This window comes from Synergistota bacterium (genome assembly GCA_025060595.1).
GTDB lineage: Bacteria > Synergistota > GBS-1 > GBS-1 > GBS-1 > 42-11.
In genome coordinates this window covers 143,083-200,753 of the sequence record JANXBX010000003.1, presented here as the reverse complement: position 1 = coordinate 200,753, position 57,671 = coordinate 143,083, and the positions used below count along the sequence as shown (strand labels likewise).

Below are 57,671 nucleotides of genomic sequence, written 5' to 3'. Positions count from 1 at the left end.
AGAGATTACGCTATTATTTCTACAGCCTATGGAGCTAAATGGGAAAATCTTAAGAAAGCCGGTTTACCCGGAACTGTATCTTTATTTGTAGGAGTATTTTTCTCCTTCGCTATAGGGTGTATATTTGCAGTGTTGCTTGGCTTTAAAGACCCGGTTTCTATAACCACCATAGGTGGAGGGGCCTGTACCTTTATAGTTGGGCCTGTAACCGGTTCAGCATTGAAGGCAAGCTCTGATGTTATAGCTCTTTCTATTGCTACGGGTGTTGTTAAGGCTGTTTTAACGATGATGTTAACGCCTTTTATAGCGCCCAAAATAGGATTGAATAATCCGACCGTAGCCATGGTTTATGGTGGTATAATGGGAACAACTAGTGGTGTAGCAGGGGGGTTAGCAGCTACCGATCCTAAGCTTGTTCCTTATGGAGCCATGACTGCCACTTTCTATACAGGCTTAGGGTGCTTATTGATACCATCCGTTGGTTTCTTAATCGTTAAAGCATTCTTTTAAATAGTTTTAAGCTTATTGACATTTTTTCTTAAGCAGATGTATAATTAGCCTAGAATATCATGAGAAAGCTAAAGATGTGCTATTATGTTTATTATTATAGCTTCATAGGGTCTCCGGCTTTAAGGCCCCCTTAGGGGGAAGCCCTTAAGTTTTGGTTTAAAGTGAGCCGGGGGCTCCATCGAATAGGTGGAGCCCCCGGTTTAATTTTATATATCGGGAGGGTTAAAGATGATCGATGCTAATAATCAATTGGCAGCTTTAAAGGATAGTGTTAAAAGGGCTTATCTGGGTTATCCTTGGTATCGTGAGAAGATGGATGAGGCCGGGATTAAACCGGAGGATATAGCAAGCCTTGAAGATATTAGATATCTTCCCTTTATGACCAAGGATGATCTTAGAAAAGGATACCCTTGGGGTGTAACTGCTGTTGATGTGGTTGATGTAATTAGAATTCACTGTTCTTCTGGGACTACGGGCAAGCCTACAGTTGTTAGTTATACCCAGGGAGATATTGATAAGTGGGCTGAGCTTATGGCCTGGTGCCTTCGTGTGGCTGGTTTAAGAAAAGATGATATATTTCAAATATCTTACAACTATGGTCTCTTCACCGGTTCATTTGGTTATCACTATGGAGCTGAGCGTATCGGATGTTGTGTAATTCCAGCTTCAGGGGGTTATACGGAAAGACAAATAGAGCTTATGATGGATCTTGGAACAACTGCTATTACTTCTACTCCAAGCTATGCTCTTTATCTTGCTGAGGTGTTGGCTGAGAAAGGTATTTCACCGGATCAGCTTAAGCTTCGCTTAGGTATATTTGGTGGTGAGCCTTGGAGCGAGGAGATGAGGGTTCAGATAGAAAGGGGATTGGGCTTGGTTGCGCTTGATTGCTATGGTTTAAGTGAGATATGGGGACCAGGTGTGGCTATCGAGTGTTCTTATAAAGATGGTCTTCACATAAGGGAAGATTATTTTATAATGGAAGTTATAGATCCAGAAACCTTAAAGCCTATCCCAATGGGAGAGGAAGGAGAGCTTGTTATAACTACTTTGAATAGAGAGGCCACACCTATGATAAGATATAGGACTAGAGATATAACTAGACTCTTTTACAAAAGCTGTGCATGTGGGCTTTCTGGACTGAAGATGGATAGGGTAAAAGGTAGAACAGATGATATGCTTATAATTCGTGGTGTTAATGTTTTTCCTAAGCAGATAGAGTCTATATTAGGAGGCTTTAGTGAGCTTAGTTTAAACTATCAGCTTGTTGTAGGTGAAAAGAAGCACTTAAAGAGACTTGAGGTAAGGTGTGAGCTTTCTAACGGCTTTATGGGGGATGTAGATGAGCTTACTCAGCGCGTTTCCAAGACACTTAAAGATAAGCTTGGAGTTACAGTGGATCTTGTCATACTTCCTCCAGGTAGCCTTGAGAGATCGTCTGGTAAGGCGAAGAGGTTGATTAGCGGATAGAGGATATAAAATTTTTTTAATATATGGGTGGAAAGATAGGCAGGATTTATAGTATAATTAACTAAGATAAAGACATGGAGAAGGAGCATCGTATAAAATCGGTAGCTAAAGCATTAAAAATAATTGAGATATTGGCTAAAGATGTTGGAGAGATGGCTCTGGGAGAAATAGCGGAGAAGATGAAGATGCCCAAGAGTACAGCTCATGGTTTAATATCCACTCTTTGTGATTTTGGTTATATTGATCAGTCTCCCTTTACGGGTAAATACAGGCTTGGTTTTAAGCTTTTCGAGCTTGGTAACATAGTAGCGCTAAGGTTAGAGGTTAAAAATGTAGCTGCTCCGTATATTCAAAAGCTTGTAGAGGAGATGGAGGAAACCGTTCATTTAACGATACTTGATAAGGGGGAAGTTCTTTATATAGATAAGAGGGAAAGCCAGCAATCTATAAGAATAGCATCACGCGTTGGAGCAAGACTTCCTGCTCATTGCACAGGTGTAGGAAAGGTTTTATTGGCTTTTCTGCCAGCTGAAGAACGAAAGAGAATAATAGCTGAGAAGGGATTGAAGAGGTTCACTAAAAATACTATAACGGATCCAGAGGTTTTAGAGGCTGAGCTTGCAAAGGTGCGAGAACAAGGGTACGCGTTTGATAATGAGGAGTTTATGGAAGGGCTTAAGTGTGTTGCTGCACCTATAAGGGATTACACGGGTAAGGTTTGCGCAGCTATGAGTATTTCTGGTCCTACCTCCCGCTTAAGGGGGGAGAAGCTTGCAAAGGCTGTGGAGAAGGTGGTAAGTGCGGCCGCTGGTATATCTGCGGAGCTTGGGTATAGGGGAGAAAAGGATCGTTAAAGCCTTATTAATAAGTATCATTGCTTTTAAAAGATGGAGAGCAAGCTTTTTAAGCTTCTCCATCTTTCATTTTTGAGTTATGTGGTCCTTGTTTGTAAGGGAGGTGTGTCCTCTTGTTCGATAAAAAAAAGATTATGTTATTTGTAATAGTTCTTAGCTTGTTTTTCTCGGGAGTAGCTTATACGGTTGGACTTAAAGAGCTTATAGGTGTGGTTGGCGGAGGATTGCTTGTTAAGACCATGGCAGAACCGCTTAACTCTTTCATTAATGAGGTAACCTTAAATCGAGGGGTTAAGAATAATTATGCTACAAAGGTGGTTCCTATAGTTAGCGTAGGTAGCGGTGTCTATATAGGAGCTGCACAGGTTTCTGGTCCCGCTAAGGCGATTGATGAAACGAAGGCTGTTGCCAGACTTGAGGTTTCATTTCAAGGTAAAGCGCGAATAGATGTCTTAATCCCTATAGATTCTGAAAATCCTTTAGAGCGCTTTAGGAGAGTTCAGGGTGTTGGTGTAAGCGCTATAATAGATTTGAAGTTGTAAGGAGAGTTTGTTACTTAAAGAACTGATAGCTCAAGTATATCTCTTAAACTGGGGTTTTGGGTCTCTTGACAGCTTGAAAGCTAGAAATTATAATAACTCTGAGGTTAATGTAGAAAGGCATTTTATAATAACGAATAAATTAGTATGGATATAAGGGATTTATTATTTGAGCCTTTAAAGGGGAAGCTTTATATTTTTAAGATAGAGGCAAGGGAGGAAGGAATATTAGCTGGGGTTAAGAGGCTTTTGGAGGAGGCAAAGAGAATAGGACTAGATGTTGATTTTATTAGTGAAGATGGCGTATCCATAAAAAGAGGGGATGTGGTTTTTTGTGGAAAAGGGGATGCTTGGCAGGTAGCCATGGCAGAGGAGCGCCTTCTAGGACTTATAGGTAAAGTTTCTGGTATAGCTACGGCAAGTGCGCTTATGGTTAAGTTAGCGGGTGGAAGAATAAGGGTGGTTTGTGGAGCGTGGAAGAAAGTTCCTTTGGAGGTAAGGCAGGATTTTAGAGAGGCTATAAAAATTGGAGGTGCTGGTATTAGGGTTTTAGAGGAACCGTTTATCTACTTAGACAAAAATTATATTCGTATGTTTGGAGGTTTAGCCCCTGCCATAAGAAAAGCAAAGGAAATAAAGGGAAGGGTGATAGTTGTTCAGTTGCGTGGTGATGTATCGTCTCTGGAAGAGGAAGCTATCGAGTCTTTAAGGGAAGGTGCTGGAGTACTTATGGTAGATACGGGAAGGCTAAAAGACTTAGTTTGTGTTAAGAAGATAGTTCTTGAAAGAGGTTTTAAGGAGAGGGTCAAGGTTGCCTTTAGTGGTGGAGTAAAAGCAGATGATATTGAGAATGTTATAGAAGCTGGTGCTGATATAGTGGATGTGGGAAGAGCTATTATAGACGCTCCTCTTTTAGATTTTAGCTTGGATGTGATAAGGAGTTGAAAAAAAAAGGTGAAGTGGAATTTACTTGAAAAAACTAGTTTTTGGGTTGAAGGCATAGAGTTGTCTAATGTGAATTTGGAGCATTTGTCTAAAGAGGCAGCTTTAGCTCTTGAATTAGAGTCTCATGAAATTATGGTCGTTGATGTAAGACCGAACTTAGTGGCCTTCGATATATTGAGAAGGGAGATAAAGGCGGAAGCTATTGTTGGTAAAGAAAAGGATCTTTTAAAGCGTTTAGGCTCTATTGAGGGAGTATATGTGAAACCTGATGCTAAGGTTCATTCGGAAGGGATATTGGGGCTAATTGCGTTAGGTGAAGAAGAAGCGGATGATTTCATCTCTAGAGCTGCTGAGCTAGCTTCAGAAGTTGTGAAGCAGGTTTCTTTAAGAGCGTTGGTTTTTGCTTCAGGAACCGAGTTAATTTTGGGAAAGATTCAGGATTTAAATTCTCCTTATATAATTGGCTTTTTAAGTAATCTAGGATTCAAGGCGGAATTTGGTGGGATTCTAGCGGATGATGTTTATTCTGTAGTAAATAGATTAGATGAAGCTCTGGGAAAAGGATATGGCTTGATAATCATAACAGGTGGTGTTGGAGCAGAAGATAAGGATTGCAATATAGAGGCTATATTGCAACTTGATCCTAAGGCGCATACCCCTTGGATATTAAAATTTGAACCAGACTATAGGCGTCATCACAAGGAGGGAGTACGCATAGCTGTTGGACGTGTGGGGCTAGCGCGATTGATAGCTTTGCCTGGGCCTCATGAAGAAGTTAAAATTGCTTGTGAAGTGCTTGAAAAATATTTATTAAGAGATGTTGATGATTTTACTATGGCTCAGGAGATTGCCAAGGCCATAAGAAGCCATTGGCAGGCTAAAACGAAGAAAGGAGCTGAGGTTCATGGATCATAGGGAGATAGCCTTAAAGTTGATTGAAGCGGAGAGAAAGAGAAGCCCAATTGATCCTCTTACATCAACCTATCAAGGATTAAGCGTGAATGATGCTTACAAGGTTCAATTGGAGGGAGTAAAAATCAAGATTGGACTTGGTAGGAAGGTAATTGGTAAGAAAATAGGTCTTACAAGTAAAGCTATGCAAGATTTGCTTGGCGTTAAAGAGCCTGATTATGGTCATCTTTTGGATGATATGCTTATTTTACAAGGTCAGCCATGTAAAAGGGAAGATCTTATTCAACCTAAAGTGGAGGGAGAGATCGCTTTCGTATTGGGAGATACCTTGAAAGGACCAGGGGTGACGATGACTGATGTTCTTAAGGCAACAGAGTTCGTTATACCTGCTATAGAGATAGTGGATAGTCGAATTCGTGATTGGAAGATAAAGCTTGAGGATACGATAGCAGATAACGCTTCAAGTGCAAGGTTTATCTTAGGAAGCAAAGCTGTTCCTGTTAAAAATTTAGATTTAAGGCTTATAGGTATGATTTTGGAGAAGAATGGAAGGGTTATGAGTACGGGTGCTGGTGCTGCTGTGTGGGGGCATCCTGCAGCTGCTGTAGCGTGGTTAGCGAATAAACTTGCTGAATTTGGTGTTGCATTGGAAGCGGGAGAGATAATTCTTTCTGGAGCTGTCACAGCTGCTTTAGATGCTAGTAAAGGAGATGTTTTTACCGTAGCCTTTTACGAGCTTGGTTCAGTTACCGTTTATTTTGAATAGGGCCTGAAATTACGTTAGGAGGCGAGCTTTTGTGGATAAAAAGGTGAAGGTAGCTGTAATAGGACCAGGGAATATAGGGACAGATCTGATGTTTAAAATATTGCGTAGCCCCTATCTGAAAATGGAAATGATGATCGGTATTGTAGAATCAGAGGGTATAAGGAGAGCGCAAAGTTTGGGTATTAGAACGAGCGTTAAGGGTATAGATGCTGTTTTGGAGGAAGATGATATAAAGATAGTTTTTGATGCCACAACAGCTAAGGCTCATATCAGGCATGCTCCATTACTTAAGGAGGCTGGCAAAATAGCCATCGATTTGACACCTGCAGCTATTGGTGCTCGTGTTGTTCCTGTGGTTAACTTAGATGAGGTTTCTGATTCACCAAATTTGAATTTAGTTACTTGCGGTGGACAAGCTACTGTTCCAATAGTTTATGCTATAAGCCAGGTTGCGGGGGCAAAGTATGCTGAGATAGTTGCTGCAATTTCGAGTAAAAGCGCTGGACCGGGAACGCGTCAGAATATAGATGAGTTTACTGAGACTACCGCTAAAGCTCTTTGTGAGCTTGGTGGAGCTAAAAAAGGCAAAGCCATAATAATCCTTAATCCTGCTGAGCCTCCAATAATAATGACTGATACTATTTACGTTGAAGTCGAAGATCCTGATGAAGAAAGAATAAGAAGAGCGGTGTTTGATATGGTAAAAAGGGTTCAAGAGTATGTTCCTGGGTATCGACTCAGAGTTCCTCCTATTCTGGACGGTAACAAGGTAACTACGATAATCGAAGTTGAAGGTGCGGGTGACTTTTTGCCTAAGTATGCGGGAAACCTTGATATTATAACTGCAGCTGCTGTTGCGGTGGCTGAGCGATTGGCATTAAAGATGTTGAGAGGGGGGATTATGGTGTGAGCAACAATAAGTTTATTCATATAGTGGATACTACTTTGCGTGATGGTAGTCATGCCGTAGCTCATCAGTTTACTGAGGAGCAGATAGGAAGTATTGCCAAAGGGCTTGATGAGGCAGGAGTTGAGTATATAGAAGTTTCACATGGGGATGGTTTAGGGGGATCCTCCTATAACTATGGTTTTTCTAAATTGACCGATGAAGAGATGCTTCGCGCTGCTGGTAAAGCTATTAAAAGAGGGAGGCTAACCGTTCTGCTTCTTCCTGGAATTGGAACTCATAAAGAACTTAAGCTTGCTTTAGGGTGTGGTGCAAAAGCTGTGCGGGTTGCTACACATGTTACGGAAGCGGATATAGGTGAACAGCATATCCGCATAGCCAAGGAGATGGGGATGGAGGCCTTTGGTTTTCTAATGATGATTCATATGGTCCCACCTGAGAAGGTTGCTGAGCAGGCGGCTCTCTTTGAATCATATGGAGCTGATTACGTTTATTTGGCTGATTCTGCGGGAGCCATGCTTCCTTCGGAAGTTAAAGCATATGTTCAGACTGTTGTTAAAAAAGTTAGTATACCAGTTGGTTTTCATGCTCATAATAACCTGGGTTTAGCTATTGCAAATAGCCTTGCAGCATTAGAGGGTGGTGCTACCTTTTTAGATTCTACATGTAGAGGACTAGGAGCAGGTGCAGGGAACACTCAGACTGAGGTACTGGTGGGGGTTTTAAATAAGGCTGGCTATGAAACTGGTATTGATTTTTACAAGATTATGGATGTGGCGGAGGAGATAGTTGAGCCTATAATGAAGAGGCCCCAAGTTATAAGAAATGCCTCTTTGATGCTGGGTTATGCTGGTGTGTATTCAAGTTTTCTTCTTCATACCTATAAGGCGGCTGAGAAGTTTGGCTTGGATCCTAGAGATATTTTAGTTGAACTTGGTAGAAGGAAGATGGTTGGTGGACAAGAAGACATGATTATTGATGTAGCTTATCAGCTTTCTCGAAGAGATAAGAGTGGATAGAAGTTATTTATAGGGGGGTGAGGGAGCTTGAAGTTGGTTAATCTGGTAGCGGTGGTTAATCTGGAAAAGTGTATAGGATGTAAAACGTGCGAAAGAGTTTGTCCCGTTCTTGCTATAAAGGTTGTAGATCGTAAGGCAAAAGTAGATGTGGAAAAATGCAGAGGTTGTGCGGCTTGTGAGCAGAGATGTCCAGTTTATGCCATATTGATGGAGAGGCGTGATAAACCGTTATTGGTCAAGGTAGATGTTAGCTCTGTTGATTATGATGAGATAATCAGGTTATGTGATAAGGCAAAATTGCATCCTGAACATGTTGCTTGTTATTGTACTGGTACAAGGGCGGAAGAGATAGCTGCTGCTATCCTTAATGGAGCTAAGTCGCCAGAAGATGTTTCCTTAATGACAGGTGCGAGGACTGGTTGTAAGGTGGAGTGTATACAACCTGTTTTGAGGCTTCTTGAGGCTGCGGGAATTAAGCCGTCTCCTCCTCAAGGTGGATGGCAATGGTATGGCAAAACTGTAACGGTATGGGATATTCCGAAAAAAGTTAGGGAGAAACACTCCTCAAGGGGTTTCTATTTTGATGAGGATGAAAAACTATTAGATAGGGTTAGGATGGCACCTTTGCAAGGAAGGGAGGTGAAGTAGGAATGCGTGCCCCTATAATGCCTATTCCTCCTAGAAAGTCTCAATACGGCATTGACCCATCGTTGGTTAAAAAGAGGGTTTCAGAGCTTCCGGGGATGACTTCTGTTCTTATAAGGGAACTTTTTCCTGATATGCCTGATGTTATTTATCCAACTGATAAGGGTGTAGACGCCGTTCGTAAGGCTACAGAGGAAGCGCTAAAGAATGTGGATATGAGTATGATAAAGCCTGAACACTCGGTTAATATACTGGCTTCTCACCATGGTTTTACTCTCTTAGGTGGAGAGCCATATGCTGAAATGCTTAAAACTATAAAGGATGTAATTCAAGTTAAAACTGGCTGTAGAGATATTCGTCTAAGAGCAGGTGTTGGCTTAAGGTTTAGGGAGACCGAAGAATATATTAAGCGCTATGGACTTGATAAGCATTTCGATGATAAAGCTATAGGGATAGCACCAATTGACGAAGGTATACCAATTGAGACCGAGATAGGGACGCTTTACGGTCTAAAGAAGGCCTATGATGCGGACTGGATCGTTCATGCTCACAACTCTGATGTTCGTGAGGTTCACTTTCATAGGCAGGTTGATCGAGCTGTAAAACCCTTTGGTATGTCCTATGCACGTATTGAAACCAGGTCTACATATCATCAAAACATGGGCCCGAGAGCTGCTAACTTTGTTGCAAGGGCAATATTTGATTCTCCTTTTGTTCAGAAGAAGTTTGCATTTGCCTGTTTCCTTACCGTTGCTCCCCATGGGATTATAGGAATAGATGCTGATAATGACCTTTATGCTTTAAACGATCGTATAACATTTATTGGGTGTCGTTACTATGGCAAGATGATGACGCTTTTAGGCTCTATTGATGAATGTATAGTTGCTTTGGACTTTCCATGTCCTGTAGTTTATGTTTTTGCGGGAGGAGTAATATACGCTAATTTTGCTGGGGCTAATACGGACCTTTATGATTTAGATAATGTACCTTTGCCGGGTTATACATGGTATACAGAATCCTTTTATGGAAAGAAGGGGAAGCCGCTTTTAAGCGATATACCTCCCGTTAATCCAGCTATAAAAATGTGTGTGCATAACTATGCTTGGATAGGATATCCCAGTGTTTTCTTTAGTGAGCATATACCAACGATAGTGGTTGGAAGAGAGCAAGCCGATCTATTTAATCGGGATCCTCAGAATTTGAATTACATGAAACATGCCTTAATAGCAGATGATCTTGAAACCGCTATGGAGTTTGCTTACAGAGTTACGGGAACAAGAAAAGTACTTATATTTGACGGAGCTATAGGAGGGATTAACGTTAGCGAACCTTTGGCTGAGTATCTCTTGAAGAAAGCACCTGAGGTCAATGAGAGGGTTGAAAATGAGCTTTTGCCTAAGTGGTTGCGGCAAAGAGGTGTAGATCTAAGGATAAAAGAGCAAATATATAAGAAGTATGCTGTCGGAGCGTAATATGGTTAAAAAGCTTGCCCCCGAGCCGCCACTCGGGGGCATATGCTTGAGATAGTGGTGAGAAAGATGTCAAGGATTAAGCTTCATGGGAGGTGAAAGGTATGTCTAAGACTAATTTTACCATTTGGGAAAAAGGGCCAGGTTTTGCATCAGGAATTAGAGATCTTGGGAGTAAGATAAATGCTAATACTATTACGGCTGGAGTTGTAGCTGCTATTTTTGGATGTACGGGACCAGCATTAATTATAATGAATGCAGCTCAGAATGGGAAGCTTACAGATGTTCAAACTATTTCGTGGTTGTTTTCCGTTTATTTCCTTGGGGGGTTAATTAGCCTTGTTTTAGCTTTGTATTATAAAATGCCTGTGAATGGAGCTTGGTCAATTCCGGGTGCCGTGATGATGGCTTCGGCTCTACCGCTTTTCCCCTTTAACCAAGTTGTTGGCTCTTATCTTATTGCTGGAATAATTGTTTTATTTCTCGGTGTTTCAGGTTTAATAGGTAGAGCCATGCGTTGGATTCCCCTTCCTATAGTTATGGCTATGATAGCCGGGGCTATGTTTAGATTTGGATTAGGGATAGTTACGTCAACTCAGAAGGCCCCATTAATAGGAACTGCTGTCTTGGTGTCTTATTTTGTAGGTTACAGGCTCAGCAGGAAGATATCTCCGATCTTATGGGCTTTGATTGTAGGTATCATCGTAGCCTTTTTAAGTGGCGGTGTGAAATTAGCCGGGGTTAAGATAAGCTGGATGGGGCCACAGTTTTTCACGCCATCTTTTTCCACTGAGGCACTATTTGCTATAGCTATTCCTCTTGCTATACTTGTCATAGGGGCTGAAAACGCACAGGCTTATGGAGTACTTACTGCTGAGGGGTATAAGGCTCCTATAAACGCCATGACGGTTATAAGTGGTATAGGTGGTATAATCACTTCTATATTTGGTGGACATAACGCTAATATAGCTGGCCCTATGACAGCTATATGTAGTTCTGATACAGCTGGACCTGATAAATCTGGGCGCTATGCTGCTACCGTAGTTAATGGCATTCTCTTTGGTTCTTTCGGTTTGTTTGCGAGCATTGTTGTTCCCTTCGTTAGAGCGCTTCCGGCGGAGCTTATAAGTTTGCTTGCTGGATTATCTATGATAGGAGTTTTGCTTAATGCATTTGAAGGGGCATTTTCACCAAAGAAGTTTAGATATGGAGCCTTTTTTGCTTTGGTGATAGCTATGTCTGGTATAGTTTTTCTCAAAATTAGCTCTCCTTTCTGGGCTCTTGTGGGGGGAGTTATAGCTTCTATGATACTGGAGCCTCAGGATTTTAAATCTTAAAGATAGGTGGTAATAGCAGGGGGGGAGGAGAAAAAACCTTCCCCCTTTAATATGCCCCTACGTTCCTATATACTATGAAATGGGGGTGATCAAAATATGCATATAGTAGGGATTAATGGTAGTCCTAGGAAAAATGGTAACACTGCTTTTTTGTTGAATGTTGCCTTGGAGGCTGCTAAAGGTTTTGGAGCTGATGTTTCTCTCATTCATGTAGTTGATGCCTTAAATGGTCAGGGATCTCCCTTTTGTGTAGTGTGTAGTAATCCTTGTGAGGGGCGCTGCTCTAAAGGTAATGCTTTAGGAGAGGCTTTTGATGTTTTGCGTAAAGCTGATGGGATTATTGTGGGTAGCCCGGTGCATTTTGGTACGGTTTCTGCTCAGCTTAAGGCTTTTTGGGATAGAACAAGGATTTTACGCAGGGAAAAGGCATTGCTTAACGTAGTAGGGGTGCCATAACGGTAGCCCGTGCCCGATTTGGTGGGCAGGAAACGACCTTAAAGGCTTTATTTGATATGATGATAATACAGGGAATGATTATAGTAGGTAATGGCTATAAGGAAGCAGATGCTGGGCATCATGGATCTTGTGCTCAAGAGCCTTCTGATAAGGATGAGTTTGCGATAGAGAGAGCTCGTAGACTTGGCTTAAGGGTAGCTGAAGTCGCAAGTGCTACTATGCCCTTACGCAGGAAAGTTTAGTAGGAGGTGAGGATATGGCTCCTCGCTTTGCTCATAGATTTAAAAAGATCCAAGAATTGATGGATGAAAGAGAGCTTGATATTTTGTTTGTAGTTAACAGGGAAAACCTTATATACTTCACTGGCTTAACTCAAATAGAGTGCTTGGCTATTATTATACCGAGAGAAGGAGAACCGTGTGCTGTTACACTTTGGCTTGATGTGGAATATGTTGAGAGGGAGTCCGGTATAAAGACATTTGGGTATATCTTTCCCAGAGAGAGCTTAGGTAGCAAAGTTGTAGAAGTGATGAAATCTTTGGGGTATGTTTCTCCTCGCATAGGATTCGAAAGATATTTTATAGATTACGCTTTATATGATGCGTTGCGCCAAGCTTTTCCTCAAGATAATTTTGTTGGAGCTGGGGATTTATTTTACCGCGTTAGAGCCATAAAAGGGCCTGAGGAGGTTGAAAAGATAAGAAAAGCTGCTATGGCTTTGTGTAAGGGGATGGATGCTGCTATAAAAGCAGTGAAGCCGGGGGTAAGTGAAATTGAGGTTTTAGCAGAGGCGGAATATGCTATGTTGAAAGCAGGGTCTGGAGGCTCTCCATTTCGCCCACATATAATTTCGGGGGAAAGAACGCTTTTAAGTCATCCTTGTGCTAGTCATAAGAAAATTAACGAAGGAGAAGTTGTTGTCATCCATATAGGTGCTACTTATGAAGGCTATTGCGCTAAGATGTGCCGGACGGTAGTTGTTGGTAGAGTATCTTCTGAGCGAGAGAAGACTTACTACCTTTTGCTAGAAGCTCAGAGAAGAGCGATAGCTGCGTTAAGGCCTGGTGCAAGATCTTGGGAGGTAGATGCTGCAGCAAGAGAGGTAATAAGGGAAGCTGGGTATGAAAGATACTATCTTGATGTTGTGGGATATGGTGTAGGGCTGAGACAGTCTGAGTTTTACCCTATAATAGGTAAGAATAGAACTGAAGTTATAGAAGCGGGTATGGTAGTAGATCTTCTTTTACCGACGCTTTATAATAAGGAAATTGGTGGACCAAGGATAACCGATGTTATTTATGTGGGTGAAAAAGGCAATGAGATTTTAACCGCTTATCCGAATGAGCTGTTTAGAGTTTAAGGCTGTGGTTTTAAAGAAGGAGAATAATTTATAGCTCAGATAATACAAAAGAGAAAGGGTGATTTTAAAAGTGGATGTTAGAAGGATCTTAGAGGAGGTTAAAAGGGACAGACTTTCTATTGATGAAGCTTTAAGTATTTTAATTAGGCTTCCTTTTGAGGATATAGATTTTGCTAAGATTGATCATCATAGGAAGCTGAGGCGTGGTATGTCTGAGGTCGTTTTCTGCGAGGGGAAAACTAAGGAGCAGGTTTTAAAGATATTCGAAAAGATGCTCGAAAAGGATGAGGTAAACGTTATCGGCACAAGGGCTAGTAAGGAGCTTTATGACTATCTTAAAGGGAGATTAGGGGAGGAACTAACCTATTATGAGGATGCTCAGGTGATATGCTTAAGGAGGAGGGAAATCAATAGAAATCCTAAAGGATACGTTGCTGTAGTTTCAGCTGGGACGGCTGATTATAAAGTGGCTGAAGAGGCTGCTGTGGTATTGGAAATATTAGGGAATACTGTTAAAAGGATATACGATGTGGGAGTTGCTGGTGTTCACAGGCTTTTTCATTATCTTGACGATATTCAATCCTCTAATGTGATAATAGCGGTTGCTGGAATGGAAGGTGCTCTTCCATCAGTTATTGCTGGGCTTGTTTCTAAGCCTGTTATTGCTGTTCCTACTTCTGTGGGGTATGGGGCTAATTTTAAGGGAATATCGGCTCTTTTAACGATGCTTAACTCATGCTCAAGTGGAGTTGCTGTGGTTAACATAGATAATGGTTTTGGTGCTGCTGTATTCGCTCATATGATTAATTCTCTCGTAAACGGTAATCTTTAAGGAGGTAATTTTATAATGATAATATACTTTGATGCTAAGTCTGGGGTAGCGGGAGACATGCTTGTGGCTTCCTTAATTGATGCAGGTGTGGATTTTGGGTATCTGCTTTCAGGAATAGAATCTCTCGGTCTTAAGGTCAAGGTGAGTTTGGAAGAGAAATCCGTAAATGGTATAAAGGCAAAGAGATTTATAGTTAAAGCGTCTGAGGAGCATCATCACAGGTCGTTTAAAGATATAGTTAGACTTATAGAGAGAAGTAGCCTTGATGATGGGGTAAAAGGCTTATCTTTAAAGATCTTTGAAAAGATAGCCCAGGCTGAAGCTAAGATTCATGGTGTTGATGTTGAAGATGTGGAGTTTCATGAAATTGGTGCTGATGATTCCATAGCTGACATAGTTGGTTTTTCCTTGTGTATAAATTATCTAAAGCCTGATGTTATATTGTTTTCTCCTCTTTTTGATGGTAGAGGTTTTACTAAATCTATGCATGGTTTAATTCCTGTTCCTGCTCCTGCAGTTCTTGAGATAGCCAGACTTAATAATATTCCTTTAGGAACCATAGATGTTGAAAGTGAGCTTGTTACTCCTACAGGAATTGGTATAGCTGCTACTGTGTCTAAGGGCTTCACTTCTATGCCTTACATGAGGATAAAGAGTATAGGTTATGGTGCCGGGACTAAGGTCCTTTCAATCCCTAATCTTTTAAGGGCTGTATTGGGTGAGGAAATCGTACCTGAAAAGGATTGGTTTGAGGTCTTTGCTAATATAGACGATATGACGGGGGAGGAGATGGCCTTGGCTTTGGAAAAGGTTATGGATGCTGGAGCGGTTGACGTATACTTCACTCCAATTTATATGAAGAAGGGAAGACCTGCTTATAAACTTGGAGCTATAGTTTCAGGTGATGTTCTTGACAATGTGATCGAGGCGATATTCAGATGGACATCTACCATTGGAGTTAGAATCATCCCTCTTAACAAGATAGAGATGAATAGGGAAAGTAAGGTAGTTAATGTTGAACCGGAGCTTAGGTTAAAGGTAAGTTCCTTTAAGGACATCAGAAAGGTTAAGCTTGAGTTTGAGGATTTAAAAAAATTGATGTGATAAAATTAAAATAGGTGAATAGGTTATGGAGATACTTATAGAAAGGAAAGATGCGTTAGCCTTTATTGTTCTTAATAGGCCTGAGGCGATGAATACTTTCAATAGCTCTTTAGCTATTCAGCTTAATCAAGCTCTTGTTGAATTTGATAAAGATCCAGGGATTCGAGTCATTATTATTAAAGCTCAAGGTAAGAACTTTTCAGCGGGTATAGACCTTAACGAGTTTTTAAATAAAGATAGCAGGGAACTTAGGAGCTTTATTAAGCTAATGGAGCTTCATAGTCATACTATAGCTAACATGAAAAAGCCGGTAGTGGCCTCTGTTAGAGGGTATGTTCTGGCTAATGGTGCTGGTTTAATGATGGCAAGCGATTTTGCTGTGGCTTCAGAGAATGCAAAGATAGGGACAACGGCAATTAAAGTTGGTTTAGCTTGTATAGGTCCTGGGGTTATAGCTTTAAGATGTCTTGGGAGGAAAAGAGCTCTTGAGATGGTGCTTCTAGGTGAATGGATCGATGCTCATGAGGCTTATAGGCTTGGTTTGGTTAATAGGGTTGTCCCTGATGAGAGCTTGGAAGAGGAAACGGAAAAATTTGCCTTAAGTTTAGCTGAGAAGAATCCCTTCGCTATAGAGCTTGCAAAAAGGGGTCTTTATGCTTCTGAGGATCTTCCTTATCATGAAGCTTTAAGTTATGCAGGGGAGCTTTTCACTTTGCTTGCTCAGACTGAGGATGCTAAGGAGGGAATAAGAGCTTTCTTTGAGAAGAGAAAACCCGTTTGGAGGGGAAGGTAGTTGTTTTTAGGAAGTCAAAGAAAAGGCGTACTCGTGCTTATAGCTGTTATTTTGGTTGCGGGTTTGGTTTTTCATCTTTATGATAAATTTTCTCCTCCGCCAGGAGGAATAATAGTCAAAGCTGAGAAGGACCACCTTAAGGATAGCGAAAAGATTTCTTCTCCTTCAACTATATATGTTCAAGTTTATGGCGCTATTAAGAATCCCGGCGTTTATAAGGTTAAGAAAGGGACGAGGCTCTTTGAGGTAGTTAACATGGCTGGAGGTCCTTCCCCTGAAGCTGATATTAGATCGGTGAACTTAGCTAAAGTAGTAGAAGATGGAGAAAAGATTTTTATTCCAAAGATAGGGGAGGTTTTGGGTTCCTCTTCAACAAGGGATGAAGGAGCTCAGGGAAAGGCTTCTAAGCTTGTAAACGTTAATAAAGCTACTGTGGAAGAGCTTGAAAGACTTCCAGGTATAGGAAAGACCATGGCTAAGAGAATTGTGGAGTACAGGGAGAAAAACGGTCCATTTAAGGAACCTTCCGACTTGCTTAAGGTTAAGGGAATCGGGGAGAAAAAGCTCGAGAAGATAAGGAGCATGATAACCTTTTGAAGGGTTATCCTCTTCTTATAGCTCTTGGAAGCTTTGGTTTAGGTGTAGGGTTAAGCTGGTTTTGTAGATTTAATATCTTTCCCCTTTTAATAGTTTTATTTATAATGGTTTTTCTCTCTTTAAAGTGGCAAATCTTTTTAATCTTTGCTTTAATTATCACAGGTATGGTTTATGCAGAGCTTCGTACCCCATCTAATATTTTTTTAGGAGAGGTGGAGGGGGTTTTTGAAGTTCGTGGTTCACTTGCTGAGTCGAATGGGGACAGGTTTTACCTTTCGAGGTATCTTAAGGATGGGATATATAGGATTAAAGGAGAGTTAAGTGAGATTCCCCAAGATAAAAGAAGCTATCTCTGGAGTAGGGGATTCTATAAGATGTTAAAAGTTGAAACGTTTCATTTAATCAAGCTTTTAAGTGATCCTCTCTTAAATCGTTTGAAAGAGCTATATCCTGAAGATGTGGCTTATTTCTTGTATGGTGCCATATCGGGAGATAAAAGAGGAATTCCATCTGATCTCAAGAATGTAGTTTATCATTCTGGAATAGGGCATCTTCTTGCTGTTTCCGGGCTTCACATAAGTATTTTAGTTGGTTTTTTATGTTTATTTTTAAACATAGTTGGTATTTCCCCAAGGTTTATTTTAATTCTTTCCATAATCCTTTTGCTCCCCTACCTTTACTACATAGGATTTCAGCCATCAGCTTTAAGAGCATATTTTATTTTTTTCCTATTTTCTTTAGGTAAGCTTTTGGGGTTAAGGGTTAGCTTGCTAAACCTTCTTGGGGGTTGTGGCCTTATTCTTGCCATATGGAATCCATTTGTTGTTTGGGATGCGGGTTTTCAGCTATCTTTTTCAGCTTTTCTCTTAATTGTTATTGCTTTAGAGTTTGACCTTCCGTACCACTTAGTTTATTTATTTCCCCAATTAGGAACCCTTCCGATATTAGCCATCCGCTTTGGTTATCTTCCATTGGCATCCTTTTTATCTAACTTTATCAGTATCCCCATTTTTTCTATCGCTCTTCCTTTAAGTGCCTTGTCGCTATTCCCCTTTATAGGGGAGTTTTTAGCTCCTATGGTGACTTTTATTATAGAGCTTATATTTTTTATATCGATGTTGTCTTTAAAGCTATTACCATCTATTAATCTTTGATATAATCTTTGTGAGGTGAATCACATTGTCATGGATCTTTAAGACACCTGACTCCTTTAAGAAAGGGCTTTTAAGCTTAAGGTATGGTATATCTCCTATCACAGCTTCCATTCTTATAAATAGAGGCATAGAGAGGGAAGAGGATGTAGAGATATTTCTTTTCCCTACCTTAGATAAGCTGTATGATCCTTATATTATGCCTGGAGTTAAGGAAGGTGTTGAAAGGCTTAAGAGGGCCTTAGTTAATGGAGAGAAAATACTGGTTTATGGGGATTATGATGTAGATGGAGTTACAGGAACGGCCCTTTTACTTTTGGTCTTAAGAGAGGCTTTTGGTAACAGAATAAGCTATTTCATCCCTCATAGAGTTAAGGAGGGATACGGTCTTCACTCTGAAATAATAAGATATGCTCGGGATAAGGGATTTTCCTTAGTAATAACTGTTGATTGTGGCATAGGTAGCGTAGATGTTGTTTCTGAAGGCTTAAGGATGGGAATAGATTTCATAATAACGGATCATCATATTCCAGGGGAAAGATTGCCTGAGGGAGCTATAATTATAAATCCTAAGTTAAAGGGGAGTAGGTATCCTTTTAAGGATCTTGCAGGGGTTGGTGTAGCGTGGAAGTTCTTGTCTGCGTTTGTTGGAAAACCCTTAGTTGAGTTTCTTGATCTTGTAGCTCTTGGGACCGTGGCTGATATGGTTCCTTTATTAGGAGAAAATAGGATATTAGTTAAGGAGGGTTTTAAACTCCTTGAGAGAGTGATTCGTCCTGGTATAAGGGAGCTTCTTAAGGAGGCCGGGATAAAACCCTCAAGGAAGATCGATGAATGGTTGATTTCTTTTATCATGGCCCCAAGACTCAATGCTGCAGGTAGAATGGATATCGCTGATCTGAGTGTAAATCTCTTATTGACGCCATCCTTTTTAAAAGCAAGAGAGCTGTCTAAAAGGCTTAATATTTTAAATTCAAAGAGAAAGAGTATTGAAGAGAGGATGCTTAACGATGTTGAAGGTAGGATAGAAGATTTGCCTATAATCTTTTTATATGATGAGAAGTGGCATTTAGGGGTTTTAGGGATAGTTGCCTCGAAACTTGTTGAGAAGTATGGTAAGCCTGCGTTTTTAATGTGTAAGGGTGGTGGAAAGGTAAAGGGATCTGCTCGTGGAATTGAGGGTTTTAGAATAGATGAGGCTTTGTCTTACTGTTCTGAGGTCCTTGACAGCTATGGTGGACATGAGCTTGCGGGGGGATTCTCTTTAAAAGAAGAAAAAATCTTTGATTTTAAGGAAAAACTTTTAGATTTCTCGAAAGGGAAGGCTTTTCCCTTAGTTGAATGGCGGTGGATAGATGGTAAGTTGGAAGGTAAAGACCTTACATCTTCTCTGGCTCAGGAGATTTCAAATCTTTCTCCTTGGGGGAAGGGAAATCCGCAGCCGTTATTTGTCTTAGAGAATGTGATTCTTCAGTCAAACGGTTTAAATGGTAATCGTTCTTTCAAAGGTATAAAGGATGGGATTGTTTTTGATGTGTTTTCTCCAAAAGGGGATTTACCTTTTTGGGTTGGGAAGAAGGTAACTCTCCTTGGTTTCTGGTGCTTAGATAGCTGGGCGGGAACGCCCTGCTTCAAGGTTGAAAACCTATTTAATGGGGGTGACTGGTCTTGATAGATCTAAAGGAGAGGATAAGATCCATACCTGATTTTCCAAAGAAAGGGATACTTTTCAGGGACATAACCACGCTTATAAAGGATAAGGAGGCTTTTAAGGAGGCTTTAGAACGTTTGGCTGAGCCTTTCAAGGGAAAGGCTATAGATAAGGTAGCTGCTATTGAGGCAAGAGGGTTTATATTTGGTACACCTTTGGCTTACATTTTAGGGGCTGGTTTTGTTCCTGTAAGGAAAGCTGGAAAGCTTCCTGCTGATAAGATCTTTGAAAGATGTACTCTTGAATATGGTGAGGAGCGCTTAGAGATTCATGTGGATGCTATATCTAAGGGAGAAAAGGTTTTGATAGTGGATGATCTTTTGGCTACTGGTGGAACCGTTTTAGCCACTAAGAGGTTAATTGAGCGGCTTGGTGGGGAGGTGTTGGGTTTTGCATTCCTCATTGAACTCAGAGAGCTTAACGGGAGAGAAGCGCTTAGAGGATACGACGTCTATAGCGTTATCCAGTTCTGAGATAGATAAGGTAGATAGGGAATTTGAGGAGCTGAAAGAGCTCCTTAGGAAGAGAGAAGAGAATCTCGATTTAAGTATAATAGATAAGGCTTTTTATTTTGCTAGAAGGTTTCATAATGACCAAAAGAGGTTATCAGGTGAGCCTTATATAGTTCACCCAATTGCTGTTTCAAAAATACTTGCGGAGCTTGGTCTAGATGAGGAAACTATAGCAGCGGCGTTACTTCATGATTTATTGGAAGATACCTCATGCTCTCGGGAAGAGCTTGAAAAGGAGTTCGGTGGAACCATAGTTCGCCTTGTTGAGGGAGTTACAAAGCTAAGTCAAATTCCTTTTAAGGATGAGCATTCTTATCAGATTGAGAATTTAAGGAAGATGTTTTTGGTTATGGCTCATGACATAAGGGTGGTACTTATAAAGCTTGCTGATAGGCTTCATAATATGAGAACCGTAGATTATCTTCCTCAGGATAAAAGAGAGAGAATAGCAAAAGAAACCTTACAGATTTATGCCCCCTTAGCTCATCGATTAGGAATTCATAAGATTAAGTGGGAACTTGAAGATCTGTCTTTTAAAGTGCTTAATCCTGAGATGTATGAAACCATTTCGAAGCATGTTATGAGAACAAGGAAAGAAAGAGAGATTTATATAGAGGATGTCAAGAAAATTCTTCTCTCTGAACTTGAGAAGTTAGGCATAAACGCAATTATTCAGGGCAGGCCTAAGCATTTTTACAGCATATATCAGAAAATGAAGAGGAAGAACTTAAGTCTTGATGAGGTTATGGACCTTCATGCTGTCAGAGTTATAGTGAATACTGTTACAGAGTGCTATACCGTTTTAGGTGTTGTTCATAGTTTATGGAGGCCTATACCTGGGCATTTTGATGATTATATAGCAATGCCTAAGTCTAATATGTATCAGTCTCTTCATACTGCGGTTGTTGGCCCTGGTGGGGAGCCGCTTGAAGTTCAGATAAGGACTTGGGATATGCACAGGGTTGCCGAGTATGGTATAGCTGCTCACTGGAGGTACAAGGAAGGAAAGAGAAGGATAGACAGCATAGAAGAGAAAATTTCCTGGTTTAGAAAATTGTTGGAATGGCAAAGGGATGTTATAAGCCTTGACGAGTTCAGTGAGGGGATTGAGACAGAGCTTTCTGATGTGGAGGAAGTTTACGTTTTTACACCGAAAGGGGATATCCTATCTTTACCCAAGGGTTCTACGCCTGTTGATTTTGCCTATGCTATCCATACAGATGTGGGTAACAGTTGTGTAGGGGCGATAGTTAATAACAGAATAGTTCCTCTAGATTACAAGCTTCAGCACGGTGATATAGTTAAGATACTTACCTCCTCTCATGGTGCTCCGAGTAGAGACTGGCTTAACTTCGTTAAAACCTCGAGAGCGAAGACAAAGATAAAGCAGTGGTTTAGAAGAAAGGAGTTAAAGGAGAGAGAGGCCTTAATTAGAAGGGGAAGAGAGATCTTAGCGAGGGATATAAGAGGGAGAGGAGCTGACGATCAGAAGATTTTAGCTTCTGGCAAGCTTAACGAGCTGGCAAAAGAGTTTGGCTTCTTAAGCGAGGAGGATCTTCTTCTTGGTATAGCTGAAGGAACCCTCTCTGTAAGTAGCGTTCTTCAAAAGCTTCTTGGTTTTAGGATAGAGGAAAAGAGAGAGCCGGAGAGAAGAAAGTCTTATAGTCCTCTTGGGATAATGGTTGAGGGAATAGATGGGATCCAAGTTAACTTGGCTAAGTGTTGTAGCCCTGTTCCAGGCGACGAAATTTTGGGGTATGTAACTAAGGGGCGTGGTATAACCGTTCATAGGGTAGATTGTAAATCTTTAAAAACTTTTGATACTAAAAGGTTCGTTAGAGTTTGGTGGGGAGGATTTATGGAAGGGGACTTCCCTGTAAAGGTAAGGATAGAGGCTTTTGATCGGCCAGGTTTGGTAGCCGATATCTCTAGGGAGATAGCCTCTTTCGGTATAAATATAGATTCTATGAATGTAAAGGTTAAACAAAGCGGTATGGCTGAGATTTCCATGACCATAAGGGTTAAAAACCTTAACTTCCTATATAATTTATTTGGTAAGATAAGAGAGGTTAGTAGCGTAATAGCTATTCAGAGGGAGGGTTAAATGGAAAGTGAGAGCTCTTATACAACGCGTTAAAGAGGGTGCTGTTTTCATAAACGATAAGGAAGTGGGAAGGATAGGGAAAGGTTTTGTGATTCTTTTAGGTGTTGGTCAGAATGATACCATAGAGGATTTGGATTATCTTATAGATAAAGTAGTCAACTTAAGAGTTTTTCCTGATATGGATGGCAAAATGAACCTGTCTTTGTTAGATGTGGGAGGAGAGGCCTTGGTTGTTTCTCAGTTTACCCTTTATGCTGATTGTAGGAAGGGAAGAAGACCAAGCTTTACTGAGGCCGCTACGCCGGAAAAGGGTAAGGAGATGTATGAACTTTTTATAAATAGACTTAGAGAGAGGGGAATCAGGGTTGAAACTGGTGAGTTTGGTGCGATGATGCTTGTTAAGATTTATAATGATGGCCCTGTTACGATTATGCTTGATAGCGAGGATAGAAGGAGGCCTCGTAGGGGATGATTCTAAAGCGATGGGTTTTGGGAGAATTAGCTTCTAATGCCTATCTTCTTGCTGACGAGATTAATAAAGTTGCGCTTGTTGTTGATCCTGGTGGGGATCCATGGGAGATAATAGATTTCTTAAAGAGAGCTCCTTTTGATCTTAAATATATACTTAATACTCATGGACATGCGGATCACATAGCTGGAAATGCTGCTTTAAAGAGAGCTTTTGAAAATGCTAAAATTCTAATACATGAGGAAGACGCATCTATGCTTACTTCTCCTGCCTTAAATCTCTCTATATGGTTAGGGAGCGTTATATCCTCTCCTAAAGCTGATATGTGCCTCAGTAATGGGGACCTGATAGAGCTTGGTAATTTTAAAATTGAGGTTATACACACTCCTGGACATACTCCTGGGAGCGTTTGCTTTTATGTGAAAGATGTGGGGATACTCTTTTCTGGTGATACCCTTTTCTGTAGATCTGTGGGGAGGACAGATTTCCCTGGTAGTTCTTGGGAAGCTTTGATAAGTTCCATAAGGAATAAGCTTTTTAGGCTTCCTAAAATTACTAAGGTTTATCCTGGTCATGGAGAGGAAACGACAATAGAGGAGGAGATGTATGGAAACCCGTTCCTCGTTTAAGCTTAGGCCGGGATCTGAGAAGCCACGGGAGAAGCTTAAGCTTTATGGAAGTTCTTTTTTATCTGAGGCGGAACTTTTAGCGATTATCTTAAGAACTGGTTCTAATAAAAGTAGCGTCTTGGAGCTATCGGAAAGGTTACTTAATACATTTGGTGGTCTTAAAGGGCTTTTGGAGGCGACCTTAGAGGAGCTTGAGGGAATAGAAGGTATGGGTCTAGCTAAAGCATGCCAAATAAAGGCGGTAGCTGAGATCGTAAAGAGGATTGAAAGAAGTCCTTTTTCGCCTTATATAAAGATATTAAATCCTTTTGAAGCTTATCGTTTTCTTAAGGGAGTGTTCTCTTGGGAGAGAGAAGAGATTTACGTTTTATCCCTTGACGCCAAAGGAAAGCTCTTGGGTGTAAAAAAGGTGGGACAGGGTACTTTAGCGGAGAGTCCTTTTTACCCTAGAGAGGTGATAAGCGCTGTTATTAAATCCAATGCTTCTAGGATGATAATTTCTCATAATCATCTTTCTGGTGATCCTTCTCCGAGTGAGGAAGATATCCTTGTAACGGAGAAGATAAAGGAGCTTGCTTTTAAGATGGATATAAGGTTTGATGATCATATAATAATTGGCAATAAAAGGTTTTACAGCTTCGCTAAGAAGGCAGTTTTAGAGGAGGGATAGCGTTGTGTTTGACTTTATAGCAGGTTTGTTCTCTAAAGATATGGGGATAGACCTTGGAACTGCATATACTGTGGTTTATGTCAGGGGAAAAGGGATCGTTATATCTGAGCCATCGGTTGTTGCCATTCAAAAGGCCACTAAAGAGATTATAGCTGTTGGAGAGGAAGCTAAAAAAATGGTAGGTAAAACACCACAAGATATAGAAGCAATAAAGCCCATGAGAAATGGTGTTATAGCTGATTTCGATGTTACTAAGATGATGCTTCGGTACTTTATGAGTAAAGTTCATGGTAGGAAGGGGATGTTTAAGCCGAGGGTTATTGTTTGTGTTCCTTCTGGAATCACGGAAGTTGAAAGAAGAGCTGTTGTGGATGCGACCCTTCAGGCTGGCGCTCGCGAGGCTTACCTAATAGAGGAGCCTCTCGCTGCCGCTATAGGTGCTGGTCTTCCTATACATGAGCCTCGTGGGAATATGGTTCTTGATATAGGTGGTGGAAGAACGGAAGTGGCGGTTATATCGCTAGGAGGCATAGTAGTTAGAGAGTCCATAAAAGTGGCCGGTGATGAGATGGATAATGCGATAATGGAGTATATGAATAGGGTTCATGAGCTCGTTATAGGGGAACAGATGGCTGAGAATATTAAGAAAACGATAGGTAATGTAGATGATGATATGGATGAAGTTAGTATGGAAGTTAAGGGTAGGGATTTAAGGAATGGTGTTCCAAGGGTTAAGGAGATAAGCTCCTCTGAGATAAGGGAGGTTTTAAAGCCGGTTGCACAAAGGATAATCGAAGCTGTTAGGGCAGTCCTTGAGCAAACCCCCCCAGAGCTTTCTGCAGATATTATAGATAGAGGTATAGTTATGACGGGAGGGACCTCTCTTCTTAAGGGATTAGATAAGATGGTAAGTAAGGGGGTTGGTGTTCCGGCATACCTTAGTGAGAATCCTATGTATTGTGTGGCTTTAGGAGCGGGAAAGGTTCTTGAGGAGCTTGATACTTTAAGGAGGGTACTCTTAAGCATTAAGAGAGGAGAAGAATAGTTGGAAAGTCTGAGAAGAACCTGGTTTTTGATGGGAATTCTCCTCTTCTTTTCCCTTCTTTTATCCTCTTTAAGTTTAAGAGGATGGTCGGGTATAGAGCTTGTGAGAAGAGGTTATATGTCTTTTGCCTTTCCGGTGGAAAAGGTTTTGTCTTTACCTTTAGTGAAGGGAAGGGAGCTTCTTTATTTTTTATGTTCGCACGTTAACCTTGTAAGGGAAAATGCTAATCTTAGGAGAGAGCTTTCCTTACTGAGACATGAGCTTTCTATTCTTAAGTCGGGTTTTAATGGAGCGCCTCGCTTGAGAGAGGGTTTCATTCCTTGTAGGATAGTTTATCGCTTTCCAGATAGATGGTTCAGTGAGTTAGTTGTGGATAAGGGGAAGGATGATGGTGTTGGCGTTGGAATGGCTGTTTTAGGGGAAAGGGGGCTTGTCGGAGAGGTTGTTGAGGTCAGTGCTAGGATATCTAGGGTCAGATTGATAACCTCTCGCAATTCGATAATAGGCGCTCTTTTAGTTAGGTCAAGGAGCTTTGGGGTTTTGAGGGGGACAGGAGGCTCTTATTGTGAGCTACTTTATATTCCTGAGGAGGGAGACGTCTCAGTAAACGATGATGTGGTTACCGCTGGGATGGGGGAAAGGATACCTGCAGGTATAGCTATAGGCAAGGTGTTCTATGTAAAGGGAAGAAGCGGTTTTGTGGAGATTAAGGTTAAACCTCTTGAGGATTTTAGTAAGCTTAGAGATCTATGGATATTAAAGGGGAGGTGAAGCTCTTATTGTTTGGCTTGCTTTGCTCTTTTTAGCCTTAAGCGTTGAAGGGGCTTTATCTCCATTTTTGGGTCCCCTAACTCCTGATCTTGCTGCAGTAGTTGTAATAACTTCTTCTTGTTGCTTAAGCAGTGTAAAAGCTCTGCTTTTTGCCTTTCTAAGCGGTTTTTTGTTAGATTTAAGGTGGGAACCCGTTATAGGTCTTAGCTCCATTTATTTTGTTTCAATAGCATATCCATTAAGCTCTTTAATAAGGGGGTCTCGCTTTAAGCTTCGCTATAGGAGTATTTTGATTGGTCTTGCTATTTTATTTTTGTTTCAGGCCTTTAAGTTTGGTTTTTATCGATTATTGAGACTTGAGTACGATGTCAATTTTATTATATTCTTTGGCAGGGTTATTATAGATACTTTGATTTTAGGAATGGGTCTAATTTTAATGAGGTTGAGTGGGGGCACTAAAGTTTGAGGGTTAATAGGTTAATTACGTTAATTTTCGTTTATATTTTTCTTTTCTTTATTCTGCTTGCTAGACTGTGGTATATACAAGTTCTCATGGAAGAGCGTTATAAGACCGCTGCTCAGGAAAACAGGATAAGATTGGTTCGCGTTAAGGCTTTGAGGGGGATGATATACGATAGAGCTGGTTCGGTTTTGGCCTTTAATCTTCCTTCCTATGGCATATCCTTTATACCTGCTTTAGTTAAGGGTAACTATTCCTCCATTGAAGATTTCTTGAAGGAACTTTCTCAGGAGCTTAAAGTTCCTTATGAGGAGCTTTGTAAGAACTATAAAAGGAGGTTTTACTCTAACTACTGGTCAGTTCTTGTAGTTGATAATATGCCTCTTGTCCAGGTAATAGATGTGAGGGAGTGGTTAATGTCTAAGGATTTCCTTAATCTTGAGGTGGATACAAGAAGACTTTATCCATGGGGGGAGCTTTTCTCTCACGTTATAGGTTATACGGCTGAAATCTCAGAGAGGGAGCTTAAGCTTTATGGTAGTAGAGGTTATAGAGGTGGCGATCATATTGGTAAAATGGGGCTTGAGAGCGTTTATGAAGAGTATCTAAAGGGTATAGATGGATATAGGGAAGTAGAGGTTGATGCTCTCGGTAAGGAGATGTCTCTTATTAAGGAGGTTCCTCCAGAAAATGGTTTTAATTTGATGCTAAATATAGATAAACATCTTCAAAAAGTGGCTTATGATGCGTTGGGGGATAATAAGGGTTGTATTATAGTGATGGATCCTAGAGATGGTTCTATTTTGGCATTAGTATCTAAACCATCCTTTGATCCTAATCGCTTTGTATGGGGTGTGGATTCGTCTGAATGGAAAGAGCTAATTGATGATCCTGATCGTCCTATGTTCAACCGAGCGATTCAAGCGGAGCTTCCTCCAGGCTCTCTTTTTAAAATTATAGTAGCGTTATCCTCTTTATCGGAGGGAGTTGCTTCCCCTCAGAGAAGAGCTCTTTGCACAGGTTCCTTAAAAGTTGGTGATAGAGATTTTAAATGTTGGAAAGAGGGAGGGCACGGTGTTGTTGAGCTTTATCAAGCTATAGCTCAGTCTTGTAATGTTTACTTTTACACTTTGGGCAGGGAGCTTGGAGCTGAGAAGATAGTAAGTTACGCTAATAGATGTGGTTTAGGAGTGGAAACCGGTATAGATCTACTTTCGGAGTCTAAGGGATTTATTCCTACACCGGAGTGGAAGAAAAAGAGATTTAAAGAACCGTGGTATCCTGGTGATACGATTAATCTTTCAATAGGGCAGAGCTATTTGCTTGTTACTCCTATACAGATGCTTTCTTTCGTTTCAGCTATAGCTAATGGTGGGACATTGTATAGGCCCAGAATAGCGAGAGCTCTTGTAGATGATAGTGGTAATATAATTGAGAGATTTTCTCCGGAGCCTTATGGAGAGCTTCCTTTTTCAAAGCAAGTTATGGAACATGTCAGAAAGGGAATGAGACTCGCTGTATCTGAGGGTACTGCTAAGCTTTTATCTGATGGTATTATAAAAGCAGCGGGTAAAACTGGTAGCGCTCAGAACCCCCGAGGTAAAGAGCATGCTTGGTTTATAGGTTTTGCACCTTATGACGATCCTAGGGTTGCTATTGTCGTTTTGGTAGAAGAGGGGGGAACAGGTGGGGTTGCCGCTGTGCCTGTGGCAAAGAAGGTTTTGGAGTTTTTCTTTGGGAGGTATGTTTATGGAAGCGGTAAAGGTCAAGGGAGTTAAAGGTGGAATAAAGATTGTAATAGATGATAAGGCTTGTTGGAGTAGTGTCATTGAGGAGCTTGAAAAGAAGCTTAACATGTCTTTCTTTAACGAGGGGAAGGTTTTTCTTGAGCTTGGTGAGAGAAAGTTGAGCAAGGAAGAGTATAAGCTTATAGATGAGTTGTTTTATAAGAAACCGTTTTTAAAGCTTGTTGGGGTTAAGGCGCTTAATCCTATCACAAGAAAAGTAGTTAAGGAATTTTTGCCGCAAGTTTATCCTCAAGAAGAATCTAAGGTTTTTCCTTCGTTTCACATAGGTACGCTCCGTTCAGGTAGCTCTCTAGAGTGTAAGGGAAACCTTGTAATAATAGGGGATGTTAATCCAGGAGCAGAGGTTAGAGTCGGTGGAAGTCTTTTAGTTTTTGGAGCTCTTAGAGGAAGTGCATATGTAGGTATGGAGGGTGAAGGAGAAGTGGTAGTTGCAGCCTTAAAACTTTCTCCTTCTCTTCTTGTTCTTAAGGGTAGAATAATTTCTATTCCCTCAAACGTTTCAAAGGATAAGCCAGCTTTAATTTTGTTCTCTGATGAAAAAATTAGTTTTCAGCCTATTCGAGGAGGGTGATTAAATGGGAGAGGTTTATGTGATAACCTCTGGAAAAGGAGGGGTTGGTAAGACGACGGTTACGGCTAACCTAGGGATTGGATTGGCTTTAGGGGGAGCGAGAGTTGTCACGGTTGATGCGGATATAGGATTGAGAAACTTGGATGTCGTTCTCGGGCTTGAAAACAGGATAGTATTTAATATAGTTGATGTGGTAGAGGGAAGTTGTAGGCTTGAGCAGGCTCTTGTAAGAGATAAGCGAGTTGAAACTCTTTTTCTGCTTCCTGCCGCTCAAACAAGGACCAAAGAGGCTGTCTCTCCTGATCAGATGATAGACGTCTGTTCTAGACTAAGAGAGATGTTTGACTATGTGCTCATAGATAGTCCAGCAGGTATAGAATCTGGTTTTAGAAACGCTGCGATAGGAGCTGATAAGGGTATAGTAGTTACTACACCGGAGGTTTCTGCGGTTAGAGATGCTGATAGGATAATAGGTTTACTCGAAGCCATGGGGAAAGGGACTCCTCAGCTTATAATTAACAGATTAAGAGCGGATATGGTAGAAAAGGGAGACATGCTTAGCGTCAGAGATGTACTTGATATTCTTGCTATTCCTCTCTTAGGGATAATTCCTGAAGATGAAGAAGTTATAGTTGCAACTAATAAGGGAGAACCAGTTATACTTAGAGAAAATAGTGATGCTTCGAAAGCTTTTAAAAACATAGTTGCAAGGTTACAAGGGTATGACGTTCCCTTAATTGAGCTTTCTTCGAAGAAGGATACGGGATTCTGGAGTAAGATTAGGAAACTTTTTGGTGGAAGGTGATAGCCTTGTTTTCGCTTTTTAAGGGTTTATTTAAGAGAGGAGAGCAATCTTCGCAGATAGCTAAAAGCAGACTTGAAATAATGGTTAAACACGATAGAGCGGAACTTACGCGAAACGAGATGATAGAGATGATGGATAAGATACTTATGGTTCTTAGGGATTATGTTAGCTATGATAGGGATAGAGTTGAAATGAAAGTTAAGAGGGAAAAGGGAGAGACCTTTCTCTTTATAAGCGTCCCTGTTATAGGTAGGTCACCATCGAGGAGTTTGGAGAGATAAAATTTGAGGATTAGGGAATTAGATTTTTCTCTTTTGGTGATCCTTTTTTTATTAATGATTTTAGGAACCTTAAACTTGTATAGCGCTACCCTTAATCAGAAGGAGGCTTTCTTTTATAGACAAATTTTCTGGAACCTCATAGGTTTCGGTTTATGTATTATTTTTGCTTTTTATGATTATCATCGTTTAATTAAGCTTAGTAACCTTCTTTATGTAGCTTTTATCGGGCTTCTGCTCTTGGTTTTAGTTTTTGGGAGAGGAGCGGGAGGAGCTAAAAGATGGCTTGTTATATTTGGTTTTTCATTTCAGCCTTCTGAGTTTATAAAGCCTGTAATGATACTTCTTTACTCTCGTATTTTAGCTTTAAAGGGTGGAATAGAAAGATGGGGAGAAGTGGTCGAGCTTAGCTTGTACTCTCTCCTCCCAGCTTTACTTATAGCCAAACAACCTGACTTGGGTACCTCAGGAGTAATGATCTTCTTTTTCCTGGTTTATCTTTTCTTATCTTCTTCGCATTTAAGGTATTTTTTCGTTACCATGCTTGCTTCTATAGGCTCCATTCCGATCTTATGGGAGTTTCTTAAGGATTATCAAAAAAGGAGGCTACTTGCTTTTTTAGATCCAGAATATGATCCTCTTGGAGTTGGATATAATCTTCTTCAATCGAAGATATCCTTGGGTTCAGGTGGGGTTCTGGGAGCTGGCTTTTTAAATGGTTTACAGCATAAGCTTAGATTTCTTCCAGAGCATCACACCGATTTTATATTCTGCGTCTGGGGGGAAGAGTTTGGCTTTTTAGGGACTTCCTTGCTTATCCTTCTTTATACTTTGCTTATATGGAGGATTTATAAAATAGCGCTTCTTTCCAAGGATAAGGAAGGTTTTTATATAGCATCGGGAGTTGTTTCTCTATTCTTCTTACATATATTTGTGAACATAGCTATGACTATCGGACTTATACCCGTTAAAGGGTTACCTCTTCCATTCTTCAGTTACGGAGGTAGTGCAACCTTATCTTTTATGATATGCATAGGTTTGGTTTTAAGCGTTTATAGGGGGAGGATTATTAGGGAGTCTTAAGGAATGAGGAAATGGCTTTCTCTTGTGTCTCGCCCTTCAAGATATATAGGTAAAGAGTGGAATACCCCTTTTAAGGATTGGGAAAAGGTAGATGTTAGGGTCTGCCTTGCTTATCCTGATACCTATGAAATAGGTATGTCTTATCTTGGTTATAAGATACTCTATTGGCACCTGAATAGATTTGATTGGCTCGCCGTTGAAAGAGCTTATGTTCCTTGGATAGATGCGGAGGACTATATAAGAAAAAGCGGGGATTTCCTAAGCTCTTATGAGAGTGATACTCCTCTTAAGGATTTTGATTTTCTAGGTATAACTCTTCAATATGAGATGAATGCTACAAATATCTTAACTCTCCTTGATCTTGGAGGAATACCCTTAAGGACGGAGGATAGACAAGAAAAGCATCCTATAGTGATCGGCGGTGGCCCTGGGGCTTTTACAGCTCAGATTTTTGCTCCATTTTTCGACTGTTTCCTTGTAGGAGATGGAGAGGAGTCCTTTTTAGAGCTTTTAAAGTTTTACAGAGAGTGTAAAAAATACGGTTTTAAGAGAGAGGAGTTTCTATCGGAGGCAGACAAGCGTTTCCCATGGCTTTGGGTTCCTCTATTTTCAAATAAGCAGGTAGTAAAAAGATGCATACTTCCAAACTTGGATGAGGCCTTTTATCCGATGACGGATCTTGTACCTTGGTGTGAGATCGTACATGATAGGGTTTCTGTTGAGGTTTTTAGAGGATGCGCTCGAGGTTGTAGATTCTGCCAAGCTGGTATGATATATAGACCTGTGAGAGAAAGAAGCCTTAAAAGGGTGGTTGAGCTTGCTAAAAGTTTGGTTTCTTCAACTGGTTATGAGGAAATGTCCTTAACTTCTTTAGCTTCTTGTGATTATTCTGTAATTAAGGAGGCTCTTTTTTCTATAAAGAATGAATTGAAAAAATTAGGCCTTAGAGTGAACTTTTCCCTTCCATCTCTTAGGATGGATGGGTTTTCTGTTAGCTTGGTTGACGAGATTATAGGTAGTGGTAAGAAGACGACTCTCACCTTTGCTCCCGAAGCTGGAACGCAAAGGCTTAGGGATGTAATAAATAAAAATATTAGTGATGATGATATATTTAGAACGATAGAGGAGCTTGCTAGAAGGGGTTGGAATAGAGTTAAGTTATATTTTATGGTTGGGTTACCTACTGAGAGTGAAGAGGATATAAATGGGCTGGTTTCGTTAATTAAGGAAGTTCATAGATTGGGTAAAAGATTTAGTAGGAGATTTTCTCTGTCTGTGAGCTTAGCTTCTTTCGTCCCGAAGGCTCATACTCCATTTCAGTGGGAAGGTCAATTTCCCTTGGATTATCTTCTTGAGACGTTAAGGTTTGTAAAAGGCTCCTTAAAGGGAAGGGATATAGAAATTCACTATCATGATGTTAATCTAAGCTTTTTGGAAGCGGTTTTATCTCGTGGAGACGAAAAGCTTGCTAATGTTATTGAAAGGGCTTGGAAAAGAGGGGCTCGTTTCGATGGTTGGAATGAACAGCTTAATATGAATATATGGCTTTCCTCTTTTGAGGAGGAGGGGATTGATCCTTATTGGTATGCTCAGAGAAAGCCGTCTTATACTGAGGCTCTCCCGTGGGATTTCATAGATAGTGGAATTTCAAAAGAATTCCTCATTAAAGAACACGAAAGAGCTCTTAAGGGTGAAACCACTAGGGATTGTAGATTTGGCTTATGCTCTAATTGTGGAGTATGTCATAAATATGGAGTTAGAAATGAAATTGCGCTTGGAACATAGAAAGATAGGTATTTTTAGGTTTGTATCACATCTTGATTGGCTTAATTCCTTGAAGCGGGCCATAAGAAGAGCTTTGATTCCCATAAGTTATAGCTCTGGATTTTCTCCTCAAATGAGAATAAATTTAGGAATTCCCCTTCCCCTTGGAGTGGAGGGTTTAAAGGAGTATTTTGACTTAGAACTTGAAAAACCTGAGGATCCTGTTCAGGTTATGTACAAGTTGAATAGAGAGCTTCCCGAGGAGCTCCATATTTTAAGATGTGAAGTATCTCCCAGCTTTGAGATATCTAAGTTTGTAAATTTCTCTATTTATGATCTTTTCTTAAGAGAGGAGAGAGACTTAGATTTTAAGGCTCTCGGAGATATTTTATATAAATTGGAAAAGCGCTCCACCAAGACTTATAGGATCTTTCTCTTTCAGAAGGGTGAGTCCTCAGGTATAGTTAAAGTTCTTTTTTCTTTAGGTCTTTCATGGGAGGATATGTGTCTTATAAGAAGGCTTGGTTTGTGGAAGTTTGAGGGGGAGATAATTATTAATCCCTTTGGGGAGGTTGAGCAACTTGATAAGTATGTTAATAAGTGTGGATGAGGAGACACGTATAGCTTTGCTTGAGGATGGGGCTCTGGTTGAATTCTTTATAGAAAGGCCATGGATCAAGGACATAGTTGGAAATATATATAAAGGAAGGGTCGAAAGGGTTCTGCCTGGCATGGGAGCTGCTTTTATAAACATAGGCATAGGAAAAAACGGTTTTCTTCCATTCAAGGACTTAGACAGAAGTATTAGAGCGGGAGAGGAAATAATCATCCAAGTTGCAAGGGAGGGAAAGGAACTTAAGGGACCGAGACTTACCTCGAGGGTTTCCCTTCCTGGCCACTATATACTTCTTCTTCCAGGTTCCGATAGGATAGGGGTTTCACGGAGAATAAATAAACCGTCGGAAAGGAAAAGGCTTAAAGAGCTCCTTGAAAGATCCCTACCGCCTGGTTTCGGTGCTGTAGCTCGAACTGTAAGTTGGGGGGAAAGCGATGATGTTATATTAAATGAGCTTTCTGAGCTTCTCTCATTATGGTCTGAAATAATGGAAAAATTTTATTCTTTACCAGCTCCTTCCCTTCTTTACTCTGAGCCTCCTCTTATTAAGAAGGTTTTAAGGGATTGGTATTCTCCTGAAGTTAAGGAAATATGTTCTGATAATATTGAAGCCTTGTCAGAAGTCAAGAAGATAATAGATGGGTGGAATAGGGGAGAGGCTGATGTTAACTTTGTCTATCATGACAATCCTTTTCTCTCTCTATTTGAGGCTTATGGGGTGGAAGATGAGCTTAATAAGCTTCTTCTGAGGAAGGTTCCATTGAAATGTGGTGGTGAGGTGGTAATAGATAGGGCTGAAGCCTTGACGGTTATAGATGTAAATACCTCAAGCTTCGTTGGGGGAGAAAGCTTTGAAAAAACGGCTTTGACGACTAATATAGAAGCGGCGAAGGAGATAGCTCGTCAGCTTAGGTTAAGAGGTATAGGGGGCATAGTTATTATAGATTTTATAGATATGAAAAATGACAAGAATAAAGAGACGCTAATAAAAGAATTGGCTTTAGAGCTTAAAAAGGATAAGAGGGAAGTAGAGATATGCTCTTTTAGCCCATTAGGCCTTCTTGAGCTTACGAGAGAGCGTGAAGGACCAGATCTGATAGAACGTCTTGGTATGACTTGTCCTTATTGTGATGGAAGAGGCTGGGTTTTAAGCGAAGATACTCTTATCATGGATATTAAAAGGCGTTTGAAAAAGTTCTTATCTTCTAATAATACTCAAATCATAGAGATAGTGGTGAACCCTGCTTTGAAGGGATCTTTGAATAAAGTGAAGGAGGAGTGGGAAAAAGATTATAGCAGGACTATAGAAATTGTTGAAGATCCCAATATTTCCTTTGATACTTTCAGGCTTAGGGCGAAAAGTTAGTTTAATTATATATTATGATATAATTGCCCTTGAGGTGATCTAGAATGCGACGATCTATTAGATTGCTTCAGACAGCTGATTGGCATTGGGGACGTGTGTCTTGGAAGGATTCTCCTCGCGCTGTGGATAGAAATCCAGAGATAAGGAGGGCACTGGAAGAGATATATGATTATAGCTATAAGAATAAGCCTGATTGTATCCTAATCTGCGGTGATATCTTTGATCATTACGTTGCTCCATCTGAAATTGAGGCGAAAGAGGTTTTATCCTTGATAATAGATTTTTCTAAAATAGCCCCTGTTGTCATTGTGTTGGGTAATCATGATTGGCGAGGCCTTGCTACTTATCATCCTTTTTCCTCCCGTATGGGTATACATATATTATCATCTCTTTGTGAGAGCCCGTTTGAGGAAATAGATGGATTGAGAATCTTTTACTTTCCTTATTTTCCATTACGAAATTTGCTGAAGAAATATCGAGCATCTGAGCTTCAAGATCAAGCAAGGAAGCTACTTTCTGACTACAAAAATGAGCTTAAGAAGTTTGCTAAACTTGATAGATGGAATATTCTCGTTGGACACCTATCTGTCGAGGGGCTTCCCTATCAAAATGAAATTACCATTTTATCTGAGCTTTTTGTACCAAAGGATTTTTTAAGTAGCGAAGTTTTCGATTATGTTGCCTTAGGACATGTTCACTCTCAAATGAAGGTTCCAGGAACATCTGTTCCCTCCTACTACTGTGGGGGGTTGATTAGAATAGGGTTTAAGGAGGAAGGCAACTTAGTTGGTGCCTTATGGGTTGAGATTGAGGAAGGGAGTGAGGTGAAAGTCGAGCCTATAAAGATTACCTCTAAGGAGCTAAAGACCCTCAAGGTTTTAGCTTCGGATTTGGATGTCCTTAAAGATATGTTGGAATCCTTAAAGGAGGATGCTTATATTAGAGTTGAGTTAGATATGTCAAAGGGGCCTTTCTTCTCATCTTCCTTTTATATTAATAGAGTTTTTTCCATGGACGAGAGAATAGTAAAGGTAAAGTTGGATAGAGGCGATAGAGAAGATCAAAGGAGTGTCAGGATTTCCAAGAGTGGAGACCTTGTTGAGATGTTCAGAGAGTATCTTAAACTGAAGGGAGTTGAGGATCGCTCGCTTCTAGAGAGATTTAGGTATTATTTTAGGAAGGTGGAAGAAGAGGATGAAGCCTCTTAGGCTTGTGGTGAGGAACTTTATGGGGCTTCGAGATGTTGATATATCATTCGTAGGGAAAGAGGTTTTTGTTATTCAGGGACCTAATGGAGCTGGCAAGAGTAGTATCCTTGAAGCGATATACTTTGCCTTGTTTGGCAGAACTTTAAGGCATGGAACTGGATATGAGGGAGTGGTTAATAGGGAGTCTAACGATGGTAAAGCTTTAGTAGAGCTTGAATTTTCTCATCATGGTAAGCGCTGGAGGATAAAGAGAGAAGTGATTGAGTCCACAAGGAAGGGGTCTGTTTATTTAGAGTGTTTGGATACCATGGAAAGGATAGCTTCCTCTATAGAGGCTTCAAAGAGAATAGAGAGGCTCATAGGTTTAACTAGCGAAACTTTTAAGACTACGGTTTTGCTTCCGCAGGGTGAGATAACCAGGTTTTTGGAGCTCACAGGTACAGATAGAATGAAGGTTTTAAAAGAGCTTTTAAGCGGTAATAAACTTTCTCGTATCGCTGAGTATGCTGAATCTGACCTGAAGGGAAAGGAGGGGGAGCTTAGAGTTTATACTGCTCAAATTAGCGCAATTAACTTGGAGGAGCTTAAGAAAGAGAAAGAGAGGATATTGCCTCAGATAGATGAGCTTGAGTTTGAGATATCTAAGATAGCTAGAGAAATAGAGGCTTTGGAAAAAGCGCTTAATGAGCTTAGAGGCAAGGAAAGCGCTCTTAAAGAGTTAGCGAGGGATAAAGAGCTAATGGAGAGCCTAAGGAGGAGGAAAGATAGAGCTTTGCTAAGGCTTTCGGAGATAGAGAATAAAATATCAGAGGGTTCAGATATTGAAAAGAGACTCATTTCGCTATTGGAAAGCGTAGAGGATGATTATGAAAAGGAGCGAAGCCTATTTGAAACTCTTGAGTCTGTTTGGGATAAAATTCTTCCCTTAAAAACGGAGTTTTCTTCTTTAGAAAATGAGTTCAAAAGCAAAGTATACAAAGTTAAGAGGATAGAAGAAGAAATAGATGTACTTCTTAAAAAGCTTAAGGAAGAGAAACAGAACTGTGAATATTTGAGAGAGGAGGAAGAGAAGCTTAAGGAGAGTTATGAGAGGGCTCGCGAGAAATATTTTACTAACGAAGTTAAAAGGGGTTTGAAAGTGGGGGATCTGTGTCCAGTGTGTGGTTCTGTCATAACCTCGCTAGTGCAGGAGGAGAATATCGAAATCGAGACCTTAAAACATCTTAGGAAGCTCTATGAGGATGCTTCAAAAAGACGTCAGGAGAGAGAAAAATCTTTAACAGGCATTGAGGGAGAACTTAGGGAGAGGGAACGCTATAGGAGAGAGCTTATTTCTGAAATAACTCTTTCTGAAAGTAGATTAAAGGAGAAGGGGAGCTTGCTTGAAGAGATGCTTAACTATATCAAAAAGCAGTTTGGAGAACAAGATTTGGAAGGCTTGAGAGCCCGTAAAAAAGCAAAGATGGAAGAGCTTCGAAAGAAAAAAGAGGAAATCAAGTTAAAGATGAGTTCGCTTAAGGCTTCCTTAAAAGGATTAAGTGACGAAAAAGTTAATTTGGAAAATGAGCTTGTAGAAGTTGAAAAGGAGCTTTCTATTTTGAGCGAAAAAATTGCAGCTTTGGAATCACGAATAGATACATCTTTAACCCTTGAGGAGATTCAGAGGGAAATAACCTTAAGAGAGAATGATATTAGGGCCAAGAGGTCTGAGAGGGATTCTTTAAATGCTGAGCTTTGGAGAAAAAGAAGCAGATTAGAAGCTATAGATAAGGATATAAAAAATTATAACTCGCTTAAAAGTAAGGTTGAGATTTTGCAGGCTGAGGTTGGTTTGCTTAGCGAACTTAAGAAGAACTTATCAGATAGTAACTTTCCTAAATTCTTGGTTTCTCACTATTTAATGGAGGCGGCAAATATTGCTAACTCTTATCTCTCGCGCTTAACTAAGGGTAGGTATCTTATAGAAGCTACGGAAAAGCTAGATCTTTTCGTGATTGATGAAGACATAGGTGGGGAAAGAAGAAGCATGAGGGACCTTTCAGGAGGGGAAAAGGTATTGATATCCCTATCTTTGGCCTTGGGTATTGCTGAGGTTTTAGCAGGTGGATTAGAGGCCTTTTTTATAGATGAGGGCTTTTCCCCGTTGGATAGAGAGAATTTAGATATGGTTGCTCATGAGCTTACTGAGCTTGATAATAGTGGAAAACTTATAGGTATTATAACTCATGATCCGGTCTTTGCTGATTATTTTGCGGTGAAGCTCCTCGTAAATGGGGGTAAGGCCAGATGGGCCTAGATATATTGAAGCTTTTGAAAGACAATGGGGTATACTCTGATCATTGGCAGGAATCTGAGGATTTTCCTTTTTATCATACTCGTGTGGAGAAGGAATCTCGTCTTGCTGAAGAGGTAGAGTTTCATGAAATTCCTCTAAGCACAGAGTTATGGAAATCTTGGCTGATAGATAAAAGTAGAAAACCAAGGAGATTAGAAAAGGTTATTTTTATAGACGGCGTTAGAAAAATACATAGGAGGCTTCATGGTTTAGATGGTTCAGAGGGGTGTATTGCGGAAATAGTGATTGGTCATGTGATATGGGGTAAGGATTACATTAGGACCTGTAAAGACCCATTAATCAAAAGGTTTTTAATATTATCTGGAAGCTTAGTAAGAAGGATTCTTGAACGCGAAGCTTATTTCCCAACCCTTGAGAGGTTTCCCTTCGAGATTGTGGAGCTTGCTTCTGAGGGAGAGGATAGAATTTCAAAGAGCGTTAATAATCTGCTTCTTAACGAGGAAAGAGCTTATTTAGGAGAAATGGTTTTAAAGAGGGAAGGCTTCATAATTAAAGATGGAACTATGCATCCAGGGTCACCTACTTTTATAGGGAGAGAATACGGGCCAGTAGGGCTTGTTAAAAGAATTATTAAGGAGCATCTTTCTCAGGATTTTCTATCTTTGGTGCAAAGCTTACGCAAGGGAGAGAGAACTCCCTTCTATACTGTTTATCTCAGAGAAACGGAAGATATACTAAGGGTCATGTGTTATTTGAGGCTTATTGATATTGAAAGCGGAGAAAACCCTATAAAAGGGATAGTTCGTTTGGAAACTCTTGTTTTAAGAAGGGATTTTGAAAGCGGGGATAAAAGAGATATTTTGAAGAGGGAAATTTCAGAGGCTTTTGATTCCTTAGCCCTATTTATTTCTTCAATGACTATGAAGGGATGTAACCTTCCGAGGAGTCCTGAAAATCTACCTATAGTTTATTCCCTGGAATCTTATCTTTCATCTTTCTTTTTGTGGAATAGTTATCTAAGTTCTCTTTTGAAGAAGGGGGGATTATCTTGAGGGTGGGTAGCGTAAGCGGTCTTAAAACTATAACCCCGTATGAGTTCTGGTTAAGAATAGAAATTGATGAGGAGAACGGCGAACCCCTTAGAATGCTTCAAGTGGATGATATGGTTAAAGTTAATTTTAACTACGGCAATTTTAAGAGAGTGACCACTTATGGGGTTATAGTTGAAATAGAAACGAGATGGGATAGCGACGGAATGAGAGGTTTTGAAGAAGCATTGGTCACTTCTAAAAGAAGCTTTATCTTGCCTGTTTACCTTGCTCGAGTTGTGGTAACACGGATAGAGCCCTTCGTCTCTGTTCCTCCCCCTCCTGGTGCTCCTGCCTTTCTCGTCGAAGAGGGAGAGTCTGATGAGGTTTATGATTTTGTTTCCCTTAAAAGAAGAAAAAGAGCTCTTCCCGTTGGAATATTGCTTAACGGAGGGGTAGCCTACCTGGATTTAGCTTACATACTTGGGGATAACGGTGCTCATATAAACGTATCAGGGGTATCGGGAGTTGCCGCTAAGACCTCTTACGCTACGTTTTTGCTTTACTCTCTTTTGGAGACAGGAAAGAAGCTTGCTAAGGAGGATGCTTCCTTAAGGGAGCTTGCTAACTCTAGAGCTATTGTTTTTAATGTTAAAGGAGAAGGACTTCTATTTTTAGACGAGTGGAATACGGAGTGGTGTAATAGTTCGCGGAAGAAAGAATGGGAGGAGATGTTCCGTAAGATGGAGCTTACTCCTAAGCCTTTTAGCAACGTGAGCTATTATGCTCCGTCCAAGCGTAGAAAGGATGCGGAGCCTGATGTGGCTCATAGAACATATGGGGTTAAAGTATTTGGGTGGGATATAATTGATATAATAAAATTGAGTTTACTTGAGCTTATGTTTGATCCGGAGGAGCTGTCTAAGAATGTAAACTTACAGCTTGCCGTTTCAGCTTTATCTGATATACTTGAAGATAACTATAGGAAATTTGTAAATAGAGTTGAAAAGGAGCTAAACGAGCCTGAGATAAGGAAGAGATATCGTTTGGATTTAGAATCGCTTAATGAAGAAGAAAGGGTCAGGCTTTACCTTAAGGTTTGTGGTAGGGATCCTAACGAGGTTTTAACGGAAGAGGGCCTTCCTCCTGATTTTAGATCTTTAATAGAATTTTTGAAATCAGAGGATGTTAGGAATAGGCTTTTAGCTGAGGAAGAGCTCGAAGAGAAGACGATAAAGGCAATGGCAAGAAGGTTAAAAGCAGCATTTAAGCTTGACCTTGATAGAGTTTGGAAGCCAGTTGAGGGGTTGGATTTCATCGGTATGGTTGATAAATACGAACCCCCCTCTTATAGGGTAGATTGGGATATTAATGGTAAGGTTACCGTTATAGATATAGCCAAGCTCAGATATAGAGCGCAGGTTTTTGTTGTAGGTGCCATATTGAAGGAAGTTCTTCACCTTAAAGAGACAGCGGGAAGGCCGGAACCTGTATTTATCTTTCTTGATGAACTCAATAAGTATGCGCCGAGGACTGGCGGAGGGCCATTAGGAGCTATATTTAGGGACATAGCTGAAAGGGGAAGGTCTTTCAGAATAATAATGATAGGAGCTGAGCAAACTGCATCGGAGGTCGACTACAGAGTGATAACTCAGGCTTCAACTGTTGTTGTTGGGCATCAAAAGGTAGCGGAACTTAAGAAAGATGAATATGCCCATCTCTTTGGTGCTCAGAGAGAAAGGGCTTCAACTTTGCTTCAGGGAGAGCTTATAGTAGATCAACCCTTTTTAAGAGTTCCTATGACCATAAGGTTTCCTTTAACTCCTTGGGCGACGAAAGAGGACGCTCATTCTCCCTTGTGTGAGGAAGTAGAGGGAAAGGAAAGTTTAAGGGATTTCTCTTAAGTGAGGTGTTTAAAATTTGAGGATAGAATGGCTGGGGCATGCTTGCTTTCTAATAGAAACTAGAAACGGGGTTAAAATAATCACCGATCCCTATGATCCAGCCTTAGGTTATCCACCTATACGTGATGAGGCTGACATAGTTTTAGTTAGTCATGATCACTTTGACCATAATTACGTTGAGGGTGTGAAAGGTAATCCTTATGTGGTTATGACGCCCGAACTTAGGACTATCAAGGGTGTTAGCATATCAGGCGTTGAGCTCTTCCATGATAGGTCTGCCGGTAGGGAAAGGGGCAAAAATATCGCTTTTATAATAGATGCTGATGGTTTAAGGCTCGTTCATCTTGGTGATCTGGGACATGTCCCTACGCCAGCTCAGCTTTCTAACTTTGGCAGAGTTGATGTTTTGTTTATTCCTGTTGGTGGTTTTTACACCATAGATGGGGGAGATGCTCGAAAGATCTTAGCGGAGCTTAATCCTAAGATTGCTATACCTATGCATTTTAAAACGCCTGTTTTAGGCTTTCCTATAAGTGGAGTTGAGCCATTTTTATCAGGATTGAAGAATGTTGAGGTTCTTGACAGAAGTTGGATCGAGGTAGATCCTTATACTCTTCCTAAGGAAACCAAATTGATAGTTATGCAATATAGAAAAGGATAAGGAGGTTTTAGTATCATGATGAAGATAGATGAGATGCTTATACGCTTTGAGGAGCTTTTGGGACGCTGGGGGCGCATCCGGAGCTGTTTTTGACGTTTCAAGCTTAGTTTCTGAAAAAAGCGCTCTTGAGGAAAAGATTGCCTCTCCTGATGCATGGAGGGATGCAGAGGAAACTCAAAAAGCGGCGAAGAAGTTAAAGGAAATCGAGAAGACCCTTTTTGCTGTTACGCATACGGAAAAAAGGATAGAGGATATAAAAGCTTTTTTTGATCTTTTAAGAGAAGAGTATGATGATGCTTTAGGAGAGGAGCTTATTAAGGAACTTGGTAATTTGGAGAATGATATTCTTGATTGGGAAAGAAAGGTGTTTCTTTCCGACGAATTCGATAATTCGAATGCTATACTTTCTATTCATCCTGGAGCAGGTGGTACGGAATCTCAAGACTGGGCTTATATGCTTCTTAGAATGTATATGAGGTGGGCTGAAGACAAAGGTTTTGGAGTGAAGGTTCTTGAATATCAGGAGGCTGAAGATGCGGGTATAAAAAGCGCTACTATATTAATTGAGGGGGAGTATGCCTATGGTTTATTAAAGGGAGAGAATGGGGTTCACAGGCTTGTTAGAATCTCTCCCTTTGATGCCTCTAAAAGGAGGCATACTTCTTTTGCCTCTGTTGAGGTTATACCTGAGATATCCGAGGATGTAGAGGTAGAGATAAAGGAAGAAGATCTTAAGATAGATACCTTTAGAGCGAGTGGTAGGGGAGGTCAGTATGTAAATACCACTGATAGCGCTGTTAGGATAGTTCATATTCCTACAGGTATTGTTGTTTCTTGTCAAAACGAAAGGTCTCAATATCAGAATAGAATGACTGCGTTAAGGATTTTGAAAAGTAAACTATATGAACTTGAGAGAAGGAAGAAGATGGAAGAGTTAGAGAAGTTAAAAGGGGAAAAGAGGGAAATAGCTTGGGGAAGTCAGATAAGATCCTATGTTTTTCATCCTTATACTTTGGTTAAGGACCATAGAACAGGTTTTGAAGTTACTAACGCTTTGAAGGTTATAGATGGAGACATAGATCCCTTTATAGATGCCTATCTTCGCTGGATTGCATTAGGTGGTAAGAAGGTGGTACCATGAGAAGGATAGCTTTGCTTGTTTTATCACTATCTTTTATATGTTCCTTTTCCATAGCTTTAGAAGTTAAGCTAATCGCTGATAAGGTTCTTTATTATCCGGAAAAGGATATTATGGAAGCGTTGGGGAATGTCAGACTGTTTTGGGGAGATAGAAAGGCTTCTGCGGATAAGGGTTGGGTTAACTTTAAAACGCAAGATGCTTTTCTTGAGGGAAACGTGACCGTAGAGGATGAAAAGGGAAGGTTAGTAGCCCAGAAGGTCAGCTTTGATTCTAAATCTGAGAAATACTTAGCGCAAGGGAAGGTGCTTCTTTTAACTAAAGATGGGTTGAAGCTTGAATGTGGAAAGCTTGAAGCCTATGGTAAAGATAAGTTTAGAGCTTACGAGTCTCCTATCATAACGGTTAAGGAATCTGTTCTTAAAGCTTCTGAAATACTCCTTGAGGGAAGCGAAGCTGAAATAGAATCTCCAAGTTATGAAGATAAGTCTAAGAGCATCTTGATAACCGCCCTTAAGGCGAATATGTCACTTGACAATGAAGGAAAAATAAAAAATATCAGGGCTTTAGGGAATGTTTTTATTAAGCATGTTAGGGATAAAAGTATCTTTCAGGCTAAGGCAGACGAAGGATTTTACGATGTAACTTCGGGAGTAGTGAAGATATCAGGAAAGGCCTCTGCCTTTAAAGATAAAACTGAGCTTCGTGCTAATGAGATAATATACAATGTTGATACGGGGGTTATGCGAGCGGTTGGGGAAACTAGGATGGTAATACACTGAGATGGCTGTTCTCCGTGGCGAAAGCTTGGTAAAGGTTTTTAGTGGAAGAGAAGTTATAAAGGAAGTATCCCTATCAGTTAGGGAAGGAGAAATTGTAGGTTTGCTTGGTCCAAACGGTGCTGGTAAAACTACCACTTTTTATATGATCGTTGGTTTGATAAAGCCTGATTCTGGTAAAATTTTTTTAGATGATATTGACATTACCAATGTGCCAATGTATAAAAGAGCTCGGGCTGGTATAGCTTATCTTCCTCAGGAGCCGTCCGTTTTTAGAGATTTAACGGTTAAAGAAAATCTCCTGCTTGCGATGGATGGGATGGGGGTACCCCCATCTAGGCGTAAGAAGCTCTTAGAGAAGATACTTGAAGATTTTGGTCTTGTGGAAATAGCAGATTATAAGGGTTTTTCTCTTTCAGGTGGTGAGAGAAGAAGAGTTGAGATAGCTAGAGCTATGGTTGGGGCTCCTCTTTTTCTTTTACTTGATGAGCCTTTTTCCGGGATAGATCCTATAACGGTTTATGATATTCAGAGAATGATACTTTCATTGAAAGAACAAGGTATAGGAATACTTTTAACGGATCACAACGTTCGAGAGACTTTATCTATAACTGATAGAGCTTATCTTATTCATGGAGGGAAAATTTTAATAGAGGGGCCGCCTGGCGTTGTGGCAAGGAGCAAAGCAGCAAGAAAGCTCTATTTGGGAGAAAAGTTTGTTCTTTAAGTATTTTAAGGAGGGATAAAGTGTGGTAAACTTAGACTCATTGGATTTGTCCCTTTGCGATCCTGGTGGGAGTATGAAAACCCTTTTGTCCTTTCCTGAACAGTTTGAGGATGCATTTAGAAGAGCCCTAAGTTGTGACTTGCCCAGGCTTGAGTTTAAAAACATAGTGGTAGTAGGTATGGGAGGTTCAGCTGTTGGTGGGGATATACTTAGAGTTCTTTTAAGGCAGAGTTCTAGGGTATTTGTTGAAGTAGTTCGTGGATATGAGCTTCCCTCTTGGGTCGATAAAGATACCTTACTTTTAGGGGTTAGCTACTCTGGAGATACGGAAGAAACGCTTTCAGCTTGCGAGATAGGCTTAAAGAGAGGATCTAAGGCTATTTTTTTAAGCAGTGGTGGAAAGCTTGAAGAAATGGCTAAATTAAAGGGTGTTTTCCATTTTAAGGTGCCATCAGGTTTTCAGCCGAGAGGAGCATTGGGTTATCTTTCGGTTCCTCTCTTAGTGTTTATGAGCAGATTTAATATTGTTAATTTCGATAGAGGTTTTGAAGAAACGATTTCTGTCCTTAGAGGATTAAGAGAGGAGCTTGCTCCAGAGGTATCGCTTTCCCGTAACGGGGCAAAAGATTTAGCATTATGGCTTAAGGGGAGCGTTCCTCTAATATATGGTGATGAGGGTGTAGGAAGGGTTGCAGCTTATAGATGGAAAACCCAGTTTAACGAAAATAGTAAACAGCCTGCTTACTCCTGTGAGCTTCCCGAGCTTGATCATAACGAAATTGTGGGATGGATGAGTGAAAGCTTTAAAGGTATATTTAAGGTTGTTGCTTTAAGGCACTCTAAGGAGAATAGGAGAACATCTTTGAGGTTTGATATCACAAGAAGCTTAATTGTGGGGAATATTGGTGGTTGGAAAGAGGTGGAGGGGAAAGGGGAAAGCGAGATGGCTCTTCTTTACAGTCTAATATACTTTGGAGATTTTGTCAGTTTATATCTAGCTTATCTTAATGGAGTAGATCCAACTCCAGTGAGTATAATAAATAAACTTAAAAATGAGATGGCAAAACATTTGTGAAAGGAGGAGAAGAAATGCCAAGAAAGTATTTACTGACTTCAGAGTCTGTTACTGAAGGACACCCTGATAAGATTGCTGATCAAATCTCTGATGCTGTTCTTGATGCTATCTTGGAAAAGGACCCCATGGGGAGGGTGGCTTGTGAGGTACTTGTAACTACAGGATTGGTTGTCGTAGCTGGTGAAATCACAACTGAGTGTTATGTTGATATTCCTAAAATTGCTAGGGAAACGGTTAAGGATATTGGTTACACTAGAGCAAAGTATGGGTTCGATGGGGATACCTGTGCAGTGGTAACCGCAATTGATGAACAGTCTCCTGATATAGCACAGGGTGTTAATATGGCACTTGAAGTTAGAGAGGGAGCATCAAGTGATGCGGAGATAGACAAAATTGGAGCAGGAGACCAGGGTATAATGATAGGATATGCTTGTACGGAGACCCCAGAATTAATGCCTCTTCCTATAACTTTAGCTCATAAGCTTGCTAAGAGACTTGCGTATGTGAGAAAAGAAAAAATTCTTCCATATCTTAGGCCAGATGGCAAAACTCAAGTTACTGTGGAGTATGAAAATGGGAAGCCTGTAAGGGTAACAACGGTTATAGTTTCTGCTCAGCATCATCCTGCTATAGAGCTTGATCAGCTTAGAGGTGACATAATTGAGCATGTTATAAGACCTGTAATACCTCCGGAGCTTTTAGCCAAAGATGTGAGATATCTTATAAACCCCACAGGTAGATTTGTCCTTGGTGGTCCTCTAGCGGATACGGGATTAACTGGAAGAAAGATAATGGTTGATACTTATGGTGGGGTTGTTAGGCATGGTGGAGGTTGCTTCTCTGGAAAGGATCCAACTAAAGTAGACAGGTCTGGCGCTTATATGGCAAGGTATGCTGCTAAAAATGTAGTTGCTGCTGGGCTTGCGGATAAATGTGAGATACACGTGGCTTACGCTATAGGTGTGGCGCACCCGGTTGCTATATCTGTTGATACTTTTGGTACAGGTAAGATAGCTGACGATAAGATAGAGGAGCTTGTTAAGGAGTACTTCGATTTTCGTCCTGCTGCTATAATAAGGGATCTTAACCTGCGTAGGCCTATATATAAGCAGGTTGCAGCTTATGGTCACTTTGGTAGAGAAGATCTTGATGTCCCTTGGGAAAGGACAGATAAAGCTGAAGCTTTAAAGAAGGCGGCTGAGAGACTATAAAACTATATTTATGCTTTCGTTTTTAAGGGAGCTTTTTTTTCCTGATAGATGCGTAGGTTGTGGATCTTGGGGTAGGGCGTTATGTGAGCGTTGTTTAAGCAAAATAGGGGGTTTTAAGCTTTATGGTGAAGTTTATGCTTTCGGATTTTATGAGGGGGTTTTAAAGGAGCTCATTTACAAGGCTAAATTTGAATCTTATAGTGAACCGTTAAAGGAGCTTTTATTTTTCTTTAAAGAGGATATCTATCCCCTTAAGGACAAGGTAGACTTAATAGTTCCCGTTCCAGAGGACCCTTTAAGAAGAAGGATTTTTAATCATGTATCATTTTTAGCTGAACTTTTGAGTTTAATTTTGGATAGAGCGCTTTCTATTTCACTGATTAAGGTTTTCCCTACCCCTCCACAAGTTGGTCTTGAGAAGAGGGAGAGAGAAAAAAACTTAAAGGGGGTTTTTTTAGCTAAGGAAAGTTTTCATGAGAAGAAGGTTCTTTTAGTTGATGATGTTACTACAACAGGTTCTACTTTGAGAGAATGTTCAAAAGCTTTGTACAATGCGGGGGCTTTTAAGGTTTACAAGCTCGTTATAGCAGTTAACCCTTAATAGAAAGGGGGTGTCTAGGTTGGCAGATCTTGCTAATTGCATAAAGTGCAATAGAGCTTTTTTGTGGACGGGTGGAAGGAAAGTGTGTCCTCGGTGTCTTGAGGAGGAAGAGAAGGATTTTGAAAAAGTTTATAACTATCTGAGAGATCACCCTCGTGCAACTATAAGGGAAATAAGTGAAGCTACAGAGGTTGATGAAGATGAAATACTTGAGTTTATAAAGCAAGGGAGGATTCAACTTAAGTTTACTGATGTGGCTGGTAGGCTGAGATGTAAGAGATGTGGGGAACCTATAAGCTCTGGAGAGTATTGTCCAAGTTGTCTTAAAGAGTTTCAGGAATCCTTAAGCAAGATTCAAGAGGAGCTTGGGAAAGATGTTGAAAGGAAAGAGAAAGAAAAGGAGATGGCTAAGATGTACATAATAGATGTCTTTAAGAAAAAGGATAAAAAGGAGTGAAGAAGTCCCCCTCGCTTGCCGAGAATAAAAATGAGGGGGTGAACCTCAGTGGAGTATGGAAAAAAGATAGGTGAGATTTTTAAGACATATCTTGAGGGAATAAAACCCATAAGGAAAAAGATAAAATTTGAGGAGGAAAGTAAGGTATCATCAGCAGATGATAAGGTAGAAATATCTTCCAGAGCTGTTGAGCTTAAAATAGCAAAGGATGCTCTTTCGAAAGTTCCTGATATTAGAAAGGAAAAGGTGGAAGAGATAAAGAAGCTTATAGAGGAGGGGAAGTACAATCCTGACTTAAAACAGGTAGCTCGTAAGATATTGGAGGAATTTTACTTCTCCTCAGGTGAATAAAAATGAGTGGAGAGAAGTTGAATTTAAATAGGCTCGTTTCCGTATTGGATGAGGAGCTTGCTCTTTATCGGAAGCTTTGTAATTTATCTTTGCAGAAGAAAGAGGCTATTTTGAAAGATAACATCGAGCTTTTGACTAAAATTATAGGTGAAGAGAGGATACTTATTGTTGAGGCTGAAAGACTCGAATCTAAAAGGTTAAGTGAGGTTGTAAAAATAGCTCAGGAGCTTGGATTAAACGGGGATATAAAGCTAAGTGATCTCAGGAGCTTTTTAGATAGCGAGGAGTTCTCTCCTTTGGAGGAAAGGGCTAATCAACTTAAGGCTGTATTGAACGAGCTTAAAGAGATAAACGAAACAAATCGTTATTTGGTTGAGTCTACTCTAAAATATATAAGTTATTTTATAGATTCATTAATGAGCTCTCTCACAAGGCCCACTTATAGTAGAGGAAAGCAGAGCGCTCCGCTTTTTTCTCTTTTTCAGAAGGAGGCTTAACCTTATATGGGAGATCCAGGTGGCTTCTTTGGAATAGAGCTAGGGAAAAGAGCTATATTCGCTCAAAAGCGTGGTCTTGAGGTAACAGGGCACAATGTGTCTAATGCGGGAACCGAGGGGTATTCTCGACAGAGAGTAGAATTAACAACGATGGTTCCTTATACTGATCCTGCGCTTAATAGACCTGCGACTCCTGGTCAGTTAGGGACCGGTGTAACTATTGATCAGATAGCTCGTTTAAGGGATAAATTCCTTGACTTTCAGTATAGAGAGGAGCTCCAAACTTGGGGTAAGTGGAAAGTAAAAGAAGTAGTTTACCAAAGGATCCAGGAGTTTTTTAATGAACCTTCTGATTCAAGCATAAGGCAATCTTTTGATGAATTTTGGGCTGCCTTACAATCCCTTCAAACTAACCCTGAGGACCCTGCTTTAAGAGAGAGCGTTAGAGAAAAGGCTTTAACTTTATCTAGCTTGATTAAATATATATCAAGTAAATTGAGCTCTTATAGATCTGAGCTAAACGATGAGATAGCAGCAAAAGTTTATGAGATAAACTCTTACATAGATCAAATAGCTGATCTTAATCGTCAGATTCAAATGGTTAGGGGTCTTGGGGATAACCCTAATGATTTGGAAGATAAGCAGGATCTTCTTGTTGAGAAGTTATCTAAGATGATAGATGTGGATGTTCGTGAAGATCCTATAGGGGGGGTAATTTTAACTGTTAACGGCGTTGATGTTATAAGGGGTGGTATAAAGCATTATCTTGTTCTTATCCCTAACCCTTCGAATAATGGGATGTATGATGTTCGTTGGGATTTTGAGCCCCTGAGCTTTTCTTCTAATCCTGATGTGGCCATAGGTTATGCTTCTACAATAGCGGGAAACACTCAATACATGGTAAGTGTGATACAAGTCGCTAATGAGCTTCCTCATATGATAGGAAGTGAGGCTGCCTCTTTAGTGAGTGAAGATATAACGTTTTATACTTTAGGTTGGCTTGATAGAAATGAAAGGGGAGACTTTTCTATAAAGGTTGATAATGGTCCTGTAGTTAGTATACATGTAGATGGTGGGGATAGCCTTAGGACCGTAATGAATAAGATAAACGCTGCCTTTCATAATGAATCTCTCTCTTCTTATCCATTTACATATAAGGAATGGCTTGCTGCTTCTATAGCTAGGAATGACAATGGAAGGTATTATCTTGTGTTAAGAAGTAATGAGCTTGGGGAAGACTATAGGATAACTATTCTGGGTGATATGGCAAGCATAGCTCAGCGATTAGGGCTTTGGAATGGAACAAATACTAATGACATTTGGACACCTCAAGATGCTATATTTAGCGTTAACGGAGAGCTTTACAGAAGTAGTAGAAATCGTTTCCGAGAGGCTGTGAAAGTTTCTACTGGAGAATATGGCTTAGTCGTAAATGGTATGCTTTTTGAGCTTAAAGGGATTGGAACTACGATATTTAAATCCTATTTCCCAGCTCAGAATGGTGAGCTTCTTGGATACTTAGAGTCAAGAGATGGGATTTTAGTTAACTATCTTAATCTTCTTGATGAGTTTTCTTATACATTTATAAAGGAATTTAATGCTCAGCACAGAGCAGGATACGGTCTAAATCAGGTTAAAAACGGGGTTAATTTCTTTAATGAAATTTATAAGCCAGAGGGAGCCTCTTCTTTAATATCTATTTCAGATTATATAAATCGCTATCCAGAAATGATTGCTACGGCTGGAGATAATAATGGCTTGAACAATGGTCCTGGCGATGGCTCTGTAGCTTATAAGCTTGCTTATATAAGGTATAGGAATGTAATGAGGGGCGGAACTGTGAATTTAAATCAGTTTCTTGAAGCTACAATAGCTAAGCTTGGGGTTGAAGCTCAAGAGGCAAGTAGAATGAGCTCTAATCAGGAGCTTCTTGTAAAACAGATAGATAACAGGCGTCAGGAGGTTATGGGGGTATCTTTAGATGAGGAAATGACAGAACTCATAAAGTATCAGCATGCTTTTTCTGCTGCTGCTAGATTTATAAACGCTATGGATGAAGTTTATAACAGGATTGTAAATAATTTGGGGCTTGTAGGTAGGTGAGCTTTATAAATGAGGGTGAGCGATAAGGTTTTTACAAGTGTGTTTTTAACAGATTTGATGGGTAATAGAGATAAACTTCTTAAGCTTCAGCATCAAGCTTCAACGGGCAAGAGGTTTGATCTACCTGAGGAAGACCCGGTAGGTTCGGTTAGAAGTTTGAGGTTAAATAGGGTACTTAATGAGAATGAGCAGTTTACCAAAAACATGGATGAGGCGATAAGCTGGTTAAGCGCTACGGAATCCGCGTTAGATCAATTGACTTCTATAATTCATACTGTAAGGGAAAGAGTTATCCAGGGAGCTAATGATACTCTGGCTCAAGTAGATAGAGACGCTATCGCTGATCAAATAGATAAGTTAAGAGAGGAAGCCCTCCAAATAGCCAATACCTCTTTAGGAGGTAGGTATATATTTGCTGGGTTTAGGACGCAAAGCAAGCCTTACGCTCTTGGAGATAGTAACGTGGCTATATATCAGGGAGATGAGGGGGAGATGGCCTGGGAGATAGAGAGCGGTGAAAGGGTAGTAGTTAATATCCCTGGAAGTCAGGTTTTTGCCGCTCAAAGGATTGAGTATAGAATAGAAAGCGATATGCACCTCGCTTCCTCTGTATTTGGTCCAGGAGCGTTTACCATAAGAGTTGGAAGCAGTGTTTTTACAGTGGATATTCCTTCTGGAGCGAACGTTTCTATAATAGCTGATAGGATAAATTTGAGGGCAGGGAGTAAGGTGAACGCATATCTTGTTCCAGATGGTATTGGGGTCAAACTTGTTATTCAAACTAAAACTAATGAACATATGAGTCTTTCTGATTCTGTTGGTTCGGTTTTAAGTAGCTTAGGTTTGCTTGATAAGAAGGAGGAAAAGGTTTTTGTTGGTAACTTAGATATATTTGATATATTGCAGAAGATAAGTGAGGATTTAAGATATAGTAGGGTTACTTCTTTGTCCGGTGAAAGGCTTGAAGAGCTCGATGCTTATCTTGATCATCTTTTAAGGATGAGAGCGAGGGTTGGGGCTAAGGTTAACAGGCTTGAGGCAACTCAGAGTAGGTTTGAAGATAACAAGATTCAGCTAACTTCGCTTCTTTCAAAAATAGAGGATGTGGATATTGCAGAGATAGTCATGGACTTGAGCAATCAGCAAGCTATATATCAGGCAGCCTTAAGAACTGGTGCTAGGATAATTCAAACCAGTCTTATAGATTTCCTTGAGTAGCTGGAAAGAGGGGGAATGAGGGATTGAGGGTTAATACCCTTCGCTTTGGGGAGATCGAGATACCCGAAGAAAAGCTAATACTAATGCCTCATGGTCTAATAGGTTTCCCAGAGCTTAAAAGCTTTTTTGTAATAGGAGAAGAGGGGCAGCTTGTAAGATGGCTTCAATCTGTTGATGATCCCAAGATAGCCCTTCCTGTAATTAACCCTTTTGAGATTTTCTCAAACTTTAGTGTAGATATAAGCGATAGCGATCTTGAGGATATAGAGCTTAAGGATCCCAGGGATGCCATAATTTTTCTTGTTATGGTAATACCCGCTGGTAAGCCAAAGGATGCTACCGTTAACCTAAAGGCTCCTATAGTTATAAATATCAAAAATAAAAAGGCTAAACAAGTTATAGCTTTGAATGAAGATTATCCGGTTCGTTACCCTCTTTTTCCTGAAGGAGGAGCTTGACTGTGCTTGTCTTAAGTCGGAAGGTTAACCAGAGCATAATGATAGGTGATGATATAGAGATAAAGATCTTGGAGATAAGAGGGGACCAAGTTCGCATTGGTATAGAGGCTCCTAAAAGAGTTCCCGTGCATAGAAAAGAGGTATACGAAGCTATAGTTAAGGAAAACATACTTGCTGCTCAAATGGCGGCTCAAGTTGAGGAAAAGGTTGAAGAAAGTGTTGTAAAAGAACTTGAAAAGCTAAAAAAGAAAAAGACATAAGTTTTCTAAAGCGAGTCCTCACCTTTGCCGATAAAGATAAGTGAATGGTCCTCACGGATGAGGATAAGTTAGACAGCGCAAGGATGCGGCAGATTACAAGGATGGGGTGAGGACTCATGAGAATAAATCATAATATTGCGGCTATGGAAGCCTACAGGCAGTTGACTGTGACCTCGGGTCAACTGCAAAGTACCCTCGAGAAGCTTTCCTCAGGTTTAAGGATTAATCGTGCAGCTGATGATGCTGCGGGTTTGGCTATCTCAGAAAAGATGCGCTCCCAGATAAGAAGCATTCATCAGGCATCGAGAAATGCACAGGATGGCATTTCTCTTATTCAAACTGCGGAAGGAGCGCTTGATGAAGTTCAAGCGATTCTCCATAGAATAAGGGAGCTTGCTATTCAGGCTGCAAATGATACTTATACTTCTTACGATAGAGAGCAAATTCAAAAGGAAATAGATCAGCTTAAAGCTGAGATAGATAGGATTGGTGAAAGTGCCCAGTTTAATACAAGAAAGCTTCTTACGGGAGAGCTTTCATTTATAATCAACCAAGTTGGTGGTAATGCTTATGTTTCTAATATGACGGCTTCTCCCTCTACTCAGCCTGGGACTTATAAGGTGAAGATTTATCAGGAGGCAAGTAGGGCGGAGCTGACGGGGGTTACAAATATATCTTCGTTAGATAGGATTCATACCGGTGAGATAGTTATAAATGGTGTGGCGGTTTATTTAAATTCTACAGAGTTCTCAGCTGCCTTAGATAAGCTTCAATATGTAATAGATAAGATCAATGAGAAAACCCATAATACTGGTGTTAAAGCGGAAAGATCAGGTGGTCACTTAAAGCTTGTTCAGACTGAAGAAGGTTCTGGAAAAAGGATAGTATTGTCAGGTAGTCAGGATCTTCTTCAAGACTTAGGATTTGGTGCTGTACCTAGTGTTTTAAGTAATGAGCTTTCGGGGACCGGTCCCACTTTTAGTGGGGACAGGTTAATAAAGATAAATGGAACCACTGTGGACTTAAGCGGAGCTTCTACATGGCAAGATGTCGTTAATAGGATAAACTCCCAGATGGGGGGTCAAGTCTGGGCGGAGGTTCTTGATATTGGTGGTAAGCTCTATATAAGGATAAACGCTCAAGGTTCTGGTAGAGATGTGGTATTAGAGGAAGATGTTGAGTTTTTGGGAGGACTTAATAGGTACGATTTAGATCTTCAAGCGATAGGCTTTAATACTACGAGAGTGAGTCAGACTCAGATGGAAATGAGAGGATTTGATGTTGATGTGAATGATACAAATAGAACCTACTTCATAAACTTCGATGGTACTGCTACTCCTAGTGGGACCACTTATACATTTTACGTAAATGGTGTTGAAATAAATGTTACTACGGAAGATCTCGATGGCGATGGTAATGCTGATGACCTTGATCTTAATAAAGTAGTTGATGCAATAAATGCTAAGTCTCCTGAAACAGGGGTTACAGCTACATTGACTTATTATGATGCTGGTGGCGGGGACTACAGAGCTTATATAAGATTAGTTGCAAATCCTGGGACTAAGATAGAGCTTGAAGATAAGGATATGGTTAATGTGACTACGACTTTTCTTGAAAGGATAGGCTTTAGAACTCACTGGGCTCATGATGATACTCGATATGATCCAAGAAGATGGGTTATGGGAGGGGATCCTGTAATTGTAGCTGCCGGAGTTACAAGTGCTATATACATAAATGGTGTTAGAATAGATATTGATGCTTCTGATACTCTCTCTAACGTTATAAGAAAGATAAATAATCTCTCGGCTTATACTAATGTCAAAGCTTACAATAGAAATGTTAACGGTGATAGTTATCTTTTCCTAATTCAATCCTCTGGTGATCCCTCGAGCAAGATAATAGTTGAAGGGAACGCTACATTAATTAATTGGCTCGGTTTAGATAATGTAACTGAGGGAATAGAGGATGGGACTATAGCCTCCTCTGGAACTAATGTTAAGGTGAGAGTTCCATCGAAGGATGAAAATGGTAATTCTTATGATATAAACAGTCCTGATACTCTAATAATAGAGGGAACGGGATCTCATGTAGTCCTTGAAAAGAAGATAAAGGACTACAAGTATTATACACCCACTAATGTTAATTATACGCTTATTCCTCTTGGGCTTTCTTTTGAAATAAACGGAGAAAGGTGGGATGAGGCTGATATAAGGGTTGATGCCTCAGGTACGCTCTTTTTACATATAGGTCCTAATGAAAATGAGCTTATGAGAGTTGATATAGACTCCTTGAATACTGATGGACTTGGAATATCAGACTTAACCGTCCTAACAAGGGAGGAAGCGGAGCTTGCTATTAGTAAGGTAACCAAAGCTTTAGAGCAGGTTTCAACCGCTCGTTCAAAGCTTGGTGCTTTTCAAAATAGGCTTGAACATACCATAAAGAACCTTAACATAATGGAGGTTAATGTTCAGGCAGCTGAGTCAAGAATAAGGGATGCTGATATAGCTCAGGAAATGATGGAGTTCGTTAGGCTTCAGATACTGCATCAATCGGGAGTGGCAATGCTTGCTCAAGCTAATCAGCTGCCGCAATCAGTTCTTCAGTTATTAAGATAAGTTTACTAATAGTTTTCTCCCTTAAACGGGGTGCTCTCCTTAAGGAGAGCACCCCGTTGATTTATGTCAATTTTTATGCTATCATGACGGCCGTTATGATAGAGGCAATGGGTTTAATAGAAGGAGCGCTTTTGATATTCTTAGCGAGAATATGCGATGTTAGCTTGGGTACAGTTCGTATAGTTCTTTTAGCGCGAGGACGTCGTTTAGAGGCGAGCTTAATAGGTTTTTTTGAATCCTTGCTTTGGATAATTGTGACTGCTCAGATAATAAAGCATCTGGCAAGCCCTATATATTATGTGGCCTTTGCTGGTGGGTTCGCTTGTGGTAACTACGTCGGTTTGGTTCTTGAGGCTAAGCTTGCCCTTGGAAACGTGGTTATAAGGGTTATAACACGACAAGAGCCTGAGACATTGATTAAGGCTTTGAGAGACGAGGGGTTTATCGTGACTACGGTTGATGCTCAGGGAAGGGAAGGTCCTATTGTGATTATATTTGCCGTTGTTGAAAGGAAGAGGATCGAGCGCTTTCTTAGTATAGTTTATCAGTATAGTCCTCAGTCTTTCTATACTATCGAAGACGTTAGGGAGGCTAAAAAGGTGGTTCCTATATCAAGGTATGGAGATGCAAAATTGCTAGATTTTCTTAGGAAGCTCTTTGGGCCTAAAAGGAAATGACTTCATAATTATGTTAAAATTAGATAAGGTGACAATTTGATGAAGGAGTCCTTTGAGGAACATATATCTGTAGTTAGAGAGACATTAAGAGTATGTGAACAAGAAATAAAGGCTTTTATCGAGCTTGCTATAAAAACTCTAAAAAATGGAGGAAAAATTGCCTTTATGGGAAACGGCGGTAGTGCTGCTGATAGTCAACATTTAGCTGCGGAGTTTGTTGGTAGGTTTGCTAAAGACAGAGCTCCTCTTCCAGCCGTGGCCTTGACGACGGATACATCCATACTAACTGCTGTGGGGAATGATTATGGGTTTGAACACATTTTCTTAAGGCAGGTTGACGCATTACTAAGAGAGGGTGATTTGCTTGTTGCTATATCCACTTCCGGTGAAAGTCCGAACGTGGTAAAAGCTGTTTTAGGTGCTAAGAATAAGAATGTAAGAGTAGTTGGTCTTTTGGGAAAGGGAGGAGGCAAGTTAAGGGAGCTTTGCGATGTTGCTATAGTTGTTCCTTCAAACTCTACTCCTCGGATTCAAGAGGTCCATATTTTGATAGGTCATCTGGTTTGTGAGGAGGTTGAAAAAGCCCTCTATGGATAGTTTATCCCCTTTTGTTGCCAAAATTCTCGTTATCGGTGATGTTATGCTTGATAGGTATTACTATGGTGAAGTTAATAGGATTTCCCCGGAGGCTCCCGTTCCTGTGGTTAGGGTTTGTGAGGAGAAAGTTTCTCCAGGTGGGGCAGGGAATGTTGCAGTTAACTTAGTTAATTTAGGATGCAAGGTTTTTCTTGCTGGAGCTTTAGGGGAAGACTCTTCTGGAGAGCTTCTTAAGAAGGCACTCCTTGATAAGGGTATAGACGTTTCAGGTTTGATTCTTAGAAGCTGTCCTACTATAACTAAGGTGAGAATTTTAGGTGGTAGGCAGCAAGTGGTTAGGGTTGATTTTGAAGAGGTTTCCCCTCTTAAAAGAGCGGAAGAAGAAATAGTTTTGGATTGGTTTCTTGAAGAAATAAGGGATTCAAAGTGTGTTGTGATATCTGATTATGGTAAAGGCTTTTGCACAACTAGCTTATGTCGCTTTGTTATAGAGGAATCGAAGAGGTTTGGAATTCCTGTTATAGTGGATCCTAAAGGGCCGGATTGGAAAAAGTATGAGGGTGCATTTATAGTTACCCCTAATGTAAAGGAATTAGGTGAGGTATATGGTAAGGGCGTTCCTAACGTTGATAAGGATATAGAAAAAGCGGGGTTTGAAGTTTTATATAAATATAAGCTTGAGAATCTTTTGGTTACCCGTTCTGAAAAGGGAATGACTCTATTTGAAAGTGGAAACATACATCACATACCTACGAAGGCTAGGGAGGTTTTTGATGTTTCTGGAGCTGGAGATACGGTTGTAGCTACATTAGCGGCTTGTATTGCAACTGGAAGAGATTTAGTTGATTCTGCTAGGCTATCTAACATTGCGGCTGGCGTGGTTGTAGGTAAGATTGGAACTGCCCCCATAACCCTATCGGAGCTTGAGGAGGCTTTGAGAAATTCAAGCTTTAAACTTAGTATTGAATCTAAGATAAAGAGCTTTGACGAAACTATAGAACTTGTAAGGAGATGGAAAAGGGACGGCTTTAAGATAGTCTTTACTAATGGTTGTTTTGATCTTCTTCACGTTGGACATATATATTCTCTTGAGGAAGCAAAAAAGAGAGGAGATAAACTTATAGTGGGGCTTAACTCTGATTCATCGGTTAGGAGACTTAAGGGAGAAGGACGGCCTTTAGTTCCTCAGGAGGACAGGGCAAGGATGCTTGCTGCTTTGGAATTCGTTGATTGTGTGGTTATCTTCGATGAGGATACACCGGAGAAGCTTATCAGTCTTATTAGACCTGATGTTCTTGTTAAGGGTGGAGATTACAAAGTAGAAGAAGTGGTTGGTAGGGAATATGCTCGTGAGGTTCATATAGTTCCGCTATTTAAGGGGTATTCTACTACCTCCCTCGTGAGAAAGATATTGGAGGGAAAAAAATAATGATAGTTGTAACTGGAGGAGCGGGTTTTATAGGTAGTAATCTCATTAAG

Annotated in this window: 58 protein-coding genes and 2 pseudogenes (2 of these 60 only partly in view); all 60 read left to right on the top strand. The window is 40.4% G+C overall.

The genetic code is table 11. The annotated features are described in order from the left end of the window. Positions 1-510: the 3' portion of a malonate transporter subunit MadM gene (gene madM / locus NZ900_03475; protein ID MCS7233156.1), read on the top strand. 249 nt of this gene lie to the left of the window's left edge; the window shows 510 of its 759 coding nt (coding positions 250-759); the start codon falls outside the window, past its left edge; it ends in the stop codon at positions 508-510. A 228-nt stretch (positions 511-738) separates the two neighbouring features. Next, positions 739-1,980: a phenylacetate--CoA ligase gene (locus tag NZ900_03470; protein ID MCS7233155.1), complete on the top strand. Its 1,242-nt coding sequence runs from the start codon at positions 739-741 to the stop codon at positions 1,978-1,980. A gap of 74 nt (positions 1,981-2,054) precedes the next feature. Then, entirely contained in the window at positions 2,055-2,834 is a 780-nt protein-coding gene (locus NZ900_03465) for an IclR family transcriptional regulator (protein MCS7233154.1), read from the top strand. 134 nt (positions 2,835-2,968) lie between these two features. Beyond that, the gene (locus NZ900_03460; GenBank protein MCS7233153.1) at positions 2,969-3,376 is read left to right on the top strand and encodes a hypothetical protein; all 408 of its coding nucleotides are present in this window, start codon (positions 2,969-2,971) and stop codon (positions 3,374-3,376) included. Positions 3,377-3,520: 144 nt separating this feature from the next. Next, a complete protein-coding gene (locus NZ900_03455) occupies positions 3,521-4,318 on the top strand; it encodes a nicotinate-nucleotide pyrophosphorylase (protein MCS7233152.1) in 798 nt (265 codons plus the stop codon). Positions 4,319-4,327: 9 nt separating this feature from the next. After that, positions 4,328-5,233 carry a molybdopterin-binding protein gene (locus NZ900_03450; protein MCS7233151.1) on the top strand — a complete coding sequence of 302 codons (906 nt, stop codon included), beginning with the start codon at positions 4,328-4,330 and terminating at the stop codon, positions 5,231-5,233. Continuing rightward, complete coding sequence (locus NZ900_03445) at positions 5,223-5,996, top strand: fumarylacetoacetate hydrolase family protein (GenBank protein ID MCS7233150.1); 774 nt, start codon at positions 5,223-5,225, stop codon at positions 5,994-5,996. The genes NZ900_03450 and NZ900_03445 overlap by 11 nt, the downstream gene beginning before the upstream one ends. A gap of 31 nt (positions 5,997-6,027) precedes the next feature. Continuing rightward, positions 6,028-6,906: an acetaldehyde dehydrogenase (acetylating) gene (locus tag NZ900_03440; GenBank protein ID MCS7233149.1), complete on the top strand. Its 879-nt coding sequence runs from the start codon at positions 6,028-6,030 to the stop codon at positions 6,904-6,906. After that, positions 6,903-7,922: a 4-hydroxy-2-oxovalerate aldolase gene (gene dmpG / locus NZ900_03435; GenBank protein MCS7233148.1), complete on the top strand. Its 1,020-nt coding sequence runs from the start codon at positions 6,903-6,905 to the stop codon at positions 7,920-7,922. The genes NZ900_03440 and dmpG overlap by 4 nt, the downstream gene beginning before the upstream one ends. Positions 7,923-7,949: 27 nt before the next feature. Further along, positions 7,950-8,570, top strand: a complete 621-nt coding sequence (locus NZ900_03430) for a 4Fe-4S binding protein (GenBank protein MCS7233147.1) — start codon at positions 7,950-7,952, stop codon at positions 8,568-8,570. 2 nt (positions 8,571-8,572) lie between these two features. After that, on the top strand, positions 8,573-10,039 hold the full coding sequence (locus tag NZ900_03425) for a hypothetical protein (protein MCS7233146.1): 1,467 nt from the start codon (positions 8,573-8,575) through the stop codon (positions 10,037-10,039). 101 nt (positions 10,040-10,140) lie between these two features. Beyond that, positions 10,141-11,373 (top strand): benzoate/H(+) symporter BenE family transporter, encoded by a 1,233-nt coding sequence (locus NZ900_03420; GenBank protein ID MCS7233145.1) that lies wholly within the window; start codon positions 10,141-10,143, stop codon positions 11,371-11,373. Positions 11,374-11,469: 96 nt separating this feature from the next. Beyond that, positions 11,470-12,071, top strand: a pseudogene (locus NZ900_03415) (flavodoxin family protein). Positions 12,072-12,085: 14 nt separating this feature from the next. Next, complete coding sequence (locus NZ900_03410) at positions 12,086-13,189, top strand: Xaa-Pro peptidase family protein (GenBank protein MCS7233144.1); 1,104 nt, start codon at positions 12,086-12,088, stop codon at positions 13,187-13,189. Between the two features lie 70 nt (positions 13,190-13,259). Then, positions 13,260-14,021: a nickel pincer cofactor biosynthesis protein LarB gene (gene larB / locus NZ900_03405; protein MCS7233143.1), complete on the top strand. Its 762-nt coding sequence runs from the start codon at positions 13,260-13,262 to the stop codon at positions 14,019-14,021. 15 nt (positions 14,022-14,036) lie between these two features. Next, a complete protein-coding gene (larC, locus tag NZ900_03400) occupies positions 14,037-15,125 on the top strand; it encodes a nickel pincer cofactor biosynthesis protein LarC (protein ID MCS7233142.1) in 1,089 nt (362 codons plus the stop codon). A 25-nt stretch (positions 15,126-15,150) separates the two neighbouring features. Then, a complete protein-coding gene (locus NZ900_03395; protein MCS7233141.1) occupies positions 15,151-15,918 on the top strand; it encodes an enoyl-CoA hydratase/isomerase family protein in 768 nt (255 codons plus the stop codon). Next, positions 15,919-16,515, top strand: coding sequence for a helix-hairpin-helix domain-containing protein (locus NZ900_03390; GenBank protein ID MCS7233140.1), 597 nt, complete (start codon positions 15,919-15,921; stop codon positions 16,513-16,515). Continuing rightward, a complete protein-coding gene (locus tag NZ900_03385) occupies positions 16,512-17,669 on the top strand; it encodes a ComEC/Rec2 family competence protein (GenBank protein ID MCS7233139.1) in 1,158 nt (385 codons plus the stop codon). Before NZ900_03390 ends, NZ900_03385 begins: the two co-directional genes overlap by 4 nt. A 25-nt stretch (positions 17,670-17,694) precedes the next feature. After that, the gene (recJ, locus tag NZ900_03380; GenBank protein MCS7233138.1) at positions 17,695-19,338 is read left to right on the top strand and encodes a single-stranded-DNA-specific exonuclease RecJ; all 1,644 of its coding nucleotides are present in this window, start codon (positions 17,695-17,697) and stop codon (positions 19,336-19,338) included. Next, a complete protein-coding gene (locus tag NZ900_03375; protein MCS7233137.1) occupies positions 19,338-19,850 on the top strand; it encodes an adenine phosphoribosyltransferase in 513 nt (170 codons plus the stop codon). Before recJ ends, NZ900_03375 begins: the two co-directional genes overlap by 1 nt. After that, positions 19,768-21,993: a bifunctional (p)ppGpp synthetase/guanosine-3',5'-bis(diphosphate) 3'-pyrophosphohydrolase gene (locus NZ900_03370; GenBank protein ID MCS7233136.1), complete on the top strand. Its 2,226-nt coding sequence runs from the start codon at positions 19,768-19,770 to the stop codon at positions 21,991-21,993. Before NZ900_03375 ends, NZ900_03370 begins: the two co-directional genes overlap by 83 nt. Positions 21,994-22,000: 7 nt before the next feature. Next, a complete protein-coding gene (gene dtd / locus NZ900_03365) occupies positions 22,001-22,465 on the top strand; it encodes a D-aminoacyl-tRNA deacylase (protein ID MCS7233135.1) in 465 nt (154 codons plus the stop codon). After that, complete coding sequence (locus NZ900_03360) at positions 22,462-23,091, top strand: MBL fold metallo-hydrolase (protein MCS7233134.1); 630 nt, start codon at positions 22,462-22,464, stop codon at positions 23,089-23,091. The genes dtd and NZ900_03360 overlap by 4 nt, the downstream gene beginning before the upstream one ends. Then, positions 23,069-23,761 carry a DNA repair protein RadC gene (gene radC, locus NZ900_03355; GenBank protein ID MCS7233133.1) on the top strand — a complete coding sequence of 231 codons (693 nt, stop codon included), beginning with the start codon at positions 23,069-23,071 and terminating at the stop codon, positions 23,759-23,761. Before NZ900_03360 ends, radC begins: the two co-directional genes overlap by 23 nt. Positions 23,762-23,765: 4 nt before the next feature. Beyond that, complete coding sequence (locus NZ900_03350) at positions 23,766-24,806, top strand: rod shape-determining protein (protein ID MCS7233132.1); 1,041 nt, start codon at positions 23,766-23,768, stop codon at positions 24,804-24,806. Continuing rightward, positions 24,807-25,577, top strand: a complete 771-nt coding sequence (mreC, locus tag NZ900_03345; protein ID MCS7233131.1) for a rod shape-determining protein MreC — start codon at positions 24,807-24,809, stop codon at positions 25,575-25,577. Between the two features lie 22 nt (positions 25,578-25,599). Continuing rightward, on the top strand, positions 25,600-26,043 hold the full coding sequence (locus NZ900_03340) for a hypothetical protein (GenBank protein ID MCS7233130.1): 444 nt from the start codon (positions 25,600-25,602) through the stop codon (positions 26,041-26,043). Next, a complete protein-coding gene (gene mrdA, locus NZ900_03335) occupies positions 26,040-27,815 on the top strand; it encodes a penicillin-binding protein 2 (protein ID MCS7233129.1) in 1,776 nt (591 codons plus the stop codon). The genes NZ900_03340 and mrdA overlap by 4 nt, the downstream gene beginning before the upstream one ends. Further along, positions 27,787-28,416: a hypothetical protein gene (locus NZ900_03330; GenBank protein MCS7233128.1), complete on the top strand. Its 630-nt coding sequence runs from the start codon at positions 27,787-27,789 to the stop codon at positions 28,414-28,416. Before mrdA ends, NZ900_03330 begins: the two co-directional genes overlap by 29 nt. Before the next feature lie 4 nt (positions 28,417-28,420). Further along, the gene (gene minD, locus NZ900_03325) at positions 28,421-29,221 is read left to right on the top strand and encodes a septum site-determining protein MinD (GenBank protein MCS7233127.1); all 801 of its coding nucleotides are present in this window, start codon (positions 28,421-28,423) and stop codon (positions 29,219-29,221) included. 5 nt (positions 29,222-29,226) lie between these two features. After that, a complete protein-coding gene (gene minE, locus NZ900_03320; protein ID MCS7233126.1) occupies positions 29,227-29,502 on the top strand; it encodes a cell division topological specificity factor MinE in 276 nt (91 codons plus the stop codon). A 3-nt stretch (positions 29,503-29,505) separates the two neighbouring features. After that, the gene (rodA, locus tag NZ900_03315) at positions 29,506-30,582 is read left to right on the top strand and encodes a rod shape-determining protein RodA (protein ID MCS7233125.1); all 1,077 of its coding nucleotides are present in this window, start codon (positions 29,506-29,508) and stop codon (positions 30,580-30,582) included. A gap of 3 nt (positions 30,583-30,585) precedes the next feature. After that, on the top strand, positions 30,586-32,367 hold the full coding sequence (locus tag NZ900_03310; GenBank protein ID MCS7233124.1) for a TIGR03960 family B12-binding radical SAM protein: 1,782 nt from the start codon (positions 30,586-30,588) through the stop codon (positions 32,365-32,367). Beyond that, complete coding sequence (locus NZ900_03305; GenBank protein ID MCS7233123.1) at positions 32,345-32,956, top strand: TIGR03936 family radical SAM-associated protein; 612 nt, start codon at positions 32,345-32,347, stop codon at positions 32,954-32,956. The genes NZ900_03310 and NZ900_03305 overlap by 23 nt, the downstream gene beginning before the upstream one ends. Further along, a complete protein-coding gene (locus NZ900_03300) occupies positions 32,937-34,328 on the top strand; it encodes an Rne/Rng family ribonuclease (GenBank protein MCS7233122.1) in 1,392 nt (463 codons plus the stop codon). Before NZ900_03305 ends, NZ900_03300 begins: the two co-directional genes overlap by 20 nt. Positions 34,329-34,372: 44 nt before the next feature. Continuing rightward, on the top strand, positions 34,373-35,536 hold the full coding sequence (locus NZ900_03295; protein ID MCS7233121.1) for a metallophosphoesterase: 1,164 nt from the start codon (positions 34,373-34,375) through the stop codon (positions 35,534-35,536). Then, a complete protein-coding gene (locus NZ900_03290) occupies positions 35,523-37,832 on the top strand; it encodes an SMC family ATPase (protein ID MCS7233120.1) in 2,310 nt (769 codons plus the stop codon). Before NZ900_03295 ends, NZ900_03290 begins: the two co-directional genes overlap by 14 nt. Beyond that, positions 37,823-38,884, top strand: coding sequence for a hypothetical protein (locus NZ900_03285; protein MCS7233119.1), 1,062 nt, complete (start codon positions 37,823-37,825; stop codon positions 38,882-38,884). Before NZ900_03290 ends, NZ900_03285 begins: the two co-directional genes overlap by 10 nt. Before the next feature lie 2 nt (positions 38,885-38,886). Next, positions 38,887-40,764, top strand: coding sequence for an ATP-binding protein (locus NZ900_03280; GenBank protein MCS7233118.1), 1,878 nt, complete (start codon positions 38,887-38,889; stop codon positions 40,762-40,764). 16 nt (positions 40,765-40,780) lie between these two features. Continuing rightward, positions 40,781-41,425: an MBL fold metallo-hydrolase gene (locus tag NZ900_03275; protein MCS7233117.1), complete on the top strand. Its 645-nt coding sequence runs from the start codon at positions 40,781-40,783 to the stop codon at positions 41,423-41,425. 12 nt (positions 41,426-41,437) lie between these two features. Next, positions 41,438-42,566 (top strand): peptide chain release factor 2 gene (gene prfB, locus NZ900_03270; protein MCS7233116.1). Its coding sequence is split into 2 segments (ribosomal slippage): positions 41,438-41,506 and positions 41,508-42,566, totalling 1,128 coding nucleotides; the frame shifts between segments, so codons are not numbered across the junction. Next, positions 42,563-43,345, top strand: coding sequence for a hypothetical protein (locus tag NZ900_03265; GenBank protein MCS7233115.1), 783 nt, complete (start codon positions 42,563-42,565; stop codon positions 43,343-43,345). The genes prfB and NZ900_03265 overlap by 4 nt, the downstream gene beginning before the upstream one ends. Position 43,346: 1 nt before the next feature. Then, positions 43,347-44,069: an LPS export ABC transporter ATP-binding protein gene (gene lptB / locus NZ900_03260; protein ID MCS7233114.1), complete on the top strand. Its 723-nt coding sequence runs from the start codon at positions 43,347-43,349 to the stop codon at positions 44,067-44,069. 22 nt (positions 44,070-44,091) lie between these two features. Continuing rightward, the gene (locus NZ900_03255) at positions 44,092-45,144 is read left to right on the top strand and encodes a bifunctional phosphoglucose/phosphomannose isomerase (protein MCS7233113.1); all 1,053 of its coding nucleotides are present in this window, start codon (positions 44,092-44,094) and stop codon (positions 45,142-45,144) included. 14 nt (positions 45,145-45,158) lie between these two features. Then, positions 45,159-46,355: a methionine adenosyltransferase gene (gene metK, locus NZ900_03250; protein MCS7233112.1), complete on the top strand. Its 1,197-nt coding sequence runs from the start codon at positions 45,159-45,161 to the stop codon at positions 46,353-46,355. A gap of 10 nt (positions 46,356-46,365) precedes the next feature. Continuing rightward, positions 46,366-46,956: a ComF family protein gene (locus NZ900_03245; GenBank protein MCS7233111.1), complete on the top strand. Its 591-nt coding sequence runs from the start codon at positions 46,366-46,368 to the stop codon at positions 46,954-46,956. Between the two features lie 19 nt (positions 46,957-46,975). Further along, positions 46,976-47,413 (top strand): hypothetical protein, encoded by a 438-nt coding sequence (locus NZ900_03240; GenBank protein MCS7233110.1) that lies wholly within the window; start codon positions 46,976-46,978, stop codon positions 47,411-47,413. 48 nt (positions 47,414-47,461) lie between these two features. Then, on the top strand, positions 47,462-47,764 hold the full coding sequence (flgM, locus tag NZ900_03235; GenBank protein ID MCS7233109.1) for a flagellar biosynthesis anti-sigma factor FlgM: 303 nt from the start codon (positions 47,462-47,464) through the stop codon (positions 47,762-47,764). Positions 47,765-47,766: 2 nt separating this feature from the next. Then, the gene (locus NZ900_03230) at positions 47,767-48,261 is read left to right on the top strand and encodes a flagellar protein FlgN (GenBank protein MCS7233108.1); all 495 of its coding nucleotides are present in this window, start codon (positions 47,767-47,769) and stop codon (positions 48,259-48,261) included. Between the two features lie 6 nt (positions 48,262-48,267). Beyond that, on the top strand, positions 48,268-50,364 hold the full coding sequence (flgK, locus tag NZ900_03225; GenBank protein MCS7233107.1) for a flagellar hook-associated protein FlgK: 2,097 nt from the start codon (positions 48,268-48,270) through the stop codon (positions 50,362-50,364). Positions 50,365-50,373: 9 nt separating this feature from the next. Next, positions 50,374-51,582: a flagellar hook-associated protein FlgL gene (gene flgL / locus NZ900_03220; GenBank protein MCS7233106.1), complete on the top strand. Its 1,209-nt coding sequence runs from the start codon at positions 50,374-50,376 to the stop codon at positions 51,580-51,582. A 23-nt stretch (positions 51,583-51,605) separates the two neighbouring features. Beyond that, entirely contained in the window at positions 51,606-52,040 is a 435-nt protein-coding gene (gene fliW, locus NZ900_03215) for a flagellar assembly protein FliW (protein MCS7233105.1), read from the top strand. A 2-nt stretch (positions 52,041-52,042) separates the two neighbouring features. Further along, positions 52,043-52,300 (top strand): carbon storage regulator CsrA, encoded by a 258-nt coding sequence (csrA, locus tag NZ900_03210; protein ID MCS7233104.1) that lies wholly within the window; start codon positions 52,043-52,045, stop codon positions 52,298-52,300. Positions 52,301-52,416: 116 nt separating this feature from the next. Further along, positions 52,417-52,830: pseudogene (locus tag NZ900_03205) on the top strand (flagellin). A 1,737-nt stretch (positions 52,831-54,567) separates the two neighbouring features. After that, on the top strand, positions 54,568-54,918 hold the full coding sequence (locus NZ900_03200; protein ID MCS7233103.1) for a flagellin: 351 nt from the start codon (positions 54,568-54,570) through the stop codon (positions 54,916-54,918). A 56-nt stretch (positions 54,919-54,974) separates the two neighbouring features. Further along, positions 54,975-55,595: a DUF5698 domain-containing protein gene (locus NZ900_03195; GenBank protein MCS7233102.1), complete on the top strand. Its 621-nt coding sequence runs from the start codon at positions 54,975-54,977 to the stop codon at positions 55,593-55,595. A gap of 39 nt (positions 55,596-55,634) precedes the next feature. Then, complete coding sequence (locus tag NZ900_03190; GenBank protein ID MCS7233101.1) at positions 55,635-56,192, top strand: D-sedoheptulose 7-phosphate isomerase; 558 nt, start codon at positions 55,635-55,637, stop codon at positions 56,190-56,192. Then, positions 56,185-57,621 carry a bifunctional D-glycero-beta-D-manno-heptose-7-phosphate kinase/D-glycero-beta-D-manno-heptose 1-phosphate adenylyltransferase HldE gene (hldE, locus tag NZ900_03185; GenBank protein MCS7233100.1) on the top strand — a complete coding sequence of 479 codons (1,437 nt, stop codon included), beginning with the start codon at positions 56,185-56,187 and terminating at the stop codon, positions 57,619-57,621. Before NZ900_03190 ends, hldE begins: the two co-directional genes overlap by 8 nt. Further along, positions 57,621-57,671 carry the start of an NAD-dependent epimerase/dehydratase family protein gene (locus NZ900_03180; GenBank protein ID MCS7233099.1) on the top strand. Its footprint extends 540 nt past the window's final position, so only the first 51 of its 591 coding nucleotides appear in the window; it begins with the start codon at positions 57,621-57,623; the stop codon falls past the right edge of the window. Before hldE ends, NZ900_03180 begins: the two co-directional genes overlap by 1 nt.

What these genes read in the sequence shown, in the direction of transcription:
- NZ900_03470 (MCS7233155.1), top strand. Translation starts at nt 739, where the DNA reads ATGATCGATGCTAATAATCAATTGGCAGCTTTAAAGGATAGTGTTAAA.
- NZ900_03265 (MCS7233115.1), top strand. Translation starts at nt 42,563, where the DNA reads ATGAGAAGGATAGCTTTGCTTGTTTTATCACTATCTTTTATATGTTCC.
- lptB (MCS7233114.1), top strand. Translation starts at nt 43,347, where the DNA reads ATGGCTGTTCTCCGTGGCGAAAGCTTGGTAAAGGTTTTTAGTGGAAGA.
- NZ900_03460 (MCS7233153.1), top strand. Translation starts at nt 2,969, where the DNA reads ATGTTATTTGTAATAGTTCTTAGCTTGTTTTTCTCGGGAGTAGCTTAT.
- hldE (MCS7233100.1), top strand. Translation starts at nt 56,185, where the DNA reads ATGGATAGTTTATCCCCTTTTGTTGCCAAAATTCTCGTTATCGGTGAT.
- NZ900_03200 (MCS7233103.1), top strand. Translation starts at nt 54,568, where the DNA reads ATGAGAGTTGATATAGACTCCTTGAATACTGATGGACTTGGAATATCA.
- radC (MCS7233133.1), top strand. Translation starts at nt 23,069, where the DNA reads ATGGAAACCCGTTCCTCGTTTAAGCTTAGGCCGGGATCTGAGAAGCCA.
- NZ900_03445 (MCS7233150.1), top strand. Translation starts at nt 5,223, where the DNA reads ATGGATCATAGGGAGATAGCCTTAAAGTTGATTGAAGCGGAGAGAAAG.
- metK (MCS7233112.1), top strand. Translation starts at nt 45,159, where the DNA reads ATGCCAAGAAAGTATTTACTGACTTCAGAGTCTGTTACTGAAGGACAC.
- minD (MCS7233127.1), top strand. Translation starts at nt 28,421, where the DNA reads ATGGGAGAGGTTTATGTGATAACCTCTGGAAAAGGAGGGGTTGGTAAG.
- NZ900_03245 (MCS7233111.1), top strand. Translation starts at nt 46,366, where the DNA reads ATGCTTTCGTTTTTAAGGGAGCTTTTTTTTCCTGATAGATGCGTAGGT.
- NZ900_03410 (MCS7233144.1), top strand. Translation starts at nt 12,086, where the DNA reads ATGGCTCCTCGCTTTGCTCATAGATTTAAAAAGATCCAAGAATTGATG.
- NZ900_03300 (MCS7233122.1), top strand. Translation starts at nt 32,937, where the DNA reads ATGTTAATAAGTGTGGATGAGGAGACACGTATAGCTTTGCTTGAGGAT.
- NZ900_03465 (MCS7233154.1), top strand. Translation starts at nt 2,055, where the DNA reads ATGGAGAAGGAGCATCGTATAAAATCGGTAGCTAAAGCATTAAAAATA.
- NZ900_03290 (MCS7233120.1), top strand. Translation starts at nt 35,523, where the DNA reads ATGAAGCCTCTTAGGCTTGTGGTGAGGAACTTTATGGGGCTTCGAGAT.
- NZ900_03295 (MCS7233121.1), top strand. Translation starts at nt 34,373, where the DNA reads ATGCGACGATCTATTAGATTGCTTCAGACAGCTGATTGGCATTGGGGA.
- flgK (MCS7233107.1), top strand. Translation starts at nt 48,268, where the DNA reads ATGGGAGATCCAGGTGGCTTCTTTGGAATAGAGCTAGGGAAAAGAGCT.
- larC (MCS7233142.1), top strand. Translation starts at nt 14,037, where the DNA reads ATGATAATATACTTTGATGCTAAGTCTGGGGTAGCGGGAGACATGCTT.
- flgL (MCS7233106.1), top strand. Translation starts at nt 50,374, where the DNA reads ATGAGGGTGAGCGATAAGGTTTTTACAAGTGTGTTTTTAACAGATTTG.
- NZ900_03285 (MCS7233119.1), top strand. Translation starts at nt 37,823, where the DNA reads ATGGGCCTAGATATATTGAAGCTTTTGAAAGACAATGGGGTATACTCT.
- NZ900_03455 (MCS7233152.1), top strand. Translation starts at nt 3,521, where the DNA reads ATGGATATAAGGGATTTATTATTTGAGCCTTTAAAGGGGAAGCTTTAT.
- NZ900_03395 (MCS7233141.1), top strand. Translation starts at nt 15,151, where the DNA reads ATGGAGATACTTATAGAAAGGAAAGATGCGTTAGCCTTTATTGTTCTT.
- NZ900_03420 (MCS7233145.1), top strand. Translation starts at nt 10,141, where the DNA reads ATGTCTAAGACTAATTTTACCATTTGGGAAAAAGGGCCAGGTTTTGCA.
- NZ900_03190 (MCS7233101.1), top strand. Translation starts at nt 55,635, where the DNA reads ATGAAGGAGTCCTTTGAGGAACATATATCTGTAGTTAGAGAGACATTA.
- NZ900_03360 (MCS7233134.1), top strand. Translation starts at nt 22,462, where the DNA reads ATGATTCTAAAGCGATGGGTTTTGGGAGAATTAGCTTCTAATGCCTAT.
- NZ900_03230 (MCS7233108.1), top strand. Translation starts at nt 47,767, where the DNA reads ATGAGTGGAGAGAAGTTGAATTTAAATAGGCTCGTTTCCGTATTGGAT.
- NZ900_03330 (MCS7233128.1), top strand. Translation starts at nt 27,787, where the DNA reads ATGGAAGCGGTAAAGGTCAAGGGAGTTAAAGGTGGAATAAAGATTGTA.
- NZ900_03305 (MCS7233123.1), top strand. Translation starts at nt 32,345, where the DNA reads ATGAAATTGCGCTTGGAACATAGAAAGATAGGTATTTTTAGGTTTGTA.
- NZ900_03425 (MCS7233146.1), top strand. Translation starts at nt 8,573, where the DNA reads ATGCGTGCCCCTATAATGCCTATTCCTCCTAGAAAGTCTCAATACGGC.
- NZ900_03310 (MCS7233124.1), top strand. Translation starts at nt 30,586, where the DNA reads ATGAGGAAATGGCTTTCTCTTGTGTCTCGCCCTTCAAGATATATAGGT.